The organism is Nitrospirota bacterium (genome assembly GCA_040752355.1).
Taxonomy (GTDB): domain Bacteria; phylum Nitrospirota; class Thermodesulfovibrionia; order Thermodesulfovibrionales; family Dissulfurispiraceae; genus JBFMCP01.
In genome coordinates this window covers 113,339-169,867 of sequence record JBFMHE010000005.1, presented here as the reverse complement: position 1 = coordinate 169,867, position 56,529 = coordinate 113,339, and the positions used below count along the sequence as shown (strand labels likewise).

Below are 56,529 nucleotides of genomic sequence, written 5' to 3'. Positions count from 1 at the left end.
GCCAGGCCCTCGGTCGGCTCATCGATAAGGAGGAGCCGGGGGGAGCCGATGAGCGCCCTGCCGATCAGGAGGATCTGGCGCTGCCCGCCGCTCAGGCCTCCGGCACGGGCGTCGAGGAACTGCTCGATCTTCGGGTAGATGCGGACGACTTTGGCGATGGCATCTGTCATGTCCTCTCCCACGGGATACGCCGCAAGCTCGAGGTTTTCGCGTACGGAGAGGTGAGAGAATACCCGCTTGTCCTGGAACACATAGCGGATCCCGGCAAGGGATATTCTCTCGGGGGGGAGGCCGACAAGCTCTCTGCCATCGAACACGATCGACCCGCTCGACGGCCGCATGAACCCGGCGATGGACTTCAGCAGGGTGGTCTTGCCCGCGCCGTTGCGGCCGGCGATGAAGACCATCTCGCCCTGCCCGAGGTCGAGGGAAACGTCGTGGAGCACCTTCGCGCTGCCGTAAGCGACGTTGATCTTCTTCACACTGAGCATACGAGGCCCTCCTCTTTGCCCCAGTAGACCTCCCGCACGAAGGGATCGCAGAGCACCTGCTTCGGGGCTCCCTCGGCGATGAGCTTTCCCTCGTGCATGACGTTCAGCCGCTCGACGAGATCGACGATGCGCGAGATCTTGTGCTCGATGATAACGAGCGAGCACCGCTTTTTCACTTCGCTGATCAGCTGGAGCACTTCGCCGATCTCGGCGTCGCTCAGCCCTGCAAACGGCTCGTCGAGGAGGAGTATCTTCGGCTTCATCGAGAGGGCTATGGCGATCTCGAGCTTGCGCTTGTCGCCGTAGGAGAGCTCGGAGGTCATGAGCCGCGCCTTCTGCTCGAGCCCCATCATCCCCAACGCCTTCAGGCACTCCCCGACAAGGGCGGACTGACGGGCATCGGAGAAGAAGAACCGCCGTTTCGAGGCGTAGGCGGCGCTGAACCGCGTAACGGCGAGCACGAGGTTCTCCGCCACGCTCAGCGAATCGAAGACCGATACCAGCTGGAAGGTCCGGACGATCCCTCTCACCGTCCGCTCCTGGGGCGGCACACGGGTGATGTCCTCGCCGAAGAAGGAGACCGTCCCCTCGTCGGGGAGGAAGAGCCCGGTCAGGAGATTGAAGAAGGTGGTCTTGCCCGCACCGTTGGGGCCTATGATGCCGACCGCCTGTCCCTCGTTCATCCGGAAGGTGACCCGGTCCACGGCGGTGAAGCCGCCGAACCGTTTGGTGACTCCCTGTGTCTCTATGATGGTCCGTTCTGCCATTGCTTTCTCTCTTGTTGGTCCCTTTCCCGGCGGGCGGGGCCGTACTGCCTCTTCGCCGCCCGCCGGGGAGCTCCGTTCATATCCCCGCTAGTAGCCCAACGATGCCAGGGGCGGGAGATAGTCCTCGCCGGTATAGGCGCCGACGATCCTGACGAGGTCCCACTGCTTGTCCTTTCTCTCGGCCTCTCCCTTGCCGATGACCACGAAGGCGCCGTACTTGAAGATCGGCTGGTGGTCTACCCGCCAGGTGCCGGGGCCTTTCATCGAATCGAACTTGGGACTGGACATGACCGCCTTGGCGATCGCTTTGGGGTCGGTCGACTGCGCAAGCTCTATGGCCCGCAAGGCCTCTTTCGTGCCGATATACGCCATCGCCGCATACGGATCGGGCGGCTCCTTGTACTCTTTCTGGTACTTCTTTGCGAACTCGTCGGCCGCCTTCACGATAGCCTGGTCGTTGAAGCCCTTCATGTCGTAGTACCAGGACATGAGGGAATAGACGCCCTCGAGGGCCTGGGGCGGCACCCCTTTCCCGAAGGCGTTGGTCATCCAGTTGAACCAGATCCTGGTCTTCTTCTTGAGCCCCGTCTCGCTTGCCTGCTTCAGCACATTGATGGCGTCTACGCCCCAATGGGCCATCATGACGATATCCGGCTTCATCTCCGCGACCTTCAGGAGATAGGAGGTGTAGTCGCTGGTGCCGACCGGCGACTCGATGTACTCGACCTTCGCGCCGTACTTCTCGATGGCCGCCTTCGCCCCTGCCCACTGGTCGCGGCCGAAGGCATAGGCAGGACCGAAGAAGACGATATTCTTGTGCTTCAGGGTATTGATGATGTAGGAGGCGCCGGCATAGCCGATGGAGTAGGCGGCGCCGTGGATCGCGAAGGTGCTCTCCGCCATCTCGTTCTTCTCGAACATGGTGATGGCGACGACGTTTACGGGAAAATAGGCGACGGGGGTCTTCTTTACCTCTTTATTCAGCGCCGCCGATATGGGGGCGAAGGTCTGGCCGATGACCACATCGACCCTCTCCTCGTCGAGCAGCTCCCTGAACCGGCGGATCGCGATATCAGGCTTCGTCTCGTCGTCCTTGACCACGAACTCTACCGGGACCTTCTTCCCGCCGATCTTGACGCCGCCCGCGGCGTTGATCTCCTTGACCGCGAGCTTGGCGCCGTCACGCTGCAGCGGCCCGATGGGCGATGCAGCGCCGGTAAGGCCGAACATGAACCCGATCTTTATCTTGCCCGGGGGCGCCGCGGAGACGCCGGGGGGCGCCAGAAGACTCAATACAACGAGAACGACGATCCCTGCTGCAGCTAACAACCGCACTGTCTTAAGCATGTTCCTCCTCCATAGTTAGACGCCGGAGATTATGTTTTCTCCTTTGCGTCTTCTGTTCGCGGCAGTGCCGTGGCCGCCCTGTGCGGTCTTCCGGCCCCTCGCTCCGCCCGCCTCCCCTGCCGAGCCGCTGCACTCCTGCTCGGGCGCTGCGCTCTCCTTCGACTCCACCTTCTTCCATTCCTCGCCTTCGCTCTGCGCCTTGATCTGCTCTATCATCTGCCGGTTATGGCAGCGGAACGCCCGCTCCGCCCGCTCCGGGTCTTTCGCCGTGAACGCCTCCAGGATCTCGCAGTGGTCGCGGTACAGGAGGGAAAGCAGGGGGGTGATATGCATTGAGAGGGGGCGCATCTTGTTCTTGACCGCCTCGAGCATCTCCTGGAGCACCTGGTTGCCGCATGCCTCGTAGATGATCGAATGGAACTCGAAGTCGAGCTTCGAGTACCCCACGAGGTCTTCTTTCTGGATCACCCGGTACTGGTGGTAGAGGCACTTCATCATCCGCTTCAGCATCTTCTCGGTGATATTCTGGACCGCCAGCCGAGCGGCGAGCCCCTCCAGCGCCTCGCGGACCGTATAGAGCTCGAGGGCCATCCGGGGCGTGAGCGCGACCATGAAGACGCCCCGATGGGGGATGTTCTCGAGGATGCCCTCCTGCATGAGGCGGTGGACCGCTTCCCATACGGGCGTGCGGCTCGCGCCGATCTCCTTGGTGAGCTGTTCGATATTGAGGCGTGTCCCGGGCTGGAAACGGTGCGCGGCGATCATCTCCTTGATGATGTCGTACACCTGCTGGCTCAAACGCTGCTTGTTCACTTTCATCATCGTTCCGCGACCTCGGCCCCATTATAGACACCTCGATTTTGAAATGTCAAGTTTTTTCATGTTTCATTTTTCATGAAATATTATTTCCGTTGTGATACAATGATTCAATTGATTTATAATGTGTTTTTACCAAAATGGAAAACGATTCAAACACTTCAGAAAGAAAAAAACCGCCGCTCATCGCGCTCGAGGGCGTCGAGGTCGCGCTGCAGGGAAAGAGGGCGCTCTCAGGGCTCTCGTGGCGCCTGCAGCCGGGAGAGCACTGGGCGGTCATCGGCGGCAACGGCGCCGGGAAGTCTACCTTCTTCAGGCTCCTGCGCGGTGATATCTGGCCCGATGCCGCGGGCGCCGGCAGGCGGCTCTACTGCTTCGACGGTGAGGCGCAGGAAAGCCCTCTCGGCATTACGAGACGGATCGGCCTGGTCTCGGCGGAGCTGCACGAGGCCTACCTGAAAAACCGGTGGGACATGACCGGCGAGGAGGTGATCACAACCGGCTTCTTCGACAGCGCCTGGCTGCATCAGGAGCCGGATGAAGAGCAGGCCGCCTTCGCCGGGGAGCTTATCAGGCTGCTCCATCTCGGCCCGCTGGCGCACAAGCGCATCCTCGAGATGTCGCTCGGCGAGGCGAGGAGGGTCCTCATCGCGCGGGCGCTGGCCGGGAAGCCGCGGGTGCTCATGCTCGATGAATTCTGCAACGGCCTCGATATCCCGTCGCGGCAGCGCATCCTGCGCACGGTCGAGACGATAGCCCGTGCCGGGACGCAAATCCTCTATGCAACACACCGGACCGAAGAGCTGGTCCCCTCGATCACCCATCTGCTCTTGATGAAAGAAGGCCGTATTGTCGCCCAGGGCGGGAAAGAGGAGGTCCTCACCCATGAAGAGATCGCTGCGTTCGTGGGCCGTCCCGCCTTCGCTGCTCCGGCCCGCGAGCCGGGGCGGCCCGATAGGGAGCCCCCCCGGACAGAAGCGGCGCCCCCCTGTTTGATCACCGTTACCCGGGCTAGCGTTTATCTAAGGCACAAGAAGATACTGCACGATGTCACATGGAGGATGAATACCGGCGAGAACTGGGCGATCCTGGGGAGGAATGGAGCAGGCAAATCGACGCTCCTCAAGCTGATCACCGGCGATATCTACCCTGCGCTCGGCGGCGAGGTGCACCGGTTCGGTACCGAGGAGCCGGAGAGCCTGAAGAGCATCCGGAAGAGGATCGGCGTCGTTTCACCCGATCTCCATATCGACCACTGCTTCTCCCTCACCGGCCGGGAGGTGGTGGAATCGGGCTTTTTTTCGAGCGTCGGTCTCTACGACACGGTTTCGGACCGGCAGAAAGCGGTCGCCCAGCGCTGGATCGCATTCTTCCGGCTCGACGGGCTGGCCGGCAAGGAGATCACCGCCCTCTCCTACGGTGAACGGCGGAAGCTCTTCATCGCCCGCGCCCTCGTAAACGGACCCGACATCCTCATCCTCGATGAGCCTTTCAGCGGCCTCGACAGCGCTGCCCGGGCCGTCTTCGGGGAAATGATAGAGCATATCTCCCGCGATACCGCCACCCGCATCATCCTCGTCACCCACCACCTCGATGAGCTCGTGCCGTCCATAACCCATGTCATGATAATGGATGAGGGAAGGATAGTCGCGCAAGGCGGAAAGGATGAGATGCTGAAGGAAAAGACGCTCGCCGCGCACTTCGGGGAGGGATAAGGAGAAGCGCGCCCTACTGCCGCTTCTTGGCGTGTCCTACCTTGACTTTGCGGCCCCTCACGATGCTGTTGTTGACCGCGAGGATCACCTTGTCCGCGACATCGGCCGGGACTTCGACGAAGCTGAAGGTATCGTACAGCGCGATGTTACCGATCCTCCGGGCCGGGATGCCCGCCTCGGCCGCGATCGACCTGACGATATCCTCAACGCGGATTTTATCCTTTCTCCCGATGGTCATGAAGAGGCGGACGAACGCCCTCCTCCCCCGGTCGTAATCGGTCCTGATCTCCTCGATCTCTTCTATCTCCCCGGTATCGAGCAGCAGGCTCAGGGCCGCTGCCGCGACCTCTTCCGGGGCATGGTGCTCGAAAAGCCTGCCGGCCAGGGCATAGAGATCGGTATGCTTCTTCCCGGTGATCAGCTCCTCGATGGCGCCGGCGAGGTCGTCTTCCCGCGCCCGTTTGACCTGCTCCCTCGTAGGAAGCTTCTCTTTCTTGATCCTGGTCTTGGCCGTCTGTTCGATGAGCTTGAGCTGGCGGTACTGCCGCGGGGTGACGAAGGTGATCGCGATACCCGACTTCCCCGCCCTGCCGGTCCTGCCGATCCGGTGGATATAGCCTTCGGGGTCCTGGGGAATGCTGAAATTGATGACATGCGAGACATCGGGAATATCCAGCCCGCGGGCAGCCACATCGGTGGCGACCAGCACGTCGATATCGCCGCCTTTGAATTTGCGCATCATCTCGTCCCGCTGGCTCTGGGTCAGGTCGCCGTGCAGCGCCCCGGCAGGATAGCCCATCTGCTGGAGCTTCCCCGCGACCTCGTCCACCTCCCTCTTGGTGTGGCAGAAGACGAGCGTGAGCGACGGACCCTCGACGTCGAGGAGCCGCGTGAGGGCCTTGACCTTGTCTTCGTCGCGCACTTCGTAGAAGACCTGCTTTATCTTGGCGACGACCATCTCGCCCGCATCGACACTCACATGGGCGGGCTTCTTCATATAGTTCTTCGCGATCGCGAGGATCTCTTTCGGCATGGTCGCGGAAAAGAGCATCGTCTGCCGCTCTTCCGGGATGGACCCGAGGATCTTCTCGATATCCTCGATGAACCCCATGTTCAGCATCTCGTCCGCCTCGTCGAGCACCACTGCCTTGATCTCTCCGAGCACGAGGGTCTTCCGCTGGATGTGGTCCAGGAGACGGCCCGGGGTGCCTGCCACGATATCGACGCCCTTCTTCAGGCTCCGTATCTGGAGCTCTATCGACTGCCCGCCGTAAACGGGAAGCGTGAGGGCGCCGACCCGCGCCCCCATTTTATTGAGCTCCTCCGATACCTGTACGGCGAGCTCCCTGGTAGGAGTAAGGATGAGCGCGTAAGGATGCCTGCTCCGCTCACCGGGACTCGATGAGCAGCGCTCGATAAGGGGGATGCCGAAGGCAGCGGTCTTGCCCGTGCCGGTCTGCGCCTGCCCGATGAGGTCTTTCCCCCGCATTGCCGGGGGAATTGCCGCCTTCTGTATGGGCGTAGGCTCTTCGAAACCCATATCAGAAAGGGAGACGAGGAGCTTATCCGAGATGCCGAAGTCGTGAAAGCTCGTATACATGAATTACGCGTTCTCCTGCTGCCCGGCCTGCTCTTCGCTCTCTTCGGGCGAAGCCTCGCCCTGCTCTTCGCCCTCGTGGGACTCCGGAGCGCCGTGCAGAGCGCCTGCCGCATCCTTCCTGAACCGCTTCTGCCGCTTCTCTTCCTGCTTCTTCTGCCGCTCCAGCTCCTTCTTTCTCTTTTCGCTCCTGTACGCTCCTGCACGCTTTGCCACACCGGCCCCCTTCGCTCTTCTTGACTGTATTACCTGCCGTGCGTCCTCGCTACCTGGCGCCGGGCGCTCTTCGCCTTTTTCCTCTGCGCCTCGCGCTGCTTGTTTTTCTCTTTTACCGAGGGCTTCTCGTAGTAGCGCCGCTTCTTGAGCTCTCCCATGAGGCCGTCCCTCTGGATCTTCCGCTTGAGGAGCTTTAACGCCTTCTCGATGTCTTTGCCTTCTACTTTTATCTCCACCTGCCCGATTCCCTTCCGCCTCCGCCGCCTCCGAAGGACTTCCTCTGTTTTCCCGGACCGCCGCCCGTTCTTCCCCTCTCGGCCTGAGGCCGCGCCTCATTGACTACGAGGTTCCTGCCGCCGAAAGAGACGCCGTTCAGGGCCGCGATGGCCTTGTCGGCCTCCTCGTCAGAGGCCATCTCGACAAAACCGAACCCTTTCGAACGCCCCGTCTCATCGGTGATGATCTTTACCGACCGGACCTCTCCCGATTCCGCGAACAGATCTCTCAACGCGTCTTCGTCAGACTGGTACGAGAGATTTCCTACATAAATTCTTTTTGCCATCGTGCTCCACCTCCATGAGAGTAGACTGCATTCACTGCTTTATCAAAGCGTGAGCCGTGCTTGATTGAGAGGCAATGTCATAGGAAGTCCGCAGAGCCGGCAGAGATGCGGTCTCGATATAACAAGATGCTCCATTAGCTTATTAAAGTATCGTACTAAATATCCCTAAAAGTCAAGGCGTTCTCCTGGCCGCTCCGGACAGGGAGAGAGATGGTGCCGGGATTGGCGGTGTTGAAGGCTGTTCATAAACGCCCGGAAATGTGCTAGAGTTTATAAATATTCCCCCAGCGTATAAACCTTAATCAGTGCCGTCGGGGACATGGTGACAGCGTGATCAGATCCAGCAAGCAGGATACGATCGACATAACGAAGACCATCGTTGCGGAACGGGGCATACCGGCGCTCATCCTCGATCTGAAGGAAATACGGCAGACGGAGCTGAACCTCATCCACGAGACGCTGTACGGCAAATCCTTTGATGAGCTCGATGTCATCCTGCAGACCCCCGGAGGCGATATCGACGCGGCGTTCCTCCTCGTGAAGACCTTGCGGCGGAGGGCGAAAAAGGTGAACATACTGGTCCCCCGCTTCGCAAAGAGCGCGGGGACGCTCATCTGCCTCGGCGCCGATACGATCCTCCTGACCGACCTCTCGGAGCTCGGCCCCCTGGATACGCAGATTTACGAGGCGGTGGACGGCGGGGCGGCGGGCTATGTGTCCGCGCTGAACGGCTTCAAGGCGCTCGAGCAGGTGCAGCAGCATACCATCGAGACGCTGGATATAGCGACCAAGCTGATCCTGTCGCGGAGCAGGATGAAGGTCTCCGACGCCATCCACCTGGCGACCGAGTTTTCCGGACAGACGAGCGGGACCCTCTACTCGATGCTGAACCCGGCGAAGATCGGAGAGTACGCGAGGGCACTCGAGATAGGCGAGCACTACGGCATCCTCATCCTGACGAGATACATGGGCTGGCCGAAGGACAGGGCCGAGCTGACCGTGAAGAAACTGGTGAAACAGTACCCGTCGCACGGGTTCGTTATTGATTTAGAGGAGCTCCGCCTGTTAGGATTACCTGCACAGGAGGTCGATGCCTCGATGCAGGATTCGATCCTTCCCTTGCGGAAGAGCCTCCTGGTAAAGGATACCGCCAGCCTCATCGAGCTGGTCGAGCCCGAAGCGAGGAGCAGGCCCTCCCGGAACGGCGGCAGAGAGAGAAGCAAGGAAACGCAGCATGACGGAAAGCAGCAGGAACCGCAGGAGTGCATCCCCGCGCAGGGAGCCAAAGGCGGACCGGGGCGCGCCTCGGGGAAAAAGAGCCGCCACGGCCGTCACTGACAGAGCAGCCGACTTTTACCGCAGAGAGATATTCGACACCAGGACCACCGTCGCCGCCCTCTTCGAGCAGTTCAGACGTGACCCCGTCGGCTCCCGGACAGCCGACAGCAGCCGACCTGCAGAAGACGCATCCGCAGGCCGGATACCGGCCAGATTACCGGAAAAAGCAAGAGATTGACAGCGCTGCCTCCTGAAGGTAGGATTGTAGAAAAATCCTGTCTCCTTGCTGCAAAACCGGATCCGGCGGGGCGGCCTCGCATTTCAGCAGGAGATCTCTGACCATAACGGCCCGCCATTTTGCCGTACCGGCGTTCATAAAAGAGCAGGGGAGTGGACAGGATGCCCTCGTTATTGCCGATGGAGACGGCAGTCTTATCCGCTACAAGAGGAAGGGCGCTGAGTACAGCTCGTGGGAGATGGTTGCGGATATCACCGGCTCGCGCCTTTTCGCCGGCCAGGCCTGCGCTCCGTCGATTGCCGCAGCCTCCGGCAAGCCGGTCATGATTGTCGGCAATAAAAACGGCGAGCTAAAGCTGTTCGCCTATGCCCCTTCGGCAAAGAAACTACCATGGAGGGAGCGGCCCGGCTTTTTCAAGGGCATCGCGATGAGCAGCTTTGCCAGGGCAGTGCTTACGGAGTGGGATGAAAGCCCCCTGCTCATCACCGCCCAGCAGAACGGTGCGCTCAGGGCCTACCGGAACTCCGGGACAGGCAGGGGCCCCTCAGGAAAGAGGGCATCATCGAGAATCTCCGCCTCAAGGAGTACAGCTCCCCGGCAGTGCGCGCCGGCAACGGGATCATCGAGCTCTCTATCGGCGACTACGACGGCAATATAAAATATTTTGTCTGTACGAAGACCGTGCAGGAGAACTAGTCGAGTGAAATAGACGCGGACCGTCGAGCGGATAAAGCGAGGCTGCCATGCCCCTTGACGCCGTACCGGCTCCACTGCATTTCGCTAAGCGCTCTTGTTTTTTCCGAGAGCAGTTACTGCCTGGAGGATAAGGTTCCGTATGCTTTCTCTCAGAGAGATGAATTGAAGAGCTATACAGGGAGGGGCGCCGCCCATTGCCGGGTCGACCCGAACCACAACACCGGATAGCCTGAGGACTACCGGCCCGAGGGGAAGAGCCCCTTCAGGAAACTCGAGATAGAGCCCGATAACGTTTCCTTCGGCAACTCTCAGCTCCTTCCTGAATGCAATACCGCCGCCGCTGATATTCACATCATGCGGGAGCAGACCGAGCCTGCCGCACCCCTGCCGCGGAACAATCCGGGACTCGGCTGCCTCATGGTGAGAGGCGCCGACATCCGCCACCGCGAGAGATAATGTCGCATTGATCCTATGATACTGCCTGCGTTCGGAACCGCTCTCCTTCGCCATAGAAAAAACCGCTTCCATCGCCCTGCTGCAAAGGGGGGGAAAGCCCTTCCCCTCCCCGCAGCGGCAATCTTTGCTTGCCGCAAAAAAGACCTCTACCCCGCCAGAGACTTTCCCTGGTCGGGGGTATAATAGCAGATTACCGCTTCGGGGAGAAAGATCACCTGCTCACCGTGCGCTGTTTCTTCACGAACTCCCGCTCGTCATCCTTCGTCTGGAGCCTGCCCCGCAGTTTCTGTTCGTGGATCATCCTGAACAGCTCGGAGTAGACCGGCCCCTCGGGGATGCCGAGCGCTTTGAGGTCGCCGCCTTTGAGGAGCGGCTTTACGCTCCTCGAGTGCAGCAGGTAATGGGAGATAGCCTTTTTCTTTCCGCTGTCCTGCGTCAACGCCATACTGAACAGGATCACCTCGATAGGCCGGTTCACCAGCAGGCGGAATACCGCCACCGGGTCGTGGGGCTTGAGCTCTCGCACGATCTTCTGTACGGCATGCAGGCCCTCCTCAATCCGCTTCCGCTGGTCCTTGAGCACCGAAAGTCGGTCGAGGGCGACGCGCCGCTCCTCGGCGGGCAGCTTGCAGAGGAGCGCCATGATATAAATGAGCCCTTTATCGTACTGCTCGTTCAGGAAAAGCAGCTCGAACCACGTTATGGTGTCGTACACCGACTGCAGGAGCGCTTCGAGCCCCGGAGTAAAAACAATGCCGGGGTGGATGACCTTGAGCAGCCCGTAGTCGGCCAGCCGCTTGATGGTCCTCACCGGATCGGTCTCCTTGAAGATGAGGCTCATCTCGTCGTAGAGCCGGGTCCCCGAAAGCTTCTCGAAGATATTCATCCTGATGGCGTGCTTGATCAGGTTTTCCGTATGGCGCGTTATCTTGAAGCCGAAGCGCTCCGAGAACCTGATGGCGCGGAAGGCCCGCGTCGGGTCCTCGATGAAGCTGAGGTTGTGGAGCACCCTGATCGCCCTTTCCTTCAGGTCCCGCTGTCCTCCGAAGAAGTCGATGAGCAGGCCGAAGTCCTTTCTGTTCAGCTTGACGGCGAGCGTATTGATCGTGAAGTCGCGGCGGTAGAGGTCCCGCTTGATGGAGGAGAGCTCGACCTTGGGCAGCGCGGCCGGCGACTCGTAATACTCGGTGCGCGCGGTCGCGACATCGACCCGCAGCGCCGGGGCCGCAGGCTCCGCTTCCTTTCGCGCAGGAGCGGCCGGTCGCGCAGGAGCGGCCGGTATGATCACCTGCGCCGTGCCGAAGCGTTTGTGCACCACCACCTTCGCCCTGACCTCCCTGCCGAGCCGCTTGGCGAAGTCGATGCCGTCGCCCTCGACCACGATGTCGATATCGAGGTTTTCCTCGCCGCGGAGCAGGTCCCGCACCGACCCGCCGACGAGATACGCGCCCTGCCCCAACCCGTCGGCCACCTCCCCTGCCCTGACGAGGAAGTCATAGACGGAGGAGGGGAGCCGCTCCTTCAGGAGCGTCGTCACATTCCGCCCGAAGGCTGCGGGGTGTTCGCCGCTCACCGTCTCGCGCGAGCTGACCCTGCTCCGCCGCAGGAAGTCCTCGTACATCGAGCGGAGGATATCCGTTCTCGTGATCGCGCCCACGATACGCCCGTTCTCGAGCACCGTGACGAAGCGCTGGTTCTGCTCGATCATGGCGCGCTCGATATCGGCCACCGGCTGGTCGGGCGCTGCGGTGATGGCATCGGCAGTGGCGAAGTCCTCGCATTTCTTTCTCCCCAGCCCGTGGAAGAGCGCCTTCTCGACCACTTCGCGGGTCAGCACGCCGCGGTACCGCTCCTGCTTTACCACGGGAAGGGCGTTGATGCCGTAGCGGGTCAGGATGCGCTCCGCTTCCCTGATCGTACTGTTCCATCCGGCGGTCACCACCGGCGTCGTCATCACATCCTTGACCAGCTTCGCAGGCCTGATATGCTTTTTGAGAGACAGGAGGAGCTGATCCTCGACGATCTCGAAGGGGACATCCTTTATCGTCGCGGAAGCAGCGGTATGGTGGCCCCCGCCGCCGAACTCGGAGAGCACCTGCGCCACGTCCAGCTCGGGCGCCTTGCTCCGCGCCACCATCAGTATCTTGTCGGCCATGCCGATGAGCAGCACCACCGCATCCGTATCCTCCATATCCATGACCTGGTGGGCAAGATGGGCGACATCGCCGAAGCCCTCCATAGTGGCTTTGCCGATCTTTATCCGTATCCCCTGGATGACGACCTCGCGGAGCGACTGCACCAGCTCGTTGAGCAGGGTGAACTCCTCCCTGCTCATCTCCTCCTTGAGGAAGTCGGCGACGAGAGAGAGATTGGCGCCCTTCTTGACGAGGTAGGCCGCGGCCATGAGGTCCCGGGGGGTCGTCGAGGTGAAGAGCAGCGAGCCGGTCTCTTCGTAAATGCCGAGGCAGAGTATGGTGGCCTCCATCGGCGTGAGGCCGATCTTCTTCTTCTGGAGGATCTCGGTGAAGATCGTCGACTGCGCCCCCGCGTGGTCGAGCACCGCGACCTCGCCCTTGATATCGGCCTTAGTCGCCGGGTGGTGGTCGTAGACATGCACCGTGACGCCGGGCTTCGCGAGCAGCTCCTTGAACTGGCCGATCCGGTCGGGATGCTTGGTATCGACGATGATCAGGCGGGTCACCCGGTCGAGGGGAATATCCCTGAGTTTTCGTATCTCGATCGGCTGAAAGGCGTCAACGAAATCCCGTACCCGCTTCTCCATAGAGCCGGGAAAGACGATCACCGCGCCGGGGTAGAGCTTTTTCGCTGCCATGGCCGAGCCGAGGGAGTCGAAATCGGCATTGATATGCGAAGTGATGACCTCCATACCACATAGAATACCACATTTGCATTCGGGCTGATTTTTAAGCCTTTTTGCAACAGACCCCGGCGCGCGCCCTCACAGAGCCCTGAACTCGTAGGTATCCGCTGCTGCATCGGGGCCGTCTCCTGCACCGCGGTGGTAGACGCACCGCCATCCGTCCCTGCAGCTCCCGATCTTCATCACCTCATGGTCGCTCTTCTTTCTCCCGTCTCCCAGCACACCCTCTATCTGGCCGTTTCTTCTGTAGATGAAGAGGACATCTCCGGTGCGCACATTCCTCCAGAGCTGTCCCGGCGCCGGAAGCAGCTCGTTCGATACCTGTTCCGCCATGGCTCTTCCTCCCGATATTCGTTTATTCGCCTTCAGCCTCTCTGCGGCCCCGCACTGCTGCGGGGCCGGCGCACTTCCCCGCGCGCTGAACATTCGCCCTCACCCGTTCAGCTGATCGCTTCCTCTCCCCGCTGCCCGGTTCTGATCCTCACCGAATCCTCGACGGAAAACACGAATATCTTGCCGTCGCCGATCTTTCCCGTCTTCGCCTGGCGCTCTATGGTCTTGACGGCCTCCGCTGCAAGGGCATCGGGAACGATCATCTCGATCTTGATCTTCGGGACAAAGTCGACCACATACTCCGCGCCCCGGTAGAGCTCGGCATGCCCCTTCTGCCTCCCGAATCCCTTCACCTCGGATATCGTCATGCCCTGGATGCCCAGCTCGGTGAGCGCATCCCTCACTTCGTCGAGCTTGAAGGGCTTGATAACAGCTTCTATCTTCTTCATAGCATCTCCCCAGCGATTCTCTCCAACGGTTGCAACTGTGCATACTCGACCAGCGTCGACATCGCCCTGCTCTCGGTCGGGATGCCGGCCTCCTCGAGGGCGGCGACAGGGTTCAAGCCCCCGACCACTACGATTCCCGCCTTGTCGAAGCCCACGGGGATGTCCAGGAGCGGGCTATTGGGGTTGCCGATCAGGAGAACGCCCCCCACTCCCTGCGCAGACATCCTCTCCGAGAGCCCGACCGCCTCGTCCCTGCATACCACCGGGATCTCCCTGAAGCTCGCGAGAATCCTCCCGTTGCCGCTCCTCACGCTCCCCTGCACATCGGTCATCTTCCCCCGTATGAAGATTTCGAGGGGATCGAGGGACGACCCTTCGTAACTTATCAGGGCGACGAACCGCTCGCACGCCCTTTCCTCCACTTCCAGGATGCCGCCGAACCGCGAGGCCACCGGTATCCCCGCCTTCAGAAAGATGCCGTTGATCGTCACGCTGCACATGGTGCCCAGCCCCACCCTGCCGTCCGGGACCGGGATATCCCCGATCCGTTCGCCGGCCCGGGCGAGGATCAAGCGGTCGCTCATCGCATAAGGCGAGGCAGCGATACCCTGCAGGATGTCGAGCGACTCCCCGAGACGCTCCTCGGGGAAAAAGGAGACATTGAGGATGACCGACCCCTCCATCGTCCCGAGGTTCAGCGTCGTGAGATACGAGAGCGTCTCTATCTTGCTGCTCACGAAGCCGATCCGCTCCGAGACGAGCGCATGCTTCAGCTCCTTTCGGCCCTTGGCGGTAATCAGCCGCCCCTCTTTCCCGAACACCTCGGTATAGCCCCGCTCATCGAGAATCCTCAGGTGGTAGCGCACCGTCCTCTCGGTGAGCTCGACACCATGCGCCTTGAGCTTCCGCGCTATCTCCCGGGAGCCGGTGATCTCCGCCGCTCTGTCCAGCACCCGGAGAATAGCAACCATGGTCTTGTTCATCGCATCCCCTCTGTTCCCGTAGTGATGTCCGTTGTCCGCGGGGACCCGCGGACAACGGACGCCGTGTACTGTACTGCGAAAAGAATCCGCCCGCTCCCTATGCCGACTTCCGTTTACGGGCGGCTGAAGAGGCGCCTGCCTTGAGCACTTTCATCGCCTCGGCACGGTAGGAATCCATCAGGTAGGGGATCCCGGTGACCCTGGCGCATTCGTCGGTAAGAGACATCAGCTCGTTCCTCGTGATCGAGGGGATATTGAAGCAGCGGGCCCCTGCCATCAGCTGCTGCAGCCCGACCCTGATCTTCTGAGAATAGCTGTGGATGCCGACCGCCCCCAGCGGGATGTTCGTGATCTCGTCGTTGCCGACGAGGTTCTTCACCTCCTCGTAGTTGACGAAGATCTCCTCGACCGTGGAGCCGTACTCGCTCACCGTCTTCGGCAGGTCGTTCTCCTTCATCCAGAGGCCGATATTCTTGCCGACCATGCCCGGGATCATCAGGGCGCGGCCCATGCAGACCGCCTTGGTGAAGGGAGCGCCCAGGGCGAGCGCCTTGAAGACGCCGTCCTCGCTGCTGAAGCCGCCTGCAAAGGCGAGATCGGGGACCCGCTCGCCCTGGTCGTCAAGTATCTTGGCGAATTCGTATGCCGCCGCATGCAGATACACCGAGGGCATGCCCCACTCCTCCATCATGCGCCAGGGGCTCATGCCGGTGCCGCCGGGAGCGCCGTCGATCGTGAGCAGATCGATCTTGGCCCTGGAGCTCCACTTGAGCGCCATGGCGAGCTCGCGCAGGCCGTAGGCGCCGGTCTTCAGGGTGATCCTCTTGAAGCCGAGCTTTCTCAGCCGGTTGACCTCGGCATAGAACTCCTCCTCGTCGATGAAGCCGAGGCGGCTGTGGCGCTCGAACTCCTTGATGGCTTTATCCTTGAACGCAGCCTGGACCACCGGGTCGGAGGGGTCGGGGGTGACGATGTAGCCGCGCCGCTGCAGCTCGAGGGCGCGCTCCAGGGAACTCACCTTGATCTCTCCGCCGATGCACTTTGCACCCTGGCCCCATTTCAACTCTATGGTCTCGAGCCCGTGCTTGTCGATGAGATATTCGGCGACGCCGAGCCGGGTGTCTTCGACATTCATCTGGACGAGTATCTCGCCGTATCCCTGATGATAGCGGCGGTAGAGCTCGAGCCTGCGGTCCATGTCGGGCGCCTTGGTCACCTTGTTCTTGCCGTTCAGCTCGAGGGCGGGATCGATGCCGCAGACATTCTCGCCGCAGACGATCGTCACGCCGGAAATCGCGGCCCCGATAGCGAAATGCTCCCAGTTCTTGCGGGCGATTTCGGTAGAGCCGAGCGCGCCGGTGAAGATCGGCACTTTCATCTTCACTTTCTTGTCCCACCCGTAGGCGGTCTCCGTATTGACGTTCGGGAACCGGGCGGTATCGGGGTCGCCTTTCTGTCCTGCGGGGAGGCCCTTGGCGCCGAAGGCGTACCCGTGTATGTTCAGGTGGGAATAGTCGACGGGATAATTCTTATCGCCGCCGGCGGTCACCGTGCCGAAAGGCCCGGGGTAGAGGAGCTCCCTGCCCCTGAACGTCGCCTTGAAAACCTCGCAATTGCCCCTGCACCCGTCGATACAGCGCGTGCAGAGTCCGCTCATCGGTGAAACGCTTCTCGAACGGTTCGTCGTCCTCGTTGCATCATTGGCATTCGGCTGCTGCAAATTCATTGTCTCTCTCCTTTGGTGATTGGTTTTTGTGAGTCGCTATGCGCCTCGTTATTCTTGCCAGTCCCTCATTGCCGGGATGGGCCGGGATGGGCCGGGATGGACCGTAATGGCTCGGCATTCCAACCTCCTCATTAAGTGCTGTTAAACAAGCAGTCCGCAAAATTAAGTATTGGTAAACAGAGAGGGCAAAAAAAATCACCGGCCTTTCGCCGCGACGAAAAACCGAAGATCGTAGGTTACCCCTGTCTCACCTTACCAGACGGCGAGCAATTCAGCCTCATCACCTCCTTCGTTCTTCCACTGGGTGGGAACCGCCTCTTTGAGATACACGCAATCGCCGGGATCGAGCGTCTCGGTCTTTCCCTCTATGGTCACCGACACCGCACCGCGCACGAGGGAGATGAGCTCCGGCTTTTTCAGTGAATGGAAATGCTTTCTCACGGCAATCCCGGGAGGAATGACCACCATCCTCGCGGACATTTTCTCATCGCTCACGATCGCAGCCCCCTTGATGCCGTCGCCGAGAGGGGCGAGGCGCGAGGAAATATCTCCTCTCCTGAAGAGCCACGGCGAGGCCGCTGTCTTCTCCCCGTCCAGGAACTCCGCGGGATTCACCCCGAGGGCCCTGCAGATCTGGACAAAGGAGCTCAGCGACGGACTGATCTGGTTGCTCTCGAGCTGCGAGACGAAGCTGGGGGTCATCTCCACCCTGTCCGCCAGGTCCTTCTGGCTCATCCCTCGCCGCAGGCGCAGTTCCTTCAGCCTGCCGCCCAGATCGGTGGCCGGCTCCCTCTTAGGCAGCGTAATGGAGATATCCCTGCCCGAGATCTCGTAGACATGCGGCTTGAAGGCCTCCCTGTCCTGCCTGCCCGAGAGCTTTACGGCCTTGATATACAGCCGGTCCCGCCGCACGTACAGGTCGAAGACATCCTGGGTGATGTGTCTCAGGTTCGCCTTGAACTTCTGGCTGTGCGCCTCTTTTTCGAGTATCCAGTAGGCGACGGTATCGAGGTCGTAGAGGCGCGGGCACATGTAGGTGAAGAACTTGTACGTGCAGTTCTCGTCGCCCCAGAGGTCCTGCATCCCGGTGAGACTGTCGAAGACGTAGCGCGCCCCCGGAGGGAGGCTGTCCTCTATCTCGTTGAGCGTCGCGGTGAACGCATCGATATCACGGGGGTCGGCGATCTTGACCACGTTGCAGCTCAGGGGCTTGTCGTAGAATTTGAGGAAGGTCGTGTCGTTCTTCCCCTTGCCTGCGGTGAAGCAGTCGAGGAGCACGAAGTGCTCCGTATTGATAATGCCCCTGAAGTCGTTGAGGATGCTCTGCGGAGACCGGTTGAAGCTGATGTAGATGACCCGCTGCGAATCCTCGAAGGACTGCCGGATGAAGTTGAGGATGAAGACATCATGGGAGGTCCCTGCATCGACCTCCCAGACGACGTTGTCGCCGATGTAGAGGGAGTCGACCAGCTGGTCGAGCGCCTTTATGCCTGAGGATATTTTGGACATGGTAAACGGTTGCCTATAACCTTATAACTTTATCCAATGAAAAAATTGTTTGTCAAGGCGAAATTGCTTCATTATATTGAAAACGCAACAAACAATTTTCTATAATAATGAACGGCAAACGGCTACCGACGCAGCGTCGTATACCGAAGTACCGGTATAGGCGCTTTTTTTAATGGTAAAGCCATACCACTATCGAGGTAATCATCATGTGCAGACTTGCTGCTGTTACATCCGGGAGCTATATCTCGGCCATGGAGCCGATCCTCGCCCTCGAGACCATGAAAGAGGGCCACGACGGCTCGGGGCTCGGCCTCACCCTCAAAGACCTCGGCGGCCCGTTCGAGAAGCTCAAGAAGTACCCTGTCCTGTCCGGCATCAGCTCCGGCGAGGGGAAGAGGCTGCTCGACGACTACATGAAACGGTCGGGCTTCTCGCTCAAGTATGAGTGGAAGCCGAAGATGAAACCGATAAAGGGAATGGTCGCACGCGAGCACTATTTCGCACGGGCTTACGATTATCCCGCGAGCTGCCGGAACAAGACGATGCAGGAGAAAGAGGACCTCCTGCTGACCACCCGTCTCGCCCTCAGGAAGATGGGCGAAGCGGACGAGGCGCTCTTCGTCTTCTCCTTCTACCCCGACGTGCTCACCCTCAAGGAAGTGGGCGACCCGCTCCAGGTCGCGGAGTTCTTCGGCCTCGACAGGGACGGGCTCACCGCGAAGATCATCCTGGCGCAGGGACGGCAGAACACCAACTACGCCATTTATCTCTATGCCTGCCACCCGTTCTTCATTCAAGGCTATTGCTCTATGACGAACGGCGAGAATACGGCGTTCGTCCCCATACGGGAGTTTCTCTCGAGCCGCGGGTTCCCGGGCTACATCGGGTACAACAGCGACAGCGAGGTCTTCACCCACATCCTCCACTATACGGTGCGGCAGCTGGGATTCCCGCTTCCCTACTACAAGGATGTGATAACCCCGCTCAAGGCGTCGGAGATCGAGCAGCGGCCCGACCGGCAGGCGCTCACGCTCATGAAGCAGTCGCTGAGGCCCCTCTGCATCGACGGGCCGAACATGGTCATCGGCTTCACCCCCGACGGGTCGGTCTTCATGGTGCATGACGCCAAGAAGCTCAGGCCCGGCGTCGTCGGCGGCGTCAAAGGGAAGTATGCATTGATGTCCGAGGAGTGCGGCGTTGACAGCGCGGTTCCGAAACGGGACCGGAGCAAGGACATATTCCCCATGAAGTACGATATGGTAATCGTTTCGCCACAGGCAGAGGAGGTAACGGTATGGAACCAGCTGCACGGCCAGGCACTATGATGCTGGACAACAACCATCAACTCTCGCTCAAGGAGTTTCCCTATATAATCCGCTGGAGGGACGACCGCTGCAAACGCTGCGGCAGGTGCACGGCGGTCTGCCCGGTCAAGGCGATTCAACCCGCGGTGAAGGTGCAGCGGACCGTCAGGTCCGAGGGGCCCGTCCCGTCGCCGACGGCGGTCCGTTCGATCACGCATGTCGTCGAGCAGGTGACCGATATGGAACGGTACTGCACCGGCTGCGCGACCTGCTCCCTCGTCTGCCCCAATGAGGCGATTGAGCCCGAATTCAATCCGCACAACAAGTTCCTCCATTACAAAAACAAGGGCGGCGACGGGTACAAGAGGGGCGGAAGGAGAAACGATCCGGCTGTCTCGACCCTCGACCGCATCAAGTTCACCAGGATCTCGATGCTCACCGATCCTGCGCTCGATGCGGGGAGGCACGAGTTCCGCATCCGCACGCTGCTCGGGAGGATCATGCATCCCGAAGACCTGCCGCTGACGCAGGAGGACGGCCGCCTGGTCATCGACAGCGCGAAGAGGACCTTCGTCCCGCCGGTGCGCGAGATATTCCCGATCATGATCGGCAGCATGTCCGTGGGCGCGCTCTCTCCGCCGATGTGGGAGGGGCTCGCGATGGGCATCACGTACCTGAACGAGGTCGAAGGCCTCCCCGTCGTCATGTGCTCGGGCGAAGGCGGCATGCCGCCGCGGCTGCTGCGGTCGAAGTATCTCAAGTACTTCATCATACAGATCGCGTCGGGCTACTTCGGCTGGGACGAGATCATCCATGCCCTGCCCCATATGGTCGAGGACCCCGCTGCCATCGAGATCAAGTACGGCCAGGGCGCGAAGCCGGGCGACGGCGGACTGCTCATGGCGCAGAAAGTGCTCAAGCTGATCGCGAAGATCCGCGGCGTCCCGCAGTTCGTCGATCTCGCGTCGCCGCCCACGCACCAGACCAAGTACTCTATCGAAGAGGCGGTGGCGAAGATGATTCAATCCATGTCCATGGCCTGGGGCTTCAGGGTGCCGGTCTACCCGAAGATCTCGGGGTCGAAGACCGCCAAGGCGGTGCTGAACAACCTCGCCAGGAACCCGTACGCCGCGGCGCTCTGCATCGACGGCGAGGACGGCGGCACCGGCGCCGCCTACAACGTATCGATGGACAAGATGGGCCACCCCATCGCGTCGAACCTCAGGGAGTGCTACCTCGACCTCGTGAAGCAGGGCAAGCAGAACGAGCTGCCCCTGATCGCTGCCGGCGGCGTGGGCAAAAAGGGCCACCTCGCTGCGAATGCGGCGGCGCTCATCATGCTCGGCGCCTCGGGAGTAGCGATAGGCAAGTACATCATGCAGGCGGCGGCGGACTGCTTCGGCGACGAGAACAACCGCTGCAATCTCTGCAATACCGGCAAATGCCCGCGGGGCATCACCACCCAGGACCCGAAGCTCTACCGCAGGCTCGACGCCGACAAGGTCGCCGAGCGCGTGGTCGAGGTCTTCAAGGCCGCCGATGTGGAGCTGAGAAAGCTCTTCGCCCCTATGGGCAGGAGCACCGAGCTCCCGATCGGCATGTCCGACGGCTTGAGTATCGATGACAAAGCAATGGCGGAGAGGTTGGGAATCAGCTATGCGTGCTAAGAGACGGCAGTCGGCAGTCAGCAGTCAGCAATCAAATAAAAAGACGAAGCAGCCCACGGCGGCAAAAAAACAGGCCGCTCCTCGTGCTACGGCGAACCCGGAGCCAAGGCAGCGGAAGGCCGATACGATCGTATCCCTCGTCGGCGATGCGGTTGTGGTGATCAACGGCGGACCGAACGGCGACCGCCTCCCGTCGCGCATCCTCGAAGAGCATATACAGCAGGCGGTGCAGGAAGGCGCGCGCGAGCTCCGCATCCTCGCCGACGGACAGCACGGCATCGGCGGCCGCATCTGGCCCCGCGGCCAGGGCGAGAGCGTCGAGACGGTCAAGGTTATTGTCGAAGGCACCGCCGGCCAGCGTCTGGGCAGCATGGGCATGCCCGGCACCGAGATCGTCGTGAAGGGAAGCGTCTCGGACGATGCGGGATGGCTCAACTGCGGCGCCCGGATCACGGTCCTGGGCGACGCCACGAACGGCGCGTTCAACGCAGCAGCGCAGGGTGTCCTCTATGTCCAGGGCAGCGGCGGCGCCCGGTGCGACACCATGACCAAGCGCAACCCGCGCTTCGATCCCCCGCAGTCCTGGTATTTCAGAAACGTGGGGGATTCCTTCGCCGAGTTCAAGGCGGGCGGCATCGCCGTGGTCTGCGGCGTCAACCCCCGGAACCCCGAAAACGTCCTCGGCTACCGTCCCTGCGTCGGTATGGTGGGCGGTACGATCTATTTCCGCGGCCCCATCCAGGGTTACAGCGACAGGGACGTACAGCTCCTCGAGCTCACGCCGCAGGATTGGGAGTGGCTCACCGAGAATATGAGGCCCTATCTCGAGGCGATCGACAGGACGGACTATTACGATGAGCTCACCCGTTCGAAGGAGGAATGGAAAAAGCTCGTCGCCTATACCCCGCAGGAGAAAGCGGCGAAGAAGAAGATGAAGCTCTCCACCGCCGACTTCAGGAAGAGCAGGTGGGAGAAGGAGGTCGGGCAGGGAGGCATCTTCGCCGAATACCTCGATCATGAGTTGACGCTGCTCCCCTATATCACCACCGGCCAGGAGCGGCGCAACAAGCCGATCTGGGCGAACGAGAAGTACGCGCCGCCCTGCGCTTATGCCTGCCCCACCCATATCCCCTCGCACAAGAGGGCGACGCTCATGCGGCAGGGCCTCTACCAGGATGCGCTCGAGCTGGTGCTGCAGTACAGCCCGCTTCCTGCCACGGTCTGCGGCGAAATATGCCCGAACCTCTGCATGCAGAGCTGTACGAGAGGAATGATCGATGTTCCCCTCCGGATCAACAGGCTCGGCAGTCTCGCCCTCGACCTGCCCGCCCCGAAAAAGGAGAAGCCGACCGGCCACAGCGTGGCGGTCATCGGCGGCGGACCGGGAGGCCTCAGCGCTGCCTGGCAGCTCGCGCTGAAGGGCCATTACGTCGATCTTTACGAAGCGTCGGATAAGCTGGGGGGCAAGATCGAGCACTGCATCCCGAGAGAGCGGCTTCCCCAGCAGATCCTCCAGAAGGAGCTCTCGCGCTTCAAGGAGCTGGGAGTCAATGTGCACCTGAGCGCAAGGGTCGACAAGGAAAAATTCGCGCAGATATACAGAGACAACGAGATCGTCATCGTCGCCGTCGGCGCCCACCAGCCGCGGATCATCGCCTTCCCCGGCTCTGAGCAGATCGAGTCTGCCTATGACTTCCTGAGGGCGATAAACAGCGGCAGACACCCCGACCTCAAAGGGAAGAAGGTAGTCGTCATCGGCGCGGGCAACGTCGGCATGGATGTCGCGTCCGAGGCGTACAACTACGGCGCCGAATCGGTGGTCGCCGTGGATATCCAGAAGCCCGCTGCCTTCGGCAAAGAGATGGAGGTGGCGACGGCGAAGGGTACCCGGATCCTCTGGCCGAAGCTCACCGAGAGGTATGATGCAGAGGAGAGGAAGCTCCATTTCAAGGACGGCTCGGCCCTCGATGCTGACCTGGTGGTCATGGCTGTCGGCGATGTCCCGATCCTCGATTTCCTGCCGCAGACCGTCCATACCGAGCGGGGCTGGATCAAGGTCAACGACATCGGACAGACGTCGGATGTAAAGGTGTTCGCCGTGGGCGACGCCACCGGCCTCGGCCTCGTCACCCATGCCATCGGCCAGGGGCGGCTCGTGGCAGAGACCGTTCACTACCAGATGATGCACGCGCCGCGGGCGCCCGAGATAAAGCAGGTGATCCCCTACGAGCGGATCAGACGAGAGTACTACGATGTCTGCGTCGGCGATTTCCAGCCCGATAAAGAAGCGAACAAGTGCATGTCCTGCGCCGCCTGCCGCGACTGCCACATGTGCGAGGCCACCTGCTACTGGGGCGCCATCAGCAGGGTCGAGCATAAGGGCGGCGCCTTCGAGTACATCGTCGATGAGGAGAAGTGCATCGGCTGCGGCTTCTGCGCCGGCATCTGCCCCTGCGGCGTCTGGGAGATGAAGGAAAATATCTGACCCGGAGCCACGGTGACACGGGGAGCGGGAAAATGGTAGAATTATATTCGTCTCTCGCTTCTTCCGTATCACCCATTCACCGTTTCATGTCGTTGGAAGACGGGGCGTAGCGCAGTTTGGTAGCGCGCACGGTTCGGGACCGTGAAGTCGGAGGTTCAAATCCTCTCGCCCCGACTCTCTCTTCAAAGAGGCGGTCATCCCGGCCGGCTGGATGGCAGGGATGACCGCGAACCCCTTTGTAAAAGGCTGCCGGAGACGGCAGCCTTTCCTTTTTCAGGGAGAACCCTTTCCTCTTTAACGCTGGAGCACAACAAGAACGCAACGGAACTATTCGTCGGCAGCTTTTGCGGGAGCCCTCGTGCCGTCTACCCGTGCGCGGGTGAGGTCGGTGCCGCTCAGCCTCGCGCCCTGGAGATTGGCTTCCCTGAGGTCGGCTGCTTGGAGGTTCGCATTGAGGATCGTGGCATTGCTCAGGTCCGCTCCCTTCAGGATCGCGGCATTCAGGTCGGCTTTAGTCATCTCCGCTTCGGTCAGGTCCGCTTCGGTCAGGTCTGCGGCGATGAGGCTCGTGCCGTAGGCATTCACCCTGGTGAGCCGTGCCACGATCAGGATGGCGGCGCCAACATCCGCTTGCTTCAGTATCGCTCCGGTGAGGTCGGCCTTGCGCATCTTCGCAGCAGCGAGGCTGGCGAGCTGGAGGTTCGCCCCTTTCATGTTGGCGCCCGAGAGGTCGGCGCCGTTGAGCGTCGAGTGGTTCAGATCAGCCTCTTCGAGATTGGCGCCGATGAGCCGGGCTCCGGTAAGATTCGAGCTGCTGATATCGGCCTTCGAAAGGTTCGCTCCCGAGAGGTCGGCGCCGTTGAGGTTGGACTTCGAGAGGTCGGTCCCGTGCAGATCGGAGCCCTTGAAATTGACGCCGCTGAAATCGCTGCCGCTCAGGTCGATGCCCGAGAGATCGACCTCGGAAAGCTCCCCCGAGGTCTTCGCAATTTCGAGGACCCGCTGTTTAGAGATCTTCTGCATGGTTATCCCTATTATAGAGCAACAGGTATGTACAAGCAATCAGCGTTATGAGCAATCAGCCATCAGCGATCAGCCCTCACTAAGGGCGTCCAACGGAATGAGGAGGGGGAGTCAGATGAGGCACAGTATGCCCGCTCAACTGCCACCCCGATTCCCGGTCGATGCGACCTCCGGGGTTTTCGTCTGCCTCGCACATCCCTGTGCTCGGCGGACGACGAAAAAAGCCGCTCGCATACCATCCCCCCTCCCCCAGTGTTCTTCGGACTCGGGATTTCGAATTTTGTTATAGTACGGTATGCCTAAGAGGATGATCGCTGTCGTAGGCGCCGGCAATGCCGATGATGCTATGCTCACGATTGCCGAGGAGGTGGGGAGGCTGATCGCCCGGCGGGGAGCAACGCTCGTCTGCGGAGGGCTCTCGGGCGTGATGCAGGCTGCTGCAAAAGGAGCGAAGGAAGCGGGCGGCATCACGGTCGGCATCCTGCCCTGGCTCGATAAGGCAGATGCCAACCCGTATATCGATGTGCCTGTCGCCACCGGCTTCGGCGAGGGCAGAAACGTGCTCATCGTCCGCTCGGCCGATGCGGTCATCGCCGTAGGCGGCGAATACGGCACCCTCTCCGAAATCGCCTTCGGCCTCAAGACGGGCAAGCCCGTCGTCGGTCTCGGCACCTGGGAGATCGAGGGCGTTCTCAAGGCGAAGGACCCCGGGGATGCGGTGGATAAAGCCTTTACGGCTATGGAGCGCGGCAAAAAAGGGATCGATCGGTAGCAGCGTAACCCCTTACGGTTTCCCGCCCTTTTATGCTAAGATAGTAATTCTGGTACGGCCGGAGCCCCCTTAGCTCAGTCGGATAGAGCACAGGTTTCCTAAACCTGGGGCCGCAAGTTCGAATCTTGCAGGGGGCACCATAAATCGCTCTGATTTATGGTTTTTTAATGGGTGTCCGATTTCTTAATAAACGTGCCTGTGACTACGAGTGACTACATCAGGGGGGCTATAGTGAAACTCATCGGCATCTGTCTCTGTCTCGTCTTCCTCTCCGGCTGCGCGACGTCCATGAATGAAATAATCAGCTCTAAGGAGCTGGGAACCCGAAAAACCTATTCCGTGAGCAGCGACCAGGCGTGGAAGATCTCAAAAACGGTTCTTCGCTGGGGGATGGCTGAGGTGATCGGGAGCTGTGGGGACGTTGATGAATTAGTTGAGCTATTCATCGGATCATGAGTTTTGAAATAGCCGAAGTGGTGACCCCTGTTTCACGTGCCACCAGCGCCATGGGGATGCCGTATCTTTCGCAGGCATAAACCGCCGTATCTGTCTTTGCCGCAAGATTCCCAAAACGCTCAATGAAATAGTCTCTGTCTCTGTCGTCAGAGACTATAGCTTTCTTTTCTATTCCCCTGCATATTACGTGGTGCAGTGTGCCGGGATAGTCGAGTCTCGCTTGTCGTGGCATGCAATATTATCCCGCAATCCATCAATCAGGTCAACTAATTCATCAACGTCCCTGAGAACTCAATCAACGTCCCTGAGAACTCCAACGTCCCTGAGAACTCGCTCCTCCCGGGAGCTCCTGCCATTGCGCAGCCCTCTATTTCTTTGTAGAATTGCTCTAAGGAATCTTTGCGGAACACTTCGCCGCCGGTTCGCCTGTCAGAAGAAGTGTCCCCCTATCGATGAACGCAATCAATAAAAAAGGAGATGGTATGCGAAGCAATAAATCCTGCCTTTTGCTGCTCGCCATAGTCCTTGTCATGCTGACGGGCGTTGTTTCGGCAGACGCGCAGTGGACGACGCGAGACCACCGCTGGGCCCCGGGCGGCCCGTGGACATGGGCGCTCCAGCGTGAATTGCCCCAGCTCTATCGAGAGTTCAACGGCATCGATTTCGGCCATGCGCACCTGGCCGAGACCCTGCTGCGCACACAGGACCCGCAGAAGGTCGAGAAAGCGCGGCTCGAAGTGCTCGACTTCATCTTCAGCTCGCCTCCGGTGCCCCCGGACGAGGAGCAGGTCGCCCCGACCTTCACGCGCATGGTATGGGAGGTGCAGAGGGCGTTCAACTGGGCGCATGAGCTCCACCGCAGCCTCTACGACCTCTTTGCGACCGACACGGTAGCGGATAAGGAGGCGGCGTACCGCAAAATCCTGGAGGACTATCTCGAAAAGCCCGAGGCCATTACCACGCATCCGCTCGACCACCACGGGAAGCTCTGGAGCTGGCCCGAGTCCAAGTCCTTCAGCAGGAAATTTCCCGAGTTCAATACGCAGATCTGGGCGTACCACTGGCTGCAGGCTGCCGCGTACGATGTGCAGCTCATGGGCGATAGCGATAAGCAGCGCAGCCTGATGCCCCGCGTCATCGCCCATTACCACGGCTACCTCCGGAAGCCTCCGGTCGAATGGCAGATGATGCCGATGATGAGGGAAGCGTCTCCTGAGTTCAGCAGGAGGTTTCCCGAGGCTGCCGCTATCTTCGACAACCTGCACATGCTGCACGACAATGTCGACGATGTCCTGAGCAGGCCCGATCTCTATCCCACGTACCGGGCGAAGAGAGACCAGATCATGAAGATACTCGAGGTCTATCTCCACCGGAACCATGCGCCGGACGACCGGTACCGCGACTATCATGCGCCTGTGGGAGCGATGCACGGAGGCGGGATGATGGGCCCCCGCCCTCCGTCGGTGCAGGAGGTGCTGGGCATCGAGACCGGGCCTCGGGACAAGAGCAGTCCCCACGAAGGACACCTGCCGCACGGCGCACACGGAAATCATTGAGAGGAGGAAGCAGCGATGAATCGGCTCTTTACCGCTCTTACTGCATTAGGGATGGTATGCTGCGCGTCCGCCGCTGCAGCCATCGACCACAAGAATCTCGACGAGGGCCGTCCCCTGCACCTGCAGGATGCCTACTCCGTATCCCAGGGCGAACGGGCTATCGAGGCGGGCGCAGGGTTCTCCTCGAAGCGCCATGCTGAAGACCAGGCATTTTTCCCCGTAACGCTTATTTATGGAGCCCTGCCGAATTTTCATATCGAGGCCGGAACAACGTTCTTCACCGACCCTCATGATGTGGATGACCCCGCAAAGTCGGGCGACCTGAGCGTTGCAGCGCTCTACAACTTCAACCAGGAGACCCTGACGCTGCCCGCCCTCGGCATCAAGGGCTCGGTCACCCTGCCGACCGGCGTCGATTCGTCCGGCGTCGACTTCGAGGTGACGGGGCTGGTCACCCGATCGTTCAACCGGCTCAGCATGCATCTCAACGCCTCCTATGCCTTCATCAGCGGGAGGGAGGAGGGAGAGCGCGCCGGCCGTTACCGGTTCGTCCTCGGCCCGAGCTACCCGATCGGGGCGCCGCTCCATACCCGGACGACCGTTCTGGCGGATATCTTTATCGAGCAGTCGGTCCATCACGGAGAACAGGAGACAATAGGCGGCGAAGCAGGCGTCCGGCATCAGCTCACGGAGCGGGTGGTGCTCGACGCCGGGGTCGGCTCCGAATTCAGCGGCCCCCGCGACCGATCACGCATCTTTGTGAATGCCGGGCTCTCGTTTGTGTTTTAATCTGTGTCTTCCTGATTGACCCCGGTACGCGGTCTTCACTAGAATATCTGCAAGCAGCAAATCCGGGATAAGAGATACCAGTGAAGAGCCTGTTTATCGTTGCAGAGCAGTTCACGCCAAAGGGCACGGTTGTCGACGTACGGGAATTCGGGAGCGGGAACATCAACCGCACCTTCCTCGTTACCCTGGACGGCGCCGAGAGAAAACACGTTGTCCTCCAGCGTATCAATACTCAGGTGTTTCGCCGGCCCGAGCTCGTCATGCGGAATATGCTCGTCGCCACCGGGCATATCCGCACGCGTCTCGAGCGCACCCCGTTCTCGAAGGGCCGCCGCTGGGAGGTCCCGTCTGTCCTGCTGACTAACGACGGCCGTGACCACTGGGTCGATGCCGGGGGCTCGTTCTGGCGCGCGCTCAGCTTCATCGAGAACGCGGAGTCCTTCGATACGGTCAGGGACAGTGCTCATGCAGAGGAGGCCGGTTACGCGCTCGGCCTTTTCCATACCCTCCTGAGCGATCTGCCTCCCGGAAGCCTCGCCGATACGCTCGAGGGATTCCATATCACCCCACAGTACCTGCGGCACTATGATGCTGTCCTGGCGAAGCACGCTCCACCGGACTCGGTCGAGGCGAAGTATTGCCTGCGGTTCGTGGGCGAGCGGAGCGCCTGGGCGCATGTGCTCGAGCAAGCGAAGGCGCAGGGCGCGCTTCTGCTCCGGCCTGTCCACGGCGACCCGAAGATCAACAACATACTGATGGACAGGACTACGGGACAGGCTGTCAGCATGGTCGACCTGGACACCATCAAACCCGGACTGGTCCACTACGATATCGGAGACGCTCTCCGCTCGGGCTGTAACCCGCTCGGAGAGGAGGTTCAGGAGTGGGAGAGGACTTCCTTTGATATCAACCTCTGCCGGGCGATGCTGAAGGGGTATCTTTCGGAGGCGAGGACGTTCCTCACCGCACATGATTTCGTTTATCTTTACGATGCAATCCGCCTGATAGCGTTCGAGCTCGGGCTAAGGTTCTTTACCGATTATCTTGAAGGCAATATCTACTTCAGGGTGAAGAGCCCGGAGCACAACCTCACCAGGGCCCTCGTCCAGTTCAGGCTCGCGGAGAGCATCGAGGCCCAGGAAAAAACAATCCGGTCCCTTATCGAGGGCATCCGATGAGCAGCAGAAGCTTCGCGCTGAAGCCGTTCCCGGCGGACGGGCGCTGTCCGGATATCGCCATCACCGGCGCCGTCGCACGGCGTCCGCATACGCTCTCCGTGAGCTGCGCGATCACCGGTCCGCTCTCGGCAATCGCTGTTCCCGAGCCCGGGGGCGTGCCTGGGCGCAAGGACCGGCTGTGGGAAGAGACCTGCCTCGAATTCTTTCTCGCTGCAAAAAATTCCGGGGGCTACTGGGAATTCAACCTCTCGCCGTCCGGCCACTGGAATGTCTACCGCTTCACCGCGTACCGGCAGGGCATGCGGGAAGAGCCTGCCTTCACGTCGCTGCCGTTCAGCATCGATATCGAACCGGACAGCCTCAGGCTCTCCCTGGAGCTCGATATGGGCAGCATCATACCGGGCGATCAGGCCCTGGAAGTCGCTGTCAGCGCCGTCATCAAAACAGCGGAGGGTTCGACGACATACTGGGCGCTGACGCATCCCGGCCCTCAGCCGGACTTTCACCGCAGGGACAGTTTCATTATCGAGCTGTAAGACCGGGGGACAATCGCTGCTGCGCGCAGCTACAGCGTCTGGCAGACCCTCTCGGCGTCGAGGGCTTCCTGCCCGTACGACGAACGCTCATCGAAGGGCTCGAGGAGGAACTTGAAGGTCTTGATATACCGCTTCGCCATCCTTCCGTACATCTCCCGCTGCTCTTTGTCCTGGCTGGCATCACGCGCTGCCTCGATGCTCCGGATCAGGTTGTGGCGGACATCTTCTATCTTGACCCTCGTGGCGATGGCGTTTTTCTTGACGCGCTGGATGTAGTCGTCGAGGGTTTCGCAGGGGCGTATGGTGATCGCATCGAGGGCCTCGATGATCTCCTCCGAAAAGCCTTCCCTCCGGAGGTCGTCGACCGTCATCTCGGTATCTTCGGGAACATCATGGAGCACGCCGACGATCCTGCAGACGACATCATCGAGAGCAAAACGCTCCATCACGTAGAGGGGATGCGCGATATAGTCGTTGCCGGCCTTGTCCTTCTGGTCCCTGTGGTGAAAGCGGGCGATCTCTATTGCGCGTTCAACGGTTGCCAAGGGCCACTCCTTTCAGCAGGAACATTTTCGGCATGTCTTACGTCTATTATACCTGCCGCGGTGCGTTCTTAGGAACAGGAAGGGGGCTCTCCTGCTATTAAATTTTCTTATCGCTTCTTATCCCGGCAAGGTATAATTATACCTATCGGTACGGCAGCAAGCGACTATTCAGGAAGAGAGGACCTGCAGCATGTCCGACAAGAAGACCTTCGCGCAGCTCGCGGTAATGTACGAGCTCAATACCCGTGAGCTCAAAAAAAAATTCGCGCTCTTCCCCGAGGAGCTCCGCTACTATGGTATCCTCGCCGGCAGCATTATCGGAGCGGAAAACGCGAAGCGGGTGAGAGAGACGCCCCGGGCGGTTGTCGAAAACAGCGAGGGGTTTGTTTCGAAGTTGCTCGAGATGACCGGGCCCGATGCGGGCGGAGCCTTCACCCGGGTTCTCGAGACCTTCCTCGTAGAGACACTGAAGGACGAGTTGCGTTTCAACTGTCTCAACTGCAGGGACTTCACCAGGTGCCTCGATATCGAGCATCTCCCGGCAGGCGAGCTCTTCCAGCGGCGGGTGCAGGGAGAAGAGACCGAGGCCCTGAAGAAAGAGATCAGCGCGCTCATCGACAGCGCCCTCGAGAATACCCCCCATGTGCATACCGACGAGGCGCATCTGCTCTGCAGGGACTTTGTCCATAACTACAGCTGCACCTCGGTGGGCGAGGTCTTCGGGCGCTATGCGGAGATCGCTGCAGCGCTCCGGCAGGACTACGGCATCGACTATGCGAAGATCCAGCAGCAGATGATCGACCTCAACATGCAGTTCTGCGAAAAGAGCCGCAGGCACACGCACTGAGCAGCAAGCCCGAAGGGGCTGGTCCGGCAGGGAGAGGTGACGGGCGCCGGCTACTCGATATACGCCTTGAGGGCCACCTCCATGTTCGCTATGTTCCGCGGGTTTCCATCGGGATGGCGCGCTACCTGGATCATTCTCCAGCGGCCCGGCGCAAAATCGGGAACAAAAGCGGTGAAGACGCCGGCCCCCCCGGGACCGGCAACAAACGAAGAGCCGGGGTCTCCAATACGGACCATATCGATCTCCGGCTGCTCGTTGAGAAACCACACGGAATAGACTGCTCCCGGCTCGAGCCCCTCGGCAGTGACTTTGAGCCGCCTCTGTCCCGGCCCCCGGGTCCCGTCCGGCTCGTCCATAATGAACACCTGCCCCGCAGCTGTGGCAGCGCCGGGCATCGGCAGCAGCGTCACCCTCTTCTCGACCTCGACCTGCGCATGCAGAAGAGAGGACATGAGCAGCACGGTTACCACGCAGAGCATTCCCGCGACCACTTCTCCCTTTCTTGCCATTGCCTCCCCTCCTTTGCAGCCCCCCGCAGGTGATGACCGGCGCTCTCGGCGCGCATACCGCTCCTAAAAAGAAGCTAGCAGACATCGGGGAAACTGTCAACTCAGCAGGGTTGTTCGGGTGAAGGGCCCCGGTCTCTCGGCACCGGGGCCGGACCAGGGGGATGCAGGACAGCGTCAGAGGGTCCTTCCATTCGCCTGTTGCAGAGGGGAGCGTTTACTTTCGGTCGTGCTGCTGCTTCTCCATCATTACTTCCAGGCATTCGGGGCACAGGCCGTGGGTGAACTCCGCCTCGGAACGCTTCCTCACATACTCCTCGACGATCGTCCAGTAGCCCGCGTCATCGCGGATCTTCTTGCAGGAGGCGCAGATCGGCAGGAGCCCGCGCAGCTCGATGATATCGGAGATGTCTTCGATGAGCACAACGGCGAGGCGCTGCGCATCGAGATCGAGGGGAGCTGCGCTCACGAGGAGATTGAGCGTCCGGACAGCATCGTCGATCTCGAGGATGATCCTGCCTTTTGCCCGGCCCACGGCATTACCCCGCATCGCTTCCATAGCGGTCATACGGACAACGCACCGCTCGCAGTGCGGCCCGAACCCGCACCCTCTCGGGTCATCGGTGCGGTGAATACAGTGGAACACATCACCGCCCTTCTGGTTCAACGCCTGTTCGTCGGTGATACCGAGCAGGTTCTTTGCCGCGGAATTGATCGCCTTGACACGCCCCTCGCTATCGGCAATAAGGACCATTGCGGGAATAATATCGAAGAGGCGCCTGAAAAAATCGTTATCTTTCAGCATATCATCCATGCTAAATCCTCTTGTCCTCCTGCGGCCCCCCTCCGGGGCCGGCACGACAGCCGCAGGGGAACACCACCTTTATTTAACGCAAGAGGTCCGCGAAAAATCAACAGAAGATTTTCTCCCCCCGCTTCCAAGCTCCGGGGGCGATCAGCCGGTGTCTGCCGCTGTCATGGCCCTCCTCATGGTAGTAATGCCCATGCCCATCTGTTAGAATTAAATAAAAGAAAAGTGCCTTGCCCTGCATGGCGCTCTCCTCGGAACCTAGAGCCCTCCCTGTTCTCAAGAAACGGGCGCTACACGCCGAAACCAATCTATACCGGACAGAGTATCAGGAGGTGGACGTGAAGCAGTACAAGACACACCCCGGCTGGCGCTATCCGGCCGGTGCGAAAAAGGGAGCGCACGGCGTCAACTTCTCCCTCTTCAGCCAGCATGCCGCATCCGTCGAGCTCCTGCTCTACGAGCGGGCGGACAGCCCCGAGCCGTTCCAGGTGATCCGGCTCGATCCCGACATCCACCGCACCTTCTTCTTCTGGCATGTCTTTGTCGAGGATATTCCCGTCGGCACCCACTACACGTGGCGCGCCGACGGCCCCGACGAAACGCGCCTCTCCGGCTTCCGGTTCAATAAAACGATCGAGCTCCTCGACCCTGCGGCGCGGGCCGTCACCACCGTGCTCTGGGACCGCCGGCGCGCGGAAGAGCTGCAGCGGAAAAACGAACGCGCGCCGGCGATGCGGGCGATGGTGGTCGATATGGCGTATGACTGGGAAGGGGACGAGCCACTCAACCACCCTCCTGAAAAGACCGTCATCTACGAGATGCATGTAGGCGGCTTCACGAAGCACGCCTCCTCCGGTGTCAGCAGGCCCGGCACCTTCGCGGGAGTGATCGAAAAGATCCCCTATCTGAAGGAGCTCGGCGTCACCGATGTGGAGCTCCTGCCGGTGATGGCCTTCGATGAGCAGGACGTGCCCCCCGGGACCTTCAAGAGGGGTCTGAAGAATTACTGGGGGTACAGCACGCACAGCTTTTTCAGTCCCCATCCCGGCTTCTGCGCGGCCCCCCTCCGGGGCGCGGCTGTCAACGAGTTCAGGGACATGGTGAAGGCGCTCCACCGGGCCGGCATCGGCGTCATCCTCGATGTGGTATTCAACCATACCGCAGAGGGAGGAGCCGGCGGGCCGGTGATCAATTTCAAAGGAACGGACAACGTCACTTTCTACCACCTCGATCCTTTCGACAAACGCATCTACCGCGACTACACGGGCTGCGGCAACACGGTGAACTGCAATCATCCGCTCACCGCTCGGTTCATCATCAACTGCCTGGAGTACTGGGTCCGCGAGATGCATGTGGACGGGTTCCGCTTCGACCTGGCGAGCGCCATGGCCCGCGGCGAGGACGGCAACCCGATGCGGCACGCCCCGGTCCTCTGGAACATCGAGTTCTCGGAGGTCCTCATCAACACCAGGATCATCGCCGAGGCGTGGGACGCTGCCGGGCTCTACCAGGTGGGCGATTTCCCCGGCTTCCGCTGGATGGAGTGGAACGGCGAGTACCGGAACGTCGTCCGCCGCTTCGTCCGGGGCGACAAGGGACTCGTCAGCAAGGTCGCCGACGCCCTCGCCGGCAGCAGCCATCTCTACCAGGCCCAGGGCCGCCTCCCGATCAACAGCATTAACTTCGTCACCTGCCACGACGGCTTCACTCTCTATGACCAGGTGAGCTATAACCGGAAGCACAACGAGGCCAACGGCGAAGACAACCGCGACGGTTCCGACGAGAACTTCAGCTGGAACTGCGGCGTCGAAGGAGAGACGTCCGACCCCGGGGTGCTCAGCCTCAGGAAGCGGCAGGCGAAGAACTTCACCGCCCTGCTCTTCCTGAGCCAGGGGGTCCCGATGATCCTGATGGGGGACGAGGCGCTGCGCTCGCAGCGGGGGAACAATAACGCCTATTGCCAGGACAACAGGCTCAGCTGGTTCGACTGGACACTGACCGAAAAAAACGGCGATATGCTCCGCTTCACGAAAGAGATGATCGCGTTCCGGAAGCGGCATCCCTCTCTCATGCGCACCCGCTTTCTCACGGGGAAACGGCAGGAGGGCTCCCGCCTCCCCGATGTCATGTGGCACGGCGCGCGGCTGAATGAGCCGCCCTGGTACGATCCCGAAGCGCGGCATCTCGCCTTTACGCTCGGGGCGCTCCAGGAGGGAGAGGAGGACCTGCAGGTGATGCTCAACATGTCCGCTGCTCCCCTCGATATGCAGCTGCCCGAAGCGCCCCGGGGCAGAACATGGCATCGCGCCATCGATACGGGGAGACCGTCCCCGGAGGATATCGTCGGGCCTTCCTCGCAGACTGCGGTGAGCGGAAACCGCTGCCGCCTGATGCCGCACAGCATCGTCGTCCTCGAGAGCCGCTGAGCCTGCTTGATTTTTATCCTGTCATGTGGTCCAATTGAGCTAGGGAGGGACAGCACGATCTCGCGCTCCCGCTATGCTGCCGCACGCTCCTGCTCCTTGTGACGACGCCGGGCTATGAAGAGAACAGAGGGACATCCCCGCACCTGGGGCAGGTATGTCGAAAGCTCGTTCCTCGCGCTCGCCCTGACCGGCCTCTATCTCGTCAGCCGTTATAACTACCCTTTTTTCCGGACCTTGAGCGAGCTCTTCGGGGTCTCGATCTCCTTCGGCATCTTTGCCATCGCCTGGAACTCGCGCCGTTTCATCTCCGACACCTATCTCCTCTTCATCGGCATCGCCTATTTCTTCGTCGGGGCGATAGACCTGCTGCACGCCCTCTCCTCGCACGGCATCGCCCTGTTCAGCGGGCATAACGGGGCTGCGACCCTGCAGCTCTGGATCGCCGGCCGTTTCGTGCAGAGCGTCTCCTTTCTCATCGCCCCGGTATTCATCGGAGAGCGCCTGAACGCCGGGGCCGTTCTCGCTGCCTACGCCCTTGCGAGCGGGCTGCTGCTCTTTTCGATCGTTTCGCCGGGGCTCTTTCCCGCCGTCCTTGCAGAAGGAGCGAAGGGGGCGCTCCTCGTCACGGTGAGCGAATACCTCATCGCCGCCGTACTGCTCGCCGGCCTCGTCCTTCTGATACGGAAACGGCGGCACTTCGACCCCGCCGTGTTCAAACTGCTGGCGTCGGCCATCATACTGATCACCGCTTCCGAGCTCGCCCTTACCTCTATGGTAGAAACAGCCGCATTCTCCAACGTCGCGGGGCATCTCGTCCGCCTCATGTCGTTCTACCTGGTCTACCGCACCGTCATCATCACCGGCCTCATACGACCCCACGATCTCCTGTTCAGGAACCTGAAGCAGAGCGAGGCTGACCTGAACGAGCTGAACAGGGAGCTCGAGACGACGGTGGCGGAACGCACCATGAGCCTCATGGCCCTCTCGATCGCCGACCGGGTGCGCAATCCCGCTACCATCATCGGCAGCATCAGCAGGAGGATACTCGCCAGGGAGAAGGTCCCGGCCAGGCTGGCGAAAGACATCGGCGATATCATCTTCGAAGTCGAACGGCTCGAGTCGGTGGTGCGGGACTTCGAGTCCCTGCTGAGGCTCCGCCAGTCGAGCTACCGGTACGAGGACCTCAACGGGATCGTACGGATGGTCCTGCCCGCCCTGGAGCGGGAGGCAGCGGAGAAAGGCGTAGCGCTCATTATCGATCTCTCGAGGCGCCCGCTCAGGATAAACGCCCAGAGAAACCTGCTGCGGGCGGCGATCTTCCATGTCATAAAGAATGCCGTCGATGCCACGCTGCAGGGGGGCAGGATAACGATAGCAAGCTCCGGGACCCACGACGCCGTGGTCCTGTCCATCACCGACACGGGCTCGGGCATTCCCCCCGAGGACCGGGACCGGGTCTTCGACCCCTTCTTCAGCACCAAGCGGTACCGCTTCGGCCTGGGGCTCGCCCTGGTGCGGCAGATCATGGCGGAGCACCTGGGGGATATCACCCTCGAGAGCGAGGTGGGAAAGGGGACAACCGTACGGCTCGTCTTCCCCACGCGATGGCTCGTTCCCTTTACCGCCCAAGGCAGGCGGCCTTCCTGAAGAATTGGCGAGCGGACAGCGCCCTCGTGCCGGCGGAGCGTCAAACCACCCCTTACGAATGAGCTCCCTTCACCTTTACGGCAAGCTGGCGCACATCGAACGGTTTTTGGATGAACCCTGCGGCCCCTCCTTCGAGCACTTCTCGCGCGGCGTCGCTGACGCTGTATCCGGAGGAAATCAGGACCCTCACTCCCGGGTTGATCTCCTTCAACCGCTCGAAGGTCTCCTTGCCTCCCATCTTCGGCATGATGAGATCGAGGATGACCACATCGATCTCGTCCTTTCTCTGGCGGTAGAGCTCTACCGCCTCCTGCCCGTCCGACGCCTCGATTACCGTGTACCCGCATTCTGACAGCGCCGCAACACCGAAGTCTCGTACGATATCCTCGTCATCAACGATGAGAACAGTGCCTTTCCCGGGCGGAGGCTCCTCGCCCTTTGTCTCGTCGGCCGCCTCCGTCTTATCCGAAGCCGGAAGGTACAGAGTGAAAGCAGTTCCCTTCCCCACTTCACTGTCGACGGTGATGAACCCGCCATGGTTCTTTATCACGCCGTACGCCATGGCGAGCCCCATTCCCGTTCCTTTCCCCTCTTCCTTGGTAGTGAAGAACGGCTCGAATATCCGCTGCTGGACTCTCCTGTCGATGCCGGTGCCCGTATCGATAACCCGCACCGTCACATAGCGGGATGCCGGCGCATCCGGGAGAGGAGGGCTTCCCGTAAAGTTATGCGTCTCGATCTGAAGGACGCCGCCTTCCGGCATCGCGTCGCGGGCATTGATGCAGAGGTTCACCAGGACGTGCTCGATCTGGCTCTTGTCCGCCTCGACGAGCCAGAGCCCTTCCGTGAGGACGCTCCTTACTTCTACGGCCCTGTCGATGGTCCTCGATATGATCTGGATCACGTCTTCCACCGCGGCGTTGAGACTGATCGGCTTGGTGATATATTTCCCTCCTCGTGCAAAGCCGAGGAGCTGCCTTGTCAGGTTCGCAGCCCTGTTCGCGGCGATCTCTATCGCATTGACCGGCTTGAGCAGCGGGTCGGCATCCTTGAGTCTCATCTTCATGAGAGAGGTATTGCCGATGACCGCCTGGAGCATATTGTTGAAATCGTGTGCTATGCCGCCGGCGAGGGTGCCGATCGCTTCCATCTTCTGGGCATGGGAAAGCGTCTCTTCCAGTCTCCTCTGCCCGGTGACGTCTATTATGAAGCCGTCGCTCCCCATGACCGCTCCGCTTTCGTCGACCTCTTTATACAGGGAGAGCACTATGGCAAGCTCTTCGCCTCCTCTGCCGACCGCCTTTGCTTCCGTCTGGAGCGACTGTCCGCTCATTGTCCTCAGAGGGCACCCTTCGCCTTCGACCATAATATCGCAGAGCTCCTTCACCTCCCCGAACAGGGCGCGGAACCTGCTGTTGCATTCGATGATATTCCCCTTGTCGTCGGTCCTGAACAGGGCATGCTCGACGCGCTCGAAAAGGGTCCGCACCCTCGTCTCCGATTCGAGCAATCGCCTCTCTTTTTCCTTGATCGCCGTGCCCATGCGGTAAAACTCATCGACAACAGCTCCGAGCTCGTCGCGTGAATGCTTCGCCGGAGACTCCGGAAGCGTCCCCTCTTTCAGCAGCGCTATGTCGCGCTGAAGCCTGCCGACCCTCTCGATGAAACTGCCGACGACTATCCAGACCGCCGTGAGGAAAACGAGCGAAATCCCCATCGAGGTCACGATGCCCGCCACCGTCGCCTCCCTGAGCTCGCTCGGGAGAGAGACAGAGGAGAGCGACACGCGGACAAAGCCGATCGTAGACGGTTCGGATTCATCGAGCCACGAGAAGAACACGGGGCTGTAGAAATCGTAGGCGCCGTTGATCTTCATGTAAAAGGGCGAGGTCGTCTCCTTGAAGTGCCGCACCACCTCCGGAGGCGGGATATCTTTCAGCCGGTGGAAGGGATAGGCGTCAATCGGGTCCCAGAGAGCCGTATACACCTGAACACAGGTGACGTCCGGGGCGCTGGTGATCGCGGCGGCCTTCTTGATGAGATCGAGGTTCTCCTGGACGATGCCGTCCTCGGCCGCCTTTGAGAGGGCATAGCACAGCGCGGTCCCCCGCGCGATTATCTCTTTTTCGAGGCTGCGGCTGAAAGCGGATGCATAGAAGAACGCGCTCACCAGACTGACTGCGACGGTGAGCGCTGCTATCGGAAGCAGGATTTTTGTTCGAAGAGACCACATCAGGAGCCGCCTCCGCGTACCGAGAGTCCTTTCTCTACGGCTCTCCCCTGCCCTGGCTCATCTGGCTCCCGGCGCATCCGAAAGCGACAGCGCGCCCATACCGCTGATGAGACGCTGCCCCTCCGCGCTCAGCACAAAATCGACGAACCGCCTGACTGCCGGTTTCGGTCTCTTGGGCGCCAGGATAAAGAGCGGCCTTTGCAAAGGATACGAGCCCTTTGCTATCGTTTCCTTTATCGGCTGAACCCCGTTAATCTTCAGCATTTTAACCGCTCTCTTCCGTGCGCTCGAAAAACCCGTTGCCGCGAACCCGTCGGGCGTTTTCTCCACCATCTGTTCGACAATCCCGGTCGAAGCGAGCGATACGGAGTGGGGCGTCCTCACTGTGTCCTTTCCCTTCAGCACCATGTCTCGCAGCGAGGCGCCCACGCCGCTCAGCCCTCTCTGCGGCCGCGAGATGAAGAGCTTAACGGGCGCATCCCTGCCCTTCAGCTGCTTCCAATTGACTATCTGGCCTGCATAGAGCGCCCGTGCGTCGTCGAGCGTGATGCTCTCTACGGGATTTGCCGGATGCACAACAAAAACGAGCGCGTCCCAGGCGACCTGTACAAACTCGATGTCGGGCGGATCGCTGCTCATCCTGACCCTGCACGAGGCGGCAAGATCGACCTTGCCGCTCCGCAGGTCCTCGAGCCCCACCACGCTGCCGCCGCCGCGAAGGAGAATCCTCACTCCCGTCCTTTTTTCATACTCGCGGGCAAGGTCGGCCAGGTAGCCGCTGTTGCTCACCGAACAGCCGCTCGCCGTTATGGTCTCGGCGCCAAGGGGAGAAGCGCCGATGCCGGCGAAAAGGATGGATACGACACAAGAACAGCAGAACGTAAAGACTGCTCCCGCAGCTATCCTCATAGTGCCTCCTCTCTGTTCCCCAAAGGATTATAGCAGATTCGGGGTGCAGCGTTCAGAAGGGGAACTTTTCTCGAACCTCTCTCTTTCAGGAGATTATGACGCTAATACCTGGACAGGAGAGAGGTTATTTCCATACTCGTGTTGATAAGTAGCCGATAATCTTTCCCGATAATCTTTCCTGTTGCTTTTCTCTGCATCAATCTGCGATTATTTTTCATAAAGAGCGACTCCTTTAATCTTTGATTTGTGGTGAATCAAGTTTAATCGAGTCGCTTCTTTTCTTCAATGAACCGGCGGGCTATGTCTTCCATCCCTCAAAAGTGGGATTTTCCAATTCCATTATTTTCCGGGCGAGAAGGGGCAGTGCAGGCGCTCGTCGGGCGCATGACCGAAGGCCGGGGGTTCGAGTCCGCTCCCCGGCGTTAAACAGAAAAGATTTAACTTATAAAGCTGTCTGACAAAAATCAGATAGCTTTAGCCCACTCCTTAATCGCATTGCTTTCTGTGGGATGGCGGGAGAGTGCATAGCTAGTGCCCCCTGCCTCGTCACTTCCGCAGCTTGGCGCCATAGTGTTGGTGAAGCTCCTTTTCGTACTGCGCGGTCACCGGAGCGGACGGATCATACTCCGGGCTGCTCCTTATCTCATCGGTCGTGAAATCGACATACACCTTCCGCTCTTCCCAGCTGATATCGCTGATCCACTGGGGCGCCAGGAGGACCCGCCTGCCCGGAAGCCAGGTGCGGGTATCGACGATCATATAACGGATACCCCAGTCGCCGTCATCGACCAGAAAGTCATCGATATGGCCTATCTCACCGTCGATAGCCTGGAGGCGATACCCGGTCACCTCGCGCATGCTCCAGAGATGGGGGTCCTGCTCCTCTGCCGCGTAGCGCTCCTCCCGCTCCGTCTCGTAGGCGGGCGGCGGCGGAGCGATGTTGTAGAAGCCTCCAAAGGTCCAATACATAGGCCAGCCGTAATAGACAGCGATATCCATCTCGTACTGACGAGAGACCGGCTTGTGCTCTTCCGCTTCGGGGCTGCTGCGCACCTGCTCCCGGGTGAGCGTTACGGGAATCTCCTTCGATTCGTGATCGGGCCTCCCCGCAAGAGCGGCCGGCGAAAGCAGCACCAGCCTTCCCGAAAGCCAGGTCCCGGTGTCGACGACGAAGTAGCGGACCGTCCATGCCGCATCGTCGAAGTATAGATCGTCAACCTTGCCGACATCGCCGTCCGCAGCGCGGACAGCATACCCGAAGAGGGAAGCCGCCTTCCTCAGCACCTCCCTTCCGTATGTCGCTGTCTCCATTCCTTCCCTCTCTGCCATACGCATGTCTCCTTTCCGGCGCGCCGAACCACCGCTACGCCACAGCACATCCCCTGTTTATCACTTACCAGGCATTCCATTTACAGTCAAGAAAAAGCGGCAGGTGCGGTCGAGGCCGACGGTATAAAGATGCTTGACAACTGCGACGGCCCGGTTTACAAGTTAAGTATGAAGAGAATTCTCTCTCTGCTGCTCGTGAGCCTGGCGGTCGCTGCATGCGCTCCTGTCCTGCAGCAGGAATACCTGGAGCGCGGCTCCGCCGATATTCCGCTGGCTGCGTTCATCAACGAGCCGAATGCTTACCGGGGCCGCCTCTTTCTCCTCGGCGGAGAGATCGTCGAATCGACCGTACGGGACGGCGCTGTGCGCATCGAGGCCCGCTATATCCCTGTCGACGAGCGCGGCCGCCTCAAAGATACCGAACCCTTTGCCGAGAGATTCCTGGCAGTCTATCCCGCAGATGGTGAACCGCCCGCTCCGGAGCTTTACCGGAGCGGTGAACGGATAAGCATTGCCGGCATCTTTACCGGTCTCGAGCCGGGAAGGATCGGGGATATCGAATACCTCTTTCCCGTCTTCGAAATACGGGATGTCGGCCAGGGATATCAAATCCCCTTCGAATACGTGCCCTACCCCTCCGATGTCCGCTACCTCGAGCCCTCATTGCCGATGATGGACCCGTTCTGGAGAGACCGCCCCCGGCCTGCAGGGAGATAACACGGATAGTACCGGCAGCAGCAGTCCCGCTATGAGCAGAGCTGCATGAATGAGAGAGGCAGCGGCAGCCGCCGCTGCCTCTCTCGCAGGGAAAGCGTCAGAGGCGCATGGGTGGGCTCTTCTCTCCTCCTAGCGCTCTTCCCAGTAGGGGCTTACACCGTAGAATTTGTAAACATCGACCTCCCAGCGGCGGTCTGCGAAGTTCGGCCAATTATTCCTGGTGAAGTAGGGAGCCCTTGAGAGCCGCTCCTTATCGATGTTGAGGATCAGCTCGTCACCCGAGACACTCGGCTGAAACGACTTCCAGGGAATAGCGAAATTACGGTCACCCACGCCGAGGAATCCCGTATCGCCTTCCATAATGGCATAGACGATCTGGCCCGTGAACGAGTTGACGATGATATCGCTGATGTTGCCGAGGTCTTCACCCTGCTGGTTCTTTACGTCCATGCCGATCAGTTTGCTGGCTTGCCTGAGGCGGACCGGCTGTGTCTTGCTGCCCTGCTGCGTCTGAGCTCCTCGTGTCGAGGAGTCGCTTTGCTGCATATCCGTCCCCCTCGTTGCGGAATCGCTCTGCATGGAACTGCTCTCCGCTCCGCGGGTCGAGGAGGGCCCATTGCCGTACGACTGGTTTGCTCCTATGAGGCACACTGCCAAGAACAATACTACAATAAACATCTTCTTCATGCTGTTCCTCCTTGTGTTGTGGTTGGCGCCCACTCGCATGCTTCAGTGCGACGGATAGGGGACCGTCGATGCCGGGATCATCGGCTGCTGAGGCTCGAGAAGGATACTCATGAGTGCTGGGAATGGGGAAGCATACTTAAATGGTAGCCGAGGCTGGCAGCGGCGTCAACCTCCGGAGAGAGGGCCCCCGGCGCGTATGACTGCGAGATCGGTGGCGGGAGCTGCGGCGTCGCTGCCGATGGTGATACCGACAACGGTGGGCCCTACCGTGTCCACCACCGTGATGACCGCCCGTGAATAGGCGTCGAGCAGCTCTACGTCCGACGCTCCCCCGTCCGCGACCTCACGGCCATGCTGCCCGGCGGTTCCGAACGCCTGTTCCTCGATCACTCCCGCGATATCCTGGATATGCTCATCCATTGCTCTCCCTCGCTTTTCTCTGGGTTGAGCGCCTCAGCCTGGCCGCGTCCCCGGCCTGAGACAGGAGAAAAGGTCCTGCAGGGAGCGCCTCATCGCCAAGCACCTCCACCACTACTCCCTGCAGGGTATCCTTAGCGTCAACTAAGGAATCTCATATCGTCGTCTTCTTCGACATCACCGCCCGGCTCCCAGTAGCGCGGCCTGCCGTAGTGATCGTATACCGCCAATTCGAACTCGCGGGTGACCGGGACCGCCGGATCGTACTCCGGGCTGTTCAGCACGCGCTCCCTGTCGAGATCGACATAGATCCGCTCCTCCTCGCGAACGGTCTTCTGGACCCACTCGGTCGAGACGAGGACGCTCCTGCCGCTCTCCTGTTCGGGGAGGGGGGAGTCCAGCGCCACCACCAGATAGTGGATCACCCAGTCCTCCTCATCCATGATGAAATCCTCCACATGCCCGGCGTCGCCGTCGAGGGCCTGGATGCGGAACTCCGTCATTTCGCCTGATGCGAAGAGATGCCGGTCCGCAGCGGTCTCCTGCTCGAACCGCTGCCGTGCCGTCGCCTCTGCCGCACCGGGAGGAGGAGAGGGGACATTATAGTACTCCTCTTCCATCCAGTAGGGCAGCCAGCCGTAGTACATGAAGAGATCGACCTGGTGCAGGCGCGACACCGGCTCGTCCTTTCCGATGCGCGGGGCGCCGGCGACCTGCTCCCGGGTGAGGGTCGTCGAGAGCCTCGGCAGCTCCCAGTCGGGCTCCTGGAGCACGAGGGGGGAAATAAGGACCTTTCTCCCCGGCAGCCAGTCTCCGGGATCGACCTCGATATACCGTACCGCCCAGATATCGTCATCGAAGAGGAACTCCTGCACCGCGCCGATCACGCCGTCGTGAGCGGCGACCGTGTAGCCGGCGAGCGAGCTCGCGGCCCGCAGGTGCAGCGCCTCCTCTTCCCTGTAGGCACCCGATTCCCGTGGTCTGCCGGGATCTGCCATGGTATACCTCCTTTCACGCGTTCAGCAAGGAGTATGAATGGCGCAGTCGTCTACACCGTTCCGGCAAGGCAGCATGAAAGCGCGTGGCGTGTGTTGGTGGAAACTCCGTGCGGCAGCAGCAGGCAGGTAATGCTGAGGGACAGGCACTCTCGTGCTTCCTGTGCGGATTACCTGGGACAAGCAACTTATATTACAATGCTAGCGCGTATAAGAAAGGGAGTCAAGAAGAAGCTCCCCTTCATAGGCTATGGGCTCACGGTTCGCAGAGCGCGGATACCGCATGGGCTGGCTTGCGGGCACGGGCTTTCAAGAAGGCGATGCCGGCCCTGTAGCAGCTGCCGCGGCGCTCGCTCCACCGGACAGCGCCTATCTCGCCGATGTCGCCGTTGAAGTGCACGGCATGCCCTGCCTCCAGCGGGTACTCCGTCTCTATGCCGACTCCCCCTTCGCTGATATCGATGATGCGGGCCTTCAGGCTCATGCCCCGCCAGTTCACATCCTCGAGCCCGATCACCAGATAATCGACTACTCCTTCGCAAGCCCGCCTTCCGAATTCCCGTTTATCGTTCATCTCCCTCTCCTCCTCATAGCGTCATCGCGGTATCGTGCTGCGTTCAGGGCGAAGCGGCTTTCCGGTCTTTCTTGCGTTTGCAAGTACGGTGCCAAAGATAAATTTAATTATTTTCAAGAGCTTGGATGAGAACAGAACTATTCTCTGTTCAGCGTGGACAGCCCATATTGACGGATCGGGCTCATTTTAGGCTGCGAACTGCGGAAGGCTTCCCAATCAGCAGGGGGTGCTGCGGTTAATAAAGAAGGTACTTGGACCTGATCTTGAGGAACTCTTCGAGCGGGCTCTGCCAGTTCAGCACAATTGACTGCGGGTCCCGGCCCTCCTTGATGTCCTGGAGCGTGGCGCGGGTGCCGATGAGGCCGAGCGTGCTGTCGACCTGAAACTCCTTCGGATGGAGCCGGTAGAGCGCGCTGACGATCTCGATCCCCATGGCAGTGGGGTCGAGCTTCTGGCGGTCGACCAGCTCGATGCGGACGCCGGAGCACTTTTTACCCTTGTAAATATGGCTCGCAGGGACGAAGGTCGCCGGCATGAACCTGACGCCGCGTATGCCGCGGCTGTTCAGATGAGCGGAGAGCTTCTGTCCGTTGATCCATGGCGCGCCGAGCAGCTCGAAGGGGCGGCCGGTCCCCCGTCCGACGCTCACGTTCGCCCCTTCGACCAGGGCGACGCCGGGGTAGAGGGTGGCCTGGGTAAGGCTGCGCAGGTTGGGCGAGGGGTTCACCCAGGCGAGGCCGGTCTCGTCATACCAGTCGGCGCGGTTGTAGCCGTTCATTTTTATGATATGGAGCGCGGCGCCGATGTTGTATTCGGTGTTGAACATGGCCGCCAGCTCGCCGACCGTCATCCCGTGCCGTATCGGCATGGGGAAATAGCCGGTAAAGGACTTCAGCTCCCTGTCCATCACCGGTCCCTGGACCAGTGACGCGTTGATGGGGTTCGGCCGGTCGAGCACGAAAAAGGGGATCCCCCTCTTCGCAGCCGCCTCCATGGCGAGGCCCATGGTCGAAATATAGGTGTAAAAGCGGACGCCGGCGTCCTGGATATCGAAGATCAGCGCGTCGAGACCGTCGAGCATCTTGTCGGTCGGCCTCAGGACGGAACCGTAGAGGCTGTGGACCGGCAGGCCGGTCTTGGGCTCTCTCATCGAGCCGACCTTCTCGTCCAGCGTGCCGAAGAGCCCATGCTCGGGGCTGAAGAGCGCCGCGAGGTGTACATTCGGGGCCTGGCGGATGAGGTCGAGCGTGCGCCGTCCTGCTCCGTCGAGCCCGGTATGGTTCGTAATCAGTCCCACCCGCAGCCCTGATAAGGCGGAGAAGTTGTCGCTGCGCAGCACATCGATCCCCGGCCATACCCTGCTGCTGCGTGCTGCCCGGAGATGCCCCGCGCCTGCAGACGGTCCAGCGGCCTGGGAGGGAGAATACTGGTGAGCTCTCATCTGCTCCGAAAAGGCGTGGAGCGAGGGGCGGCTCGCCAGGACCTGTTCCGGGGAGAGCGGGCCATGCACTGCGCCGACGATCGCCCTCACCTGCTCGCGCAGATATTTCACGTCTCCCTTGCCGTCGGGATGCACCCTGTTGGTGAGCAGCACGATGAATGTTTCGGTCACGGGGTCGATCCAGAGCGCCGTTCCCGTGTACCCGAGGTGGGCGCAGGAGCCGACCGGGAAGAGCTCGTCTCGGTTCGCGGCCAGGGGGGGCTCTATCTCCCAGCCGAGCCCTCTCAGGGCCTTTTTGCCCGGGGGCGACTGGGGGATGGTCATCGCTTCGACCGTCTGCGGGCTGAGAATGCGCACGCCGTTCAGGCTGCCGCCGTTAAGGACCATCCGGGCGAAGAGGGCGAGGTCGTCGGCAGTCGAGAAGACGCCGGAGTGGCCTGCGACGCCTCCCATGCGGTAGGCGGAAGGGTCATGCACCTCTCCCTGGAGGAGCCTGCGCTCGTGGAACTGGGTCGGCGCGATACGGGGGCGAAGGGCAGCGCCGGGCCTGAACATCGTCTCGTGCATGCCCAACGGCTTGAAGATATTCTTGGCGCAGTAGACATCGAGCGGCTTTCCCGACACGCGGTGCACGAGCTCGCCCAGCACTTCGAAATTGATGTCGCTGTAGAGGTAGGACGAGCCGGCAGGGAGGAGCGGCTTCTCCGCAATGATCTTCTTCATCGCCGTCTTGTAGCCCGACCATTTCGGCTTCAGCTTCAGGTCGGCCCTGAGCCCCGAGTAGTGGGTCAGGAGATGGCGGACCGTGATGTCTTTCTTGCCGTTCTTTTTGAAGGCGCTCCAGTAGCGGTGGACCGGCGCGTCGAGCGACAGCTTCTTCTTCTCGACCAGCTGCATGACCGCCGTGGTCGTGGCCACGGCTTTGGTGACCGAGGCGATGTCGAAGATCGTGTCCTCGCGCATCGGCAGCCGCTCGGGGAGGAGGGCCCGGTACCCGAAGGCCTTGCGATAGATGACGCGTTCGGGAGTTCCGACGATGACCACGGCGCCGGGGATGTTGCCGCTCTTTATCTCCTGCTCGATGAGGGGTTCCAGGGAAGCGAGCTGCTCGCTGCGCACACTAAAGCCTGCGCCGGCATCTGCCGGCGCAGGCGCAGTGATCGCTGCAAGCAGCCCTGCGATGACACAGAGAAATGCTGCACGGAAGACAATGCCCATACGACCCTACGAACGCTTGTTAAAGGTCTCTTCGTTCTGCGCCACCGGTTTCGCACCGGGCGCGACCGTCCCTGCCGCAGGAGTACCGGGCGTAGTATACCGGGTCGCCGTCTCTCTCTTCAAGCCGTCGGAGGAGTAGGCGTTACGGGGATTCCAGAGCATCCAGCCGTTCGCACCGAACTCTTCGGCGGCCCTGATCTGGCTCCTGATCTCGGTGCCGGTGAAAAACCTCTTGTCGAAGGCGTAGTCTCTGAACGCCTGGAGCCACGGCCTGAACCGGACCGATGCGATATTGGTGCGCTCCTGTGATTTCTTGAGGGATTTGTAAACGATCTCGTAGGAATTCGCCACGGGATTCCGGTGCCCCGGTATGCCGAACTGGAACCCCGACGGGTAGAGCATGAGCGAGATGTAGTCGACGCAATGGATCAGCTTGTCGAGCCGCTGGCCGATCTGCGTGTCGTCGGGATTCCACGGAACATACCCGAAGATATCGGCTGCGAGGAAGACATTGTAGGGGGCGAGCCGCCGCTTCGCCTCGGCAAGGAAGCCGGAGATGGCGTTGACCCTGTTCTCCTCGGTATTTTCGATCGCGAATTTGAGCCCTTTTCTGTCCGGGAAGCGGACATAATCGAACTGTATCTCGTCGAACCCGTTCTGCGCAGCCTCGACAGCGAGGTTGATATTGTATTCCCACACCTCTCTCTTGGAAGGGTCTACCCAGACGAGGTTCTCCCGGTCGCGCCAGACGCTTCCGTCCTGCTGCTTCCGCACCGTCAGGTCGGGCCGCGCCTCGCCGAGCATATTGTCTTTGAACACGACGATACGGGCGATCGTGTAGATGCCCCGCTCCTTCATGGATTGAATGAGGCCTTTTATGTCCTTGACGATGATGAGCTTCTGCGCGCCGATCTGGCCGGCGAGGGGAACCGATGTCTTGTACGTCACCGCGCCCCGGTCGCCCTTCACATCGATGACCAGAGCATTGAGCTCGGTTTCATTGATGAGCCTGAGCGCGTTCTCCCTGATCCCCCGGTCGCCGATCCCGTAAAACGTAAGGTAGAGCGCCTTCGGGGTAAAGGGCGTCAGCTTCATCTCGACAGGAAAGCCTGCCGTCGCCGGGGTGAGCGTCTGCTCGGCCCGCGTATAGCCGTAGGCCCTCGCGGAGAGTCTCTCCCCCGTGCCGGTGTAGGCGAACATGCCGTTCGCGTCGGTCTGCATGGTGACCCCGTTCAGCGCGACGAAAGCCCCGCTTATGGGCTTCTTCGTGTACGCGTCGACGACGCGTCCCGATACTTTTCCTTTTGCAGCCCCCATAACGAGCCCGGGTACCATTACGAAGAGCACTGCCAGCGTGACGATGAGATGTGTCCCGATCCTTTTCATTGGTCTGATTCCCGCACTCAAGAAGCCTGGCCTGCCAGCAGCCTCTCGAATACCTTTCCCCTTTCGGCATTGTTTAGTAGATAACGCGGAAGCGTCATGATGTTCTCGGACCTGCTCACATGCCGCCGTTCTATGGAGAAGGCGGCGGTGTACCCTGCTTCGGCGGCCCTGGCAGCAAGGTGGTCATCGTAAATACCGAAGGGCCAGGCGAGCAGGTCGACCTTGATGCCGAACTCTTTCTCGAGTTTTTCCTTCGATTTCTTCAGCTGCATGGCGACGAGCTTCTCGTATTCGTCCGGCGGGAGCTTCTTCTTCTCCCGCTTGAAGTTCGGATGCCAGTAGGTGTGTCCCTGCAGGTCGAAGAGCCCCGTCTTCTTGAGCTCCCTGATCTGCTCCCAGGTCATGATGTAGGAGGCCCTCGATATGGCCGAGGGATACAGGAAGAGCGTCACCGGAACGCGGTATTTCTTCACCAGGGGGAGCATGTCGGAATGGACCGTTTTATGGCCGTCGTCGACAACGATGACCACCGATTTGGGCGGCGGGGTCGGCCCTTTCCCGAGGCGGTAGTCGACGAGCTGCCTCAGCGGTATGACGGTGTAGCCGTTCTCCTTGAGATACGTGAGGTGCGATTCGAAGACCGGGGTCGTCACGGTCATGCTGTCCGCCACGGTCGGACCGAAGCGGTGGTAGAGAAGAATGGGGACCTTCACCTCGGGGGCGCGCTCCCGGCTCTCCCTTCCCTGCACTGCGCCAAACGATAATCCCCCGAAAAGAGCGATAATGACGAGCACTGCTATACCTATCTTTTTCATACAACTAATATCGGCAGAACATAGGAGAGCTTTAACACCGGCGTCATAAGGGGAAGGGTACTTTTCACGAAGCTATGGCGGCAACGGACCACAAGATATCTGCTGCGGCAATTCCCTGCAAACGGCCTTAATCCCACGTACTGCAACTGCTCCTCTCAAAAAAAATGCGCCCTGATCATCTTCAGGCGCACCCATATTAGAATAAAGCCGTGAAATGTTGCAAGGGGGAAATGATAAGCGCTTGCCGCTCAGGAACTTACTATGGCTGTCAGTTCAAAAACGGCATGCGGAGGTCATTTGCGGGCTTCGATCCTGTAGATCACCCCGGCCGCGTGGTCCGCGAGATACAGGGCGCCTTCGGCATCTTCGCCGAAGGTCGAGATGGCGTAATCGGTATCGGCGAGCTGTTCACTTTGCCAGACCGAGCCGGAGCGTCTCATGCCCCATACGCGGCCTGAACAGTAATCGCCGTAGAGATAGACGCCCTGCAGCGAAGGGTACGACCCGCCCCGGTAGACCATGCCGCCCGTTATCGAACAGCCCCGGGAGTGGTCGTATTCCGTGACGGGCATGACGAGGCCGCTCCGGTCGCAGTTCACCGGCGGCTCGAAGCAGTGCGCCCCCTCCATGATATCCCATCCGTAATTCTCCCCTCCCCTGCTGGCGGCAGGCTGAACGTGTATCTCCTCATACCTGTCCTGCCCCACGTCGGCGATATAGAGATCGCCTGTCTGCCGGTCGAAGGAGAAGCGCCAGGGGTTTCTCAGGCCGAGTGCCCAGATTTCGTCACGGTAGCCCCTGGTCTTCACGAAGGGATTGGTGTCGGGGATTCCGTACGGCAGCACCTTCGACTCCACATCGATGCGCAGCATTTTCCCCAGGAGCGAGCCGGGAGACTGCGCGTAGTCCTTGGGATCGCCGCCCGCGCCTCCGTCTCCCATGCCGATATAGAGATACCCGTCGGGGCCGAACGCGATCTGTCCGCCGTTATGGTTTGCATAAGGCTGGTCGATGGTAAGGATGATCGACTCGCTTTCAGGATTTGCGGCATCGGGATCCGATGAGACGAAGAAGCGCGAAACGACCGTATCGCCTTTGCTGTTCGTGTAGTTTACGTAAAAATACTTTTTCTGAACGAAGTCCGGCGGGAAGGCGACGCTCAGGAGGCCGCGCTCGCCGCAGCAGCTGACACGCTTCGTTATATCGAGGAACGGCTTTTTGAGCAGCCTGCCGTCCTTTACGATCCTGATCCTCCCCTGCTGCTCTGTCACGAACAGCCTGCCGCTGCCGTCTCCGGCGTGCGTGATATGCGTCGGGGATTGCAGTCCGCCGGCGACTTTCGCGAACGAGAGGGGGGGCATTCTGCCTTCTGATCGGGCGTCGGCAGAGCGCCCCCCTCCCCCCATAATGACGACGGCAATGAGCATACTAGTGATGAGCAGACTTCTCTTCCTGGTCATAGGCGCGCCTCCCGGGATGATCTTGCGTAAGATGGTGATGGACACTGCACAGGGCAGCAGGACTATAGTTAAAGCATACCCGAAGAAAAGGGGTTTGTAAAAAGTACGCGCTCCCTCGAGAGCTCCGCCATTTGACCTTCCGTTTCTTTTCCGCTACCCTTTACAGTAAGGAATTCGCTGTGTTGCCGGTTACTCCGACTATGTTCTTCACCATCACGTAAACACCTCGCCTGCAGGACCGGGGCCGGGGATTTGCCGTACCCGGCGCAACGGCTGCATATCCGGGTGGGCACAACCTATACCAAGGAGGAACGATTATGAAAAGAACGATTATTCCGGCGCTGTCGTTAGCGCTCGCTCTGATGATCGCACCATACGTGTTTGCCGACGGCAGCACTGCGGACCCCTCGGCGCTCCCTTCCGAAAGGATCAATGGAGCGGTCGCTCCGGACAGCGGCGCAACGAGAGGAGCGGAGAGCCCGTCGATGCGGGGAGACGACTCGACCAGAGGCGCGGGGATGCAGACCCGTCAGCTTCAGCAGACGAGCAGGGCGAGCCAGCTCATGGATAAAAACGTCCAGAACATGCAGGGAGAAAAGCTCGGCAAGATCACCGATATCGTCATCGACCCCAGCCAGGGACGCGCAGCCTACGTGGTCATGCAGGCGGAAGAAGGCGACCGGCTCTACGCTATCCCCACGCAGGCGCTCACCACGAGCGGCACCGCGCCGGACGTGCTGATCGTCAATCTGACCAAGGACAGGTTGAAGAGCGCCCCCAGCTTTACGAAAGACCAGTGGGCAAAAGCTGCCGACAGGCAGTGGATCGCCGAGGTCTACCGCTTCTACGGCATTCAGCCTGCCTGGTAGTACGGACACGGAATTGTACGGAGTACGATAAGCAACGCCCACCCTTTCCCCCACCCGTCTTTTCGGAGAGCGGGAAGAGGCAAGCCAGCCTTTTCCCGCTCCTTGCTTTTTGCATCACACTCTGTGGCGGGTGCGCACGCAGCAGGATGCTCGTCCCCTTGCCGGGTGAAGACCGCGGCGGCTCGCGCCGGCAATCTTTAACTTTTACTTATGGGTTCCATTAGCAATTTCAATTTGATATTCACCCGGCGGATATCGTTTAATAGAGGGACAAAAAGCAACTACTCCCGACAAAGCCGACCCTTTCGCAAGGAGGGGGAGGAAAGCGACGGGTCCGCAAGAGACGGACGACCGGGCTGCCGAAGGAGTCCCTTCGGCAGCCCGGTCTTTTTCATTTCAGGCAGGTGAAGTACGGCGCACATCGCACAAGGGAGGGAAGCAATGGAAGAGCCGCTCCGTGCCTATGAAGAAGGTTTCCTGCATGATTTTGAAGGGTTGGAGGGTCCGGACTCCCCGGTATCCCTCGAGGACAAGGAATCCTCGGAAGCCCGCGACCCCTCCGTATCGATTACCTGCGACTATTCACCGCTGCGCGCCTATTTGAAAGGCATCAGCATGACCCCCCTGCTCTCGAGGGAGGGAGAGATAGCCGTCGCCCGCACGATCGAGGAGTGCGCCGGGACCATACGCGGCATCCTCTTCACCACCCCCTCCATTATCGCTCAGATGAGAGAGCTCGGCCGGCTCGTCGGCAGCGGCGTGGTCCCCCTGCGGGACGTGGTCAGCGATGCCGAGGAACTGCCCGACGACGAGCTCCGGCGCCGGGCCTTCCAGTTCGAGACGATCACGGAATCGCTGTATACCCTTATGGTCGATCCTGCTGCCGATGAGAGGAATGGACGAAATCCCTGCCGGGAGGCCGGAAGATCGGCGGAGATCGCCGACCGGCTTTCTGCCGAAAGGCTCCGCAGGAGCAGGAGCCTCATTCTGCAGAAGGTAGAGGAGCTCGCGCTTAAACCCGCTGTCATCGCGTCTTTCTCCCGGGAGCTCAAGGCGCTGTACTCAGCGCCGAAGGCGCTCTGCAGAAGGCAGAGCCGCACCCGCCGGGCCGAGGGCAGCAGGTCCGGCGGCCCGTGGCGTCGCGAGCTGCAGCGGCCTGCCGGCGAGGCCGCGGGTCTGCGCTCCGAAGAGCCCGGCGCGTCTGTTGCCGAGCTGGAAGCGGCCGAGCAGGAGCTGAGCAGCGCCAAGGGCCGGCTCATCGAAGCCAATCTCCGTCTCGTCGTCAACATTGCCAAGCACTATGCGGGAAAGGGATTGAGCCTCGAGGACCTTATCCAGGAAGGGAATATAGGTCTCATGCATGCCGTCGACAAATTCGATTACCGGCGGGGTTACAAATTCAGCACCTATGCCACGTGGTGGGTCCGTCAGGCGATCGGCAGGGCACTGGCGAACCAGGGACGCATCATCCGTATACCCGTCTATATGACGGATACCGTGAACCGCATCAACAAGGTCGTAAGGGAGACGGTTCAGGAGTGCGGTATCGAGCCGGGACCTGAGGAGATTGCGGTGCGGCTGCGTATCCCTCTCGAAAAGGTCAGGACCGCGTTGAGGCTGTCCAGGGAGCCCCTTTCGATCGAGCTCACGGTCGGCGAGGATGACGATTCGATGCTGAAAAACTTCATCGAGGACCGCTCGACGCCGTCCCCCCTCGACAGAGTGATGGAGGAGAGCCTGAGGTGCCATATAGAGAGAATGCTCCATACCCTCTCGCCGAAAGAGGAACTGGTTATTCGCAAGCGCTTCGGCATCGGCAGTGAGGAAGCCGCAACCCTCGAGGAGGTCGGCGAGGAGCTCTCGGTCTCCCGGGAGCGCATCCGGCAGCTCCAGGTGAGGGCGATGCGAAAGCTCGGGCAGTCGGTCGACCGGTCCCTGTGCTGACGCCGGTCAAATCCTTTGACATAGGAGCCGTTCTGCTTTATGATATAGATTAAAGTACCAGGGGGCAGCCAGAACGATGAGCGCATCACCCGAGGCCCGCATCACCATCAGGGGAGCCCGCTTCGACCTTACGATGCCGGGGACGGTGGCATCGCTCCTCCGTCTCCGCCGGGGACGCCGTGCGGTTGCGCGCTGGCTCAACAGCCACAAGCATCATCCCGAGTTCGACCATATCCATGCGCTCGTTATGGCTGCCGCAACGCCCGTTACTCTTGCAGAAGGACTGAAACGCATCCTCGAACCGCTGGCTGCAGCAGCGGCCCTTTTCGTCCTCCTGGCGCCTCCCGCTGTCTCCTATTCATCCACCGCGGCGCAGCCTTTTGCAAAAGAATGCACCGTCTGCCACCGCACTGCAACGCCATACGGCATTCAGAAAGAGCTCAGGAAAAAGCCCGTTGCCCTGAAACAGCGCCAGAGCGCTGCCCCGCCGGCCAGGACCGTCTCCTTCGGCAGCGCCGGGCAGAAGCTCGTCTTCGCATCCCTCGGCTCGGGAGGATACGGCATTTCGAGGGTAGGAAAGGTGTATCTCATTGAGGCCGAGAGCAGGGGGAGCGTAGAGGCCCAGGGAGTGCTTTTCAGGGATGAGGCGGGAATGCGCCTGCGCTGCGCGCTGGGGAGCACCGTGCCCAAGGGCGCCTCGGTCGTGCTCGGTTCCAAGGCCTATACGCTGACACGGGGCGGCGCCGAGTGGACGATGCGTAACGTCATCAGCATCAACGGGGTTCCGGTGGAGGGCGATGTCTTTATCGCCGATTACTATATCAAGCGGAAAGCCCCCGGAGAGCGGCTCCTGCTCCAGGCAAAAGCTGCGGCTCCCGCTGCCGATACAGGGCATCGCCGGCATGCCCCTGCCTCCTCCGGTGTTGACACCCCCTCCGGCATCACAGCGATGAGCGTTATGATTCCCGCAGTCGAGGATACTGCTCCGGTCACCGGCATCGCCGAGCGCGCCCTCGCCGCTGTCGCCGAAAATCCCATAACGGTTGAACAGAGAGAGGACGGCTATGAAGCGACTTCCCGTTGCAGCGGTCTTACGGTGAAGCACCTCTTCAGAGGCAGCGGCGCCATGACCGTCCATGAGGCCTCACTCGCAGCGTACCCGGAGCTCACCTTTCTCGAGGTCTTCAATGTGCCGGTAGCGGAGGCGATAAAGAATATCGCCAAGTACAGCCGGGGTGTCGACAACCAGTTGGGGAGGAATATCATCACCTTCATCAACAGCCGGCTCAAACCGCTGTTCGACCATAACCGTCTCCGCCGCCTTCCCCACCCCGACAGCAGGCTCGTTCTCGATATCAGGATCACCGGCAGCGATGATTACAGCAAGACCATCGCCCTCAGGACGTCCGGCGGCGAATGGATTCCGCTCAGCGATGAGCTCCTCACCGGCATCCTGCAGTCCGAACCGGTCTCTTCCTACGCCGAACAGGCAGCCCGATAGCATCTCCTGCCTGCCCCCTCTTGCAGGAGGTCACTTACCCTGCGCGCGATTAGCTGCTATAATTGTATAAAACCGCGCATAACAAGGAGGACGTATGCCCGCGAAAAAGACGGCAGCACCTCGAAAGACTTCGGCAGCCAAAAAAGCCGCGCCTGCATCGAAGAGGCAGAACGCACTGAGATCGAAAGCGCCCGCTAAGGCGGCACGAAAGACCTCCCCGAAACAGCAGAAAGAGCTCGCTCCCGGCGCACAGTACGGCTGCGGCGTCTGCGGCCTCGTCATGAGCGTGGACGAAGCCTGCGGGTGCGTCGACTTCTGCGATATCATCTGCTGCGGCGAACAGATGCAGCCCGTCGGGAAAGGCTAACCGCTGCGGCCGGCTTGCGGAGAGGAACGGCGCTGCAGTGCCGCGCTTTCGCGCCAGCGCCTCAGCTCGCGCAGGGCGAAGCGGTCGGCAAAGCACTCGATATCGCACTTCAGCTTTTTGAGCTCGCGGCGGCGCTTCGGAGAGCGCCTGCCGCCCGAAAGGGCATAATTGACGACGGCGGTGTAAAAATCCTGGTTGCCCGCCTGGGCGGTGTGCCCCACCTCGTGGAGATAGAGAAACGGATAGACCTCTTCAGGGAGAATCGTCGTCTTCAGGTCCCTGCTCAGGCACGAGGCGACACTCTGAAGGTCGAGGCCGGGATTCAGATAGACCTCGTACCCTCCTTTGCATCCCGAGCTCACCGTGCAGTACGCAAGCCTGCCCGGGCTCCAGCCGCCGTCGTCGCGATCCCCTTCAGTGCCGACGTAGTTTATCCTGAACTCCTTTGCATACCTGAGCATGACCTCGGTATCGATGAATTTCCGCAGCTTCTCGAGCCGCTCTCTTATTTCGAACACCTCGTCGATAACGACTCCCGGGGCACGGGAGCTCACGGCGAGCACTGTGCTCCCCCACAGGGGCAGGCGGAGCGAACAGGTATTGTCGGCATTCCTCGTCAACCGTGCTCTTCTGAACGCAATGCGGACCGCGCCCGCTCCGATCAGCACCCCGGCTGCTATGCACGCTATATAAAGAAAAATGTCGTGGCTTATCATGGATGCACCTCTTGTCACGCATATGCGGTTGAGGGTAGTAAGGGCAAAACCGTGCGGGGATGGTGCGTTCTTTCCGTCGAGCAGCGTGTTGAAATTCCCTAATACAATTATAAATGAATTTTAACTCATTTCAAAATGACGGAATGAGGGTTAGCAATACAGAAGTAGTTCATCATCAACGGGGGAGGCATGGCAGGTGAGCGGCTTGGGCAGCCCAGGCGAAGCCAGGGATGGTGAAGCGGGTCGGTACGACTCGATTCCGAGCTGCCCCGCCTCGGAGGACGGCCTGGATGCCGTCCGAGAATGAGTCGAACCTGCTGTGCCTCTCCCGTTGACTACTGAG

At 60.6% G+C, this 56,529-nt stretch carries 52 protein-coding genes, 2 tRNA genes and 1 riboswitch (1 of these 55 running past the window's edge); of the genes, 22 read left to right on the top strand and 32 right to left on the bottom strand.

The genetic code is table 11. The annotated features are described in order from the left end of the window. The 4 genes from AB1805_05580 to AB1805_05565 form a co-directional block, all read right to left on the bottom strand. Positions 1 to 491 carry the 5' portion of an ABC transporter ATP-binding protein gene (locus tag AB1805_05580; protein ID MEW5744896.1) on the bottom strand. 199 nt of this gene lie to the left of the window's left edge, so only the first 491 of its 690 coding nucleotides appear in the window; its start codon is at positions 489 to 491; the stop codon falls past the left edge of the window. Continuing rightward, positions 479 to 1,258, bottom strand: a complete 780-nt coding sequence (locus tag AB1805_05575; GenBank protein ID MEW5744895.1) for an ABC transporter ATP-binding protein — start codon at positions 1,256 to 1,258, stop codon at positions 479 to 481. The genes AB1805_05580 and AB1805_05575 overlap by 13 nt, the downstream gene beginning before the upstream one ends. A gap of 87 nt (positions 1,259 to 1,345) precedes the next feature. Then, the gene (locus AB1805_05570) at positions 1,346 to 2,605 is read right to left on the bottom strand and encodes an ABC transporter substrate-binding protein (GenBank protein MEW5744894.1); all 1,260 of its coding nucleotides are present in this window, start codon (positions 2,603 to 2,605) and stop codon (positions 1,346 to 1,348) included. A 15-nt stretch (positions 2,606 to 2,620) separates the two neighbouring features. Further along, positions 2,621 to 3,427 carry a GntR family transcriptional regulator gene (locus AB1805_05565; GenBank protein ID MEW5744893.1) on the bottom strand — a complete coding sequence of 269 codons (807 nt, stop codon included), beginning with the start codon at positions 3,425 to 3,427 and terminating at the stop codon, positions 2,621 to 2,623. Positions 3,428 to 3,561: 134 nt separating this feature from the next. Between AB1805_05565 and AB1805_05560 the strand changes: the two genes are divergently transcribed. Then, the gene (locus AB1805_05560) at positions 3,562 to 5,136 is read left to right on the top strand and encodes an ATP-binding cassette domain-containing protein (GenBank protein ID MEW5744892.1); all 1,575 of its coding nucleotides are present in this window, start codon (positions 3,562 to 3,564) and stop codon (positions 5,134 to 5,136) included. Positions 5,137 to 5,149: 13 nt separating this feature from the next. Here the strand turns inward: AB1805_05560 and AB1805_05555 are convergent, their stop codons facing one another. Genes AB1805_05555 through AB1805_05540 form a run of 4 tightly spaced genes read right to left on the bottom strand, consistent with a single transcriptional unit; the run spans position 5,150 to position 7,511 of the window. Further along, on the bottom strand, positions 5,150 to 6,736 hold the full coding sequence (locus tag AB1805_05555) for a DEAD/DEAH box helicase (GenBank protein MEW5744891.1): 1,587 nt from the start codon (positions 6,734 to 6,736) through the stop codon (positions 5,150 to 5,152). A gap of 3 nt (positions 6,737 to 6,739) precedes the next feature. After that, on the bottom strand, positions 6,740 to 6,949 hold the full coding sequence (locus AB1805_05550; protein MEW5744890.1) for a hypothetical protein: 210 nt from the start codon (positions 6,947 to 6,949) through the stop codon (positions 6,740 to 6,742). 29 nt (positions 6,950 to 6,978) lie between these two features. Further along, positions 6,979 to 7,185, bottom strand: a complete 207-nt coding sequence (gene rpsU / locus AB1805_05545) for a 30S ribosomal protein S21 (protein MEW5744889.1) — start codon at positions 7,183 to 7,185, stop codon at positions 6,979 to 6,981. Next, on the bottom strand, positions 7,176 to 7,511 hold the full coding sequence (locus tag AB1805_05540; GenBank protein MEW5744888.1) for an RNA-binding protein: 336 nt from the start codon (positions 7,509 to 7,511) through the stop codon (positions 7,176 to 7,178). The genes rpsU and AB1805_05540 overlap by 10 nt, the downstream gene beginning before the upstream one ends. Before the next feature lie 330 nt (positions 7,512 to 7,841). Here AB1805_05540 and AB1805_05535 point away from each other — a divergent pair, with 330 nt between their 5' ends. After that, positions 7,842 to 8,849, top strand: coding sequence for a hypothetical protein (locus AB1805_05535; GenBank protein ID MEW5744887.1), 1,008 nt, complete (start codon positions 7,842 to 7,844; stop codon positions 8,847 to 8,849). A 416-nt stretch (positions 8,850 to 9,265) separates the two neighbouring features. Further along, positions 9,266 to 9,685, top strand: coding sequence for a hypothetical protein (locus tag AB1805_05530; GenBank protein ID MEW5744886.1), 420 nt, complete (start codon positions 9,266 to 9,268; stop codon positions 9,683 to 9,685). Positions 9,686 to 9,807: 122 nt separating this feature from the next. Here the strand turns inward: AB1805_05530 and AB1805_05525 are convergent, their stop codons facing one another. The 7 genes from AB1805_05525 to AB1805_05495 form a co-directional block, all read right to left on the bottom strand. Next, a complete protein-coding gene (locus AB1805_05525; GenBank protein ID MEW5744885.1) occupies positions 9,808 to 10,251 on the bottom strand; it encodes a PilZ domain-containing protein in 444 nt (147 codons plus the stop codon). A 139-nt stretch (positions 10,252 to 10,390) separates the two neighbouring features. Then, a complete protein-coding gene (locus tag AB1805_05520; GenBank protein MEW5744884.1) occupies positions 10,391 to 13,066 on the bottom strand; it encodes a CBS domain-containing protein in 2,676 nt (891 codons plus the stop codon). A 72-nt stretch (positions 13,067 to 13,138) separates the two neighbouring features. Continuing rightward, complete coding sequence (locus tag AB1805_05515) at positions 13,139 to 13,393, bottom strand: hypothetical protein (protein ID MEW5744883.1); 255 nt, start codon at positions 13,391 to 13,393, stop codon at positions 13,139 to 13,141. Positions 13,394 to 13,500: 107 nt separating this feature from the next. After that, positions 13,501 to 13,842: a P-II family nitrogen regulator gene (locus AB1805_05510; GenBank protein MEW5744882.1), complete on the bottom strand. Its 342-nt coding sequence runs from the start codon at positions 13,840 to 13,842 to the stop codon at positions 13,501 to 13,503. Then, a complete protein-coding gene (locus AB1805_05505; protein ID MEW5744881.1) occupies positions 13,839 to 14,825 on the bottom strand; it encodes an NrpR regulatory domain-containing protein in 987 nt (328 codons plus the stop codon). The genes AB1805_05510 and AB1805_05505 overlap by 4 nt, the downstream gene beginning before the upstream one ends. A 97-nt stretch (positions 14,826 to 14,922) precedes the next feature. Beyond that, on the bottom strand, positions 14,923 to 16,551 hold the full coding sequence (locus AB1805_05500; protein ID MEW5744880.1) for an FMN-binding glutamate synthase family protein: 1,629 nt from the start codon (positions 16,549 to 16,551) through the stop codon (positions 14,923 to 14,925). Between the two features lie 252 nt (positions 16,552 to 16,803). After that, the gene (locus tag AB1805_05495) at positions 16,804 to 18,060 is read right to left on the bottom strand and encodes a helix-turn-helix domain-containing protein (GenBank protein ID MEW5744879.1); all 1,257 of its coding nucleotides are present in this window, start codon (positions 18,058 to 18,060) and stop codon (positions 16,804 to 16,806) included. A 206-nt stretch (positions 18,061 to 18,266) separates the two neighbouring features. On the opposite strand from AB1805_05495, the gene AB1805_05490 reads away from it, so the two are divergent. The 4 genes from AB1805_05490 (at position 18,267) to AB1805_05475 (ending at position 23,690) form a co-directional block, all read left to right on the top strand. Next, positions 18,267 to 19,385, top strand: a complete 1,119-nt coding sequence (locus AB1805_05490) for a glutamate synthase (GenBank protein ID MEW5744878.1) — start codon at positions 18,267 to 18,269, stop codon at positions 19,383 to 19,385. Next, on the top strand, positions 19,355 to 21,031 hold the full coding sequence (locus AB1805_05485; protein ID MEW5744877.1) for a glutamate synthase-related protein: 1,677 nt from the start codon (positions 19,355 to 19,357) through the stop codon (positions 21,029 to 21,031). Before AB1805_05490 ends, AB1805_05485 begins: the two co-directional genes overlap by 31 nt. Continuing rightward, positions 21,021 to 23,516, top strand: a complete 2,496-nt coding sequence (locus AB1805_05480; GenBank protein ID MEW5744876.1) for an FAD-dependent oxidoreductase — start codon at positions 21,021 to 21,023, stop codon at positions 23,514 to 23,516. Before AB1805_05485 ends, AB1805_05480 begins: the two co-directional genes overlap by 11 nt. 100 nt (positions 23,517 to 23,616) lie before the next feature. Beyond that, positions 23,617 to 23,690: transfer RNA gene (locus tag AB1805_05475), tRNA-Pro, on the top strand. Between the two features lie 153 nt (positions 23,691 to 23,843). Here the strand turns inward: AB1805_05475 and AB1805_05470 are convergent. Continuing rightward, positions 23,844 to 24,539: a pentapeptide repeat-containing protein gene (locus tag AB1805_05470; GenBank protein ID MEW5744875.1), complete on the bottom strand. Its 696-nt coding sequence runs from the start codon at positions 24,537 to 24,539 to the stop codon at positions 23,844 to 23,846. Between the two features lie 307 nt (positions 24,540 to 24,846). Here AB1805_05470 and AB1805_05465 point away from each other — a divergent pair, with 307 nt between their 5' ends. The 3 genes from AB1805_05465 (at position 24,847) to AB1805_05455 (ending at position 25,767) form a co-directional block, all read left to right on the top strand. Then, a complete protein-coding gene (locus AB1805_05465) occupies positions 24,847 to 25,311 on the top strand; it encodes a TIGR00725 family protein (GenBank protein ID MEW5744874.1) in 465 nt (154 codons plus the stop codon). Between the two features lie 63 nt (positions 25,312 to 25,374). Continuing rightward, positions 25,375 to 25,451, top strand: a tRNA-Arg gene (locus tag AB1805_05460). 91 nt (positions 25,452 to 25,542) lie between these two features. Continuing rightward, positions 25,543 to 25,767, top strand: a complete 225-nt coding sequence (locus AB1805_05455; GenBank protein ID MEW5744873.1) for a hypothetical protein — start codon at positions 25,543 to 25,545, stop codon at positions 25,765 to 25,767. Here the strand turns inward: AB1805_05455 and AB1805_05450 are convergent. Next, on the bottom strand, positions 25,754 to 25,999 hold the full coding sequence (locus tag AB1805_05450) for a hypothetical protein (GenBank protein ID MEW5744872.1): 246 nt from the start codon (positions 25,997 to 25,999) through the stop codon (positions 25,754 to 25,756). The two genes, AB1805_05455 and AB1805_05450, sit on opposite strands and share 14 nt — an antisense overlap. 250 nt (positions 26,000 to 26,249) lie before the next feature. Between AB1805_05450 and AB1805_05445 the strand changes: the two genes are divergently transcribed. The 4 genes from AB1805_05445 (at position 26,250) to AB1805_05430 (ending at position 29,826) form a co-directional block, all read left to right on the top strand. After that, positions 26,250 to 27,323 (top strand): hypothetical protein, encoded by a 1,074-nt coding sequence (locus AB1805_05445; GenBank protein MEW5744871.1) that lies wholly within the window; start codon positions 26,250 to 26,252, stop codon positions 27,321 to 27,323. Positions 27,324 to 27,338: 15 nt separating this feature from the next. Then, positions 27,339 to 28,112 carry a transporter gene (locus tag AB1805_05440; protein ID MEW5744870.1) on the top strand — a complete coding sequence of 258 codons (774 nt, stop codon included), beginning with the start codon at positions 27,339 to 27,341 and terminating at the stop codon, positions 28,110 to 28,112. Positions 28,113 to 28,192: 80 nt separating this feature from the next. Further along, positions 28,193 to 29,290, top strand: coding sequence for an aminoglycoside phosphotransferase family protein (locus AB1805_05435; protein ID MEW5744869.1), 1,098 nt, complete (start codon positions 28,193 to 28,195; stop codon positions 29,288 to 29,290). Beyond that, on the top strand, positions 29,287 to 29,826 hold the full coding sequence (locus AB1805_05430) for a DOMON-like domain-containing protein (protein ID MEW5744868.1): 540 nt from the start codon (positions 29,287 to 29,289) through the stop codon (positions 29,824 to 29,826). Before AB1805_05435 ends, AB1805_05430 begins: the two co-directional genes overlap by 4 nt. 29 nt (positions 29,827 to 29,855) lie before the next feature. Here the strand turns inward: AB1805_05430 and AB1805_05425 are convergent, their stop codons facing one another. Beyond that, positions 29,856 to 30,371: a GTP pyrophosphokinase gene (locus AB1805_05425; GenBank protein ID MEW5744867.1), complete on the bottom strand. Its 516-nt coding sequence runs from the start codon at positions 30,369 to 30,371 to the stop codon at positions 29,856 to 29,858. Between the two features lie 190 nt (positions 30,372 to 30,561). Here AB1805_05425 and AB1805_05420 point away from each other — a divergent pair, with 190 nt between their 5' ends. Beyond that, positions 30,562 to 31,218, top strand: a complete 657-nt coding sequence (locus tag AB1805_05420) for a hypothetical protein (GenBank protein ID MEW5744866.1) — start codon at positions 30,562 to 30,564, stop codon at positions 31,216 to 31,218. A gap of 50 nt (positions 31,219 to 31,268) precedes the next feature. Here the strand turns inward: AB1805_05420 and AB1805_05415 are convergent, their stop codons facing one another. Beyond that, complete coding sequence (locus AB1805_05415; protein MEW5744865.1) at positions 31,269 to 31,727, bottom strand: hypothetical protein; 459 nt, start codon at positions 31,725 to 31,727, stop codon at positions 31,269 to 31,271. Positions 31,728 to 31,941: 214 nt separating this feature from the next. Next, positions 31,942 to 32,538, bottom strand: a complete 597-nt coding sequence (locus AB1805_05410) for a PAS domain-containing protein (GenBank protein ID MEW5744864.1) — start codon at positions 32,536 to 32,538, stop codon at positions 31,942 to 31,944. 329 nt (positions 32,539 to 32,867) lie between these two features. Here AB1805_05410 and glgX point away from each other — a divergent pair, with 329 nt between their 5' ends. Next, complete coding sequence (gene glgX, locus AB1805_05405) at positions 32,868 to 34,961, top strand: glycogen debranching protein GlgX (protein ID MEW5744863.1); 2,094 nt, start codon at positions 32,868 to 32,870, stop codon at positions 34,959 to 34,961. A 114-nt stretch (positions 34,962 to 35,075) separates the two neighbouring features. Then, positions 35,076 to 36,608: an MASE3 domain-containing protein gene (locus AB1805_05400; protein ID MEW5744862.1), complete on the top strand. Its 1,533-nt coding sequence runs from the start codon at positions 35,076 to 35,078 to the stop codon at positions 36,606 to 36,608. Between the two features lie 52 nt (positions 36,609 to 36,660). Here AB1805_05400 and AB1805_05395 read toward each other — a convergent pair whose 3' ends face one another. The 3 genes from AB1805_05395 to AB1805_05385 form a co-directional block, all read right to left on the bottom strand. Further along, positions 36,661 to 38,841, bottom strand: coding sequence for a response regulator (locus AB1805_05395; GenBank protein MEW5744861.1), 2,181 nt, complete (start codon positions 38,839 to 38,841; stop codon positions 36,661 to 36,663). 57 nt (positions 38,842 to 38,898) lie between these two features. Beyond that, positions 38,899 to 39,750 (bottom strand): phosphate ABC transporter substrate-binding protein, encoded by an 852-nt coding sequence (locus AB1805_05390; protein MEW5744860.1) that lies wholly within the window; start codon positions 39,748 to 39,750, stop codon positions 38,899 to 38,901. A gap of 546 nt (positions 39,751 to 40,296) precedes the next feature. Then, entirely contained in the window at positions 40,297 to 41,079 is a 783-nt protein-coding gene (locus AB1805_05385; protein MEW5744859.1) for a PRC-barrel domain-containing protein, read from the bottom strand. 168 nt (positions 41,080 to 41,247) lie between these two features. On the opposite strand from AB1805_05385, the gene AB1805_05380 reads away from it, so the two are divergent. Continuing rightward, the gene (locus AB1805_05380; protein ID MEW5744858.1) at positions 41,248 to 41,796 is read left to right on the top strand and encodes a Slp family lipoprotein; all 549 of its coding nucleotides are present in this window, start codon (positions 41,248 to 41,250) and stop codon (positions 41,794 to 41,796) included. A 129-nt stretch (positions 41,797 to 41,925) separates the two neighbouring features. On the opposite strand, the gene AB1805_05375 is transcribed toward AB1805_05380, so the two are convergent. The 8 genes from AB1805_05375 to AB1805_05340 all read right to left on the bottom strand — a co-directional run bounded on the left by AB1805_05375 (position 41,926) and on the right by AB1805_05340 (position 50,789). Beyond that, on the bottom strand, positions 41,926 to 42,483 hold the full coding sequence (locus AB1805_05375) for a PRC-barrel domain-containing protein (protein MEW5744857.1): 558 nt from the start codon (positions 42,481 to 42,483) through the stop codon (positions 41,926 to 41,928). Between the two features lie 165 nt (positions 42,484 to 42,648). Beyond that, the gene (locus AB1805_05370; GenBank protein ID MEW5744856.1) at positions 42,649 to 42,903 is read right to left on the bottom strand and encodes a hypothetical protein; all 255 of its coding nucleotides are present in this window, start codon (positions 42,901 to 42,903) and stop codon (positions 42,649 to 42,651) included. Between the two features lie 137 nt (positions 42,904 to 43,040). Continuing rightward, on the bottom strand, positions 43,041 to 43,898 hold the full coding sequence (locus AB1805_05365; GenBank protein ID MEW5744855.1) for a PRC-barrel domain-containing protein: 858 nt from the start codon (positions 43,896 to 43,898) through the stop codon (positions 43,041 to 43,043). Between the two features lie 253 nt (positions 43,899 to 44,151). Continuing rightward, entirely contained in the window at positions 44,152 to 44,469 is a 318-nt protein-coding gene (locus AB1805_05360; protein MEW5744854.1) for a PilZ domain-containing protein, read from the bottom strand. 235 nt (positions 44,470 to 44,704) lie between these two features. Further along, positions 44,705 to 47,128 (bottom strand): exo-beta-N-acetylmuramidase NamZ domain-containing protein, encoded by a 2,424-nt coding sequence (locus AB1805_05355; GenBank protein ID MEW5744853.1) that lies wholly within the window; start codon positions 47,126 to 47,128, stop codon positions 44,705 to 44,707. 6 nt (positions 47,129 to 47,134) lie between these two features. Beyond that, positions 47,135 to 48,514, bottom strand: coding sequence for a putative glycoside hydrolase (locus AB1805_05350; protein ID MEW5744852.1), 1,380 nt, complete (start codon positions 48,512 to 48,514; stop codon positions 47,135 to 47,137). Between the two features lie 17 nt (positions 48,515 to 48,531). Beyond that, on the bottom strand, positions 48,532 to 49,329 hold the full coding sequence (locus AB1805_05345; protein MEW5744851.1) for a polysaccharide deacetylase family protein: 798 nt from the start codon (positions 49,327 to 49,329) through the stop codon (positions 48,532 to 48,534). A gap of 293 nt (positions 49,330 to 49,622) precedes the next feature. Beyond that, positions 49,623 to 50,789 (bottom strand): PQQ-dependent sugar dehydrogenase, encoded by a 1,167-nt coding sequence (locus tag AB1805_05340; GenBank protein ID MEW5744850.1) that lies wholly within the window; start codon positions 50,787 to 50,789, stop codon positions 49,623 to 49,625. Positions 50,790 to 51,106: 317 nt separating this feature from the next. Between AB1805_05340 and AB1805_05335 the strand changes: the two genes are divergently transcribed. The 4 genes from AB1805_05335 (at position 51,107) to AB1805_05320 (ending at position 55,470) form a co-directional block, all read left to right on the top strand. Further along, positions 51,107 to 51,658 (top strand): PRC-barrel domain-containing protein, encoded by a 552-nt coding sequence (locus tag AB1805_05335; GenBank protein MEW5744849.1) that lies wholly within the window; start codon positions 51,107 to 51,109, stop codon positions 51,656 to 51,658. Between the two features lie 285 nt (positions 51,659 to 51,943). Further along, positions 51,944 to 52,022: riboswitch (cyclic di-GMP riboswitch) on the top strand. A 77-nt stretch (positions 52,023 to 52,099) separates the two neighbouring features. Continuing rightward, the gene (locus tag AB1805_05330) at positions 52,100 to 53,602 is read left to right on the top strand and encodes a sigma-70 family RNA polymerase sigma factor (protein MEW5744848.1); all 1,503 of its coding nucleotides are present in this window, start codon (positions 52,100 to 52,102) and stop codon (positions 53,600 to 53,602) included. Between the two features lie 76 nt (positions 53,603 to 53,678). Next, positions 53,679 to 55,103 carry a hypothetical protein gene (locus AB1805_05325; protein ID MEW5744847.1) on the top strand — a complete coding sequence of 475 codons (1,425 nt, stop codon included), beginning with the start codon at positions 53,679 to 53,681 and terminating at the stop codon, positions 55,101 to 55,103. A 94-nt stretch (positions 55,104 to 55,197) separates the two neighbouring features. Then, positions 55,198 to 55,470, top strand: coding sequence for a hypothetical protein (locus AB1805_05320; GenBank protein ID MEW5744846.1), 273 nt, complete (start codon positions 55,198 to 55,200; stop codon positions 55,468 to 55,470). On the opposite strand, the gene AB1805_05315 is transcribed toward AB1805_05320, so the two are convergent. After that, a complete protein-coding gene (locus AB1805_05315; GenBank protein ID MEW5744845.1) occupies positions 55,467 to 56,186 on the bottom strand; it encodes a hypothetical protein in 720 nt (239 codons plus the stop codon). The two genes, AB1805_05320 and AB1805_05315, sit on opposite strands and share 4 nt — an antisense overlap. Positions 56,187 to 56,529 lie beyond the last annotated feature (343 nt).

What these genes read in the sequence shown, in the direction of transcription:
- AB1805_05575 (MEW5744895.1), bottom strand. Translation starts at nt 1,258, where the DNA reads ATGGCAGAACGGACCATCATAGAGACACAGGGAGTCACCAAACGGTTC.
- AB1805_05570 (MEW5744894.1), bottom strand. Translation starts at nt 2,605, where the DNA reads ATGCTTAAGACAGTGCGGTTGTTAGCTGCAGCAGGGATCGTCGTTCTC.
- AB1805_05565 (MEW5744893.1), bottom strand. Translation starts at nt 3,427, where the DNA reads ATGATGAAAGTGAACAAGCAGCGTTTGAGCCAGCAGGTGTACGACATC.
- AB1805_05560 (MEW5744892.1), top strand. Translation starts at nt 3,562, where the DNA reads ATGGAAAACGATTCAAACACTTCAGAAAGAAAAAAACCGCCGCTCATC.
- AB1805_05555 (MEW5744891.1), bottom strand. Translation starts at nt 6,736, where the DNA reads ATGTATACGAGCTTTCACGACTTCGGCATCTCGGATAAGCTCCTCGTC.
- AB1805_05540 (MEW5744888.1), bottom strand. Translation starts at nt 7,511, where the DNA reads ATGGCAAAAAGAATTTATGTAGGAAATCTCTCGTACCAGTCTGACGAA.
- AB1805_05530 (MEW5744886.1), top strand. Translation starts at nt 9,266, where the DNA reads ATGGTTGCGGATATCACCGGCTCGCGCCTTTTCGCCGGCCAGGCCTGC.
- AB1805_05525 (MEW5744885.1), bottom strand. Translation starts at nt 10,251, where the DNA reads ATGGAAGCGGTTTTTTCTATGGCGAAGGAGAGCGGTTCCGAACGCAGG.
- AB1805_05520 (MEW5744884.1), bottom strand. Translation starts at nt 13,066, where the DNA reads ATGGAGGTCATCACTTCGCATATCAATGCCGATTTCGACTCCCTCGGC.
- AB1805_05515 (MEW5744883.1), bottom strand. Translation starts at nt 13,393, where the DNA reads ATGGCGGAACAGGTATCGAACGAGCTGCTTCCGGCGCCGGGACAGCTC.
- AB1805_05510 (MEW5744882.1), bottom strand. Translation starts at nt 13,842, where the DNA reads ATGAAGAAGATAGAAGCTGTTATCAAGCCCTTCAAGCTCGACGAAGTG.
- AB1805_05505 (MEW5744881.1), bottom strand. Translation starts at nt 14,825, where the DNA reads ATGAACAAGACCATGGTTGCTATTCTCCGGGTGCTGGACAGAGCGGCG.
- AB1805_05500 (MEW5744880.1), bottom strand. Translation starts at nt 16,551, where the DNA reads ATGAATTTGCAGCAGCCGAATGCCAATGATGCAACGAGGACGACGAAC.
- AB1805_05495 (MEW5744879.1), bottom strand. Translation starts at nt 18,060, where the DNA reads ATGTCCAAAATATCCTCAGGCATAAAGGCGCTCGACCAGCTGGTCGAC.
- AB1805_05490 (MEW5744878.1), top strand. Translation starts at nt 18,267, where the DNA reads ATGTGCAGACTTGCTGCTGTTACATCCGGGAGCTATATCTCGGCCATG.
- AB1805_05485 (MEW5744877.1), top strand. Translation starts at nt 19,355, where the DNA reads ATGGAACCAGCTGCACGGCCAGGCACTATGATGCTGGACAACAACCAT.
- AB1805_05480 (MEW5744876.1), top strand. Translation starts at nt 21,021, where the DNA reads ATGCGTGCTAAGAGACGGCAGTCGGCAGTCAGCAGTCAGCAATCAAAT.
- AB1805_05470 (MEW5744875.1), bottom strand. Translation starts at nt 24,539, where the DNA reads ATGCAGAAGATCTCTAAACAGCGGGTCCTCGAAATTGCGAAGACCTCG.
- AB1805_05465 (MEW5744874.1), top strand. Translation starts at nt 24,847, where the DNA reads ATGATCGCTGTCGTAGGCGCCGGCAATGCCGATGATGCTATGCTCACG.
- AB1805_05450 (MEW5744872.1), bottom strand. Translation starts at nt 25,999, where the DNA reads ATGCCACGACAAGCGAGACTCGACTATCCCGGCACACTGCACCACGTA.
- AB1805_05445 (MEW5744871.1), top strand. Translation starts at nt 26,250, where the DNA reads ATGCGAAGCAATAAATCCTGCCTTTTGCTGCTCGCCATAGTCCTTGTC.
- AB1805_05440 (MEW5744870.1), top strand. Translation starts at nt 27,339, where the DNA reads ATGAATCGGCTCTTTACCGCTCTTACTGCATTAGGGATGGTATGCTGC.
- AB1805_05430 (MEW5744868.1), top strand. Translation starts at nt 29,287, where the DNA reads ATGAGCAGCAGAAGCTTCGCGCTGAAGCCGTTCCCGGCGGACGGGCGC.
- AB1805_05420 (MEW5744866.1), top strand. Translation starts at nt 30,562, where the DNA reads ATGTCCGACAAGAAGACCTTCGCGCAGCTCGCGGTAATGTACGAGCTC.
- AB1805_05415 (MEW5744865.1), bottom strand. Translation starts at nt 31,727, where the DNA reads ATGGCAAGAAAGGGAGAAGTGGTCGCGGGAATGCTCTGCGTGGTAACC.
- AB1805_05410 (MEW5744864.1), bottom strand. Translation starts at nt 32,538, where the DNA reads ATGGATGATATGCTGAAAGATAACGATTTTTTCAGGCGCCTCTTCGAT.
- AB1805_05400 (MEW5744862.1), top strand. Translation starts at nt 35,076, where the DNA reads ATGAAGAGAACAGAGGGACATCCCCGCACCTGGGGCAGGTATGTCGAA.
- AB1805_05395 (MEW5744861.1), bottom strand. Translation starts at nt 38,841, where the DNA reads ATGTGGTCTCTTCGAACAAAAATCCTGCTTCCGATAGCAGCGCTCACC.
- AB1805_05390 (MEW5744860.1), bottom strand. Translation starts at nt 39,750, where the DNA reads ATGAGGATAGCTGCGGGAGCAGTCTTTACGTTCTGCTGTTCTTGTGTC.
- AB1805_05385 (MEW5744859.1), bottom strand. Translation starts at nt 41,079, where the DNA reads ATGGCAGAGAGGGAAGGAATGGAGACAGCGACATACGGAAGGGAGGTG.
- AB1805_05380 (MEW5744858.1), top strand. Translation starts at nt 41,248, where the DNA reads ATGAAGAGAATTCTCTCTCTGCTGCTCGTGAGCCTGGCGGTCGCTGCA.
- AB1805_05375 (MEW5744857.1), bottom strand. Translation starts at nt 42,483, where the DNA reads ATGAAGAAGATGTTTATTGTAGTATTGTTCTTGGCAGTGTGCCTCATA.
- AB1805_05370 (MEW5744856.1), bottom strand. Translation starts at nt 42,903, where the DNA reads ATGGATGAGCATATCCAGGATATCGCGGGAGTGATCGAGGAACAGGCG.
- AB1805_05365 (MEW5744855.1), bottom strand. Translation starts at nt 43,898, where the DNA reads ATGGCAGATCCCGGCAGACCACGGGAATCGGGTGCCTACAGGGAAGAG.
- AB1805_05360 (MEW5744854.1), bottom strand. Translation starts at nt 44,469, where the DNA reads ATGAACGATAAACGGGAATTCGGAAGGCGGGCTTGCGAAGGAGTAGTC.
- AB1805_05355 (MEW5744853.1), bottom strand. Translation starts at nt 47,128, where the DNA reads ATGGGCATTGTCTTCCGTGCAGCATTTCTCTGTGTCATCGCAGGGCTG.
- AB1805_05350 (MEW5744852.1), bottom strand. Translation starts at nt 48,514, where the DNA reads ATGAAAAGGATCGGGACACATCTCATCGTCACGCTGGCAGTGCTCTTC.
- AB1805_05345 (MEW5744851.1), bottom strand. Translation starts at nt 49,329, where the DNA reads ATGAAAAAGATAGGTATAGCAGTGCTCGTCATTATCGCTCTTTTCGGG.
- AB1805_05340 (MEW5744850.1), bottom strand. Translation starts at nt 50,789, where the DNA reads ATGACCAGGAAGAGAAGTCTGCTCATCACTAGTATGCTCATTGCCGTC.
- AB1805_05335 (MEW5744849.1), top strand. Translation starts at nt 51,107, where the DNA reads ATGAAAAGAACGATTATTCCGGCGCTGTCGTTAGCGCTCGCTCTGATG.
- AB1805_05330 (MEW5744848.1), top strand. Translation starts at nt 52,100, where the DNA reads ATGGAAGAGCCGCTCCGTGCCTATGAAGAAGGTTTCCTGCATGATTTT.
- AB1805_05325 (MEW5744847.1), top strand. Translation starts at nt 53,679, where the DNA reads ATGAGCGCATCACCCGAGGCCCGCATCACCATCAGGGGAGCCCGCTTC.
- AB1805_05320 (MEW5744846.1), top strand. Translation starts at nt 55,198, where the DNA reads ATGCCCGCGAAAAAGACGGCAGCACCTCGAAAGACTTCGGCAGCCAAA.
- AB1805_05315 (MEW5744845.1), bottom strand. Translation starts at nt 56,186, where the DNA reads ATGATAAGCCACGACATTTTTCTTTATATAGCGTGCATAGCAGCCGGG.